Source organism: Streptomyces sp. XH2 (genome assembly GCF_049725035.1).
Classification (GTDB): Bacteria; Actinomycetota; Actinomycetes; order Streptomycetales; family Streptomycetaceae; genus Streptomyces; species Streptomyces roseoverticillatus.
Genome location: NZ_JBMMMZ010000026.1, coordinates 1 through 57671, shown reverse-complemented (window position 1 = coordinate 57671; position 57671 = coordinate 1). Strand labels below are relative to the sequence as shown.

At 73.4% G+C, this 57671-nt stretch carries 40 protein-coding genes, 1 rRNA gene and 1 other RNA gene (1 of these 42 running past the window's edge); 12 read left to right on the top strand and 30 right to left on the bottom strand.

Going from position 1 to position 57671, the window contains the following annotated elements:
* Positions 1 to 156, top strand: the final stretch of a protein-coding gene (locus ACOTKD_RS36820; RefSeq protein WP_424893363.1) for an MFS transporter. 1059 nt of this gene lie to the left of the window's left edge; the window shows 156 of its 1215 coding nt (coding positions 1060–1215); its start codon lies off the left edge, out of view; its stop codon occupies positions 154 to 156.
* Here ACOTKD_RS36820 and ACOTKD_RS36815 read toward each other — a convergent pair.
* The 6 genes from ACOTKD_RS36815 to ftsE all read right to left on the bottom strand — a co-directional run bounded on the left by ACOTKD_RS36815 (position 107) and on the right by ftsE (position 5485).
* On the bottom strand, positions 107 to 1327 hold the full coding sequence (locus ACOTKD_RS36815) for a hypothetical protein (protein WP_424893362.1): 1221 nt from the start codon (positions 1325 to 1327) through the stop codon (positions 107 to 109). The genes ACOTKD_RS36820 and ACOTKD_RS36815 overlap by 50 nt on opposite strands.
* A gap of 216 nt (positions 1328 to 1543) precedes the next feature.
* Positions 1544 to 1913: a transfer-messenger RNA gene (gene ssrA, locus ACOTKD_RS36810) on the bottom strand.
* A gap of 93 nt (positions 1914 to 2006) precedes the next feature.
* Positions 2007 to 2510, bottom strand: a complete 504-nt coding sequence (gene smpB / locus ACOTKD_RS36805; protein WP_424893361.1) for an SsrA-binding protein SmpB — start codon at positions 2508 to 2510, stop codon at positions 2007 to 2009.
* 18 nt (positions 2511 to 2528) lie between these two features.
* Positions 2529 to 3797 carry a S41 family peptidase gene (locus tag ACOTKD_RS36800; protein ID WP_424893370.1) on the bottom strand — a complete coding sequence of 423 codons (1269 nt, stop codon included), beginning with the start codon at positions 3795 to 3797 and terminating at the stop codon, positions 2529 to 2531.
* Positions 3798 to 3864: 67 nt separating this feature from the next.
* Positions 3865 to 4779 (bottom strand): permease-like cell division protein FtsX, encoded by a 915-nt coding sequence (ftsX, locus tag ACOTKD_RS36795; RefSeq protein ID WP_030369274.1) that lies wholly within the window; start codon positions 4777 to 4779, stop codon positions 3865 to 3867.
* Between the two features lie 16 nt (positions 4780 to 4795).
* A complete protein-coding gene (ftsE, locus tag ACOTKD_RS36790) occupies positions 4796 to 5485 on the bottom strand; it encodes a cell division ATP-binding protein FtsE (protein WP_424893360.1) in 690 nt (229 codons plus the stop codon).
* Positions 5486 to 5741: 256 nt separating this feature from the next.
* Between ftsE and ACOTKD_RS36785 the strand changes: the two genes are divergently transcribed.
* Complete coding sequence (locus ACOTKD_RS36785; protein WP_424893359.1) at positions 5742 to 5936, top strand: hypothetical protein; 195 nt, start codon at positions 5742 to 5744, stop codon at positions 5934 to 5936.
* Between the two features lie 155 nt (positions 5937 to 6091).
* Here the strand turns inward: ACOTKD_RS36785 and ACOTKD_RS36780 are convergent, their stop codons facing one another.
* The 4 genes from ACOTKD_RS36780 to ACOTKD_RS36765 all read right to left on the bottom strand — a co-directional run bounded on the left by ACOTKD_RS36780 (position 6092) and on the right by ACOTKD_RS36765 (position 12246).
* Complete coding sequence (locus ACOTKD_RS36780; RefSeq protein WP_424893358.1) at positions 6092 to 7255, bottom strand: hypothetical protein; 1164 nt, start codon at positions 7253 to 7255, stop codon at positions 6092 to 6094.
* Between the two features lie 242 nt (positions 7256 to 7497).
* Positions 7498 to 8604, bottom strand: coding sequence for a peptide chain release factor 2 (gene prfB, locus ACOTKD_RS36775; protein WP_424893357.1), 1107 nt, complete (start codon positions 8602 to 8604; stop codon positions 7498 to 7500).
* 413 nt (positions 8605 to 9017) lie between these two features.
* Complete coding sequence (locus ACOTKD_RS36770) at positions 9018 to 10286, bottom strand: serine/threonine-protein kinase (RefSeq protein WP_424893356.1); 1269 nt, start codon at positions 10284 to 10286, stop codon at positions 9018 to 9020.
* A gap of 112 nt (positions 10287 to 10398) precedes the next feature.
* Positions 10399 to 12246 (bottom strand): serine/threonine-protein kinase, encoded by a 1848-nt coding sequence (locus ACOTKD_RS36765; protein WP_424893355.1) that lies wholly within the window; start codon positions 12244 to 12246, stop codon positions 10399 to 10401.
* 596 nt (positions 12247 to 12842) lie between these two features.
* Here ACOTKD_RS36765 and ACOTKD_RS36760 point away from each other — a divergent pair.
* The 4 genes from ACOTKD_RS36760 (at position 12843) to ACOTKD_RS36745 (ending at position 20673) form a co-directional block, all read left to right on the top strand.
* Positions 12843 to 16724, top strand: a complete 3882-nt coding sequence (locus ACOTKD_RS36760; protein WP_424893354.1) for an FtsK/SpoIIIE domain-containing protein — start codon at positions 12843 to 12845, stop codon at positions 16722 to 16724.
* Between the two features lie 201 nt (positions 16725 to 16925).
* Complete coding sequence (locus tag ACOTKD_RS36755) at positions 16926 to 18302, top strand: ABC transporter substrate-binding protein (RefSeq protein WP_424893353.1); 1377 nt, start codon at positions 16926 to 16928, stop codon at positions 18300 to 18302.
* A gap of 15 nt (positions 18303 to 18317) precedes the next feature.
* Complete coding sequence (locus ACOTKD_RS36750; protein WP_424893352.1) at positions 18318 to 19670, top strand: carbohydrate ABC transporter permease; 1353 nt, start codon at positions 18318 to 18320, stop codon at positions 19668 to 19670.
* A 121-nt stretch (positions 19671 to 19791) separates the two neighbouring features.
* Positions 19792 to 20673 (top strand): carbohydrate ABC transporter permease, encoded by an 882-nt coding sequence (locus ACOTKD_RS36745; RefSeq protein WP_424893351.1) that lies wholly within the window; start codon positions 19792 to 19794, stop codon positions 20671 to 20673.
* 5 nt (positions 20674 to 20678) lie between these two features.
* Here ACOTKD_RS36745 and ACOTKD_RS36740 read toward each other — a convergent pair whose 3' ends face one another.
* Positions 20679 to 22289: a glycosyltransferase family 39 protein gene (locus tag ACOTKD_RS36740; protein WP_424893350.1), complete on the bottom strand. Its 1611-nt coding sequence runs from the start codon at positions 22287 to 22289 to the stop codon at positions 20679 to 20681.
* A gap of 101 nt (positions 22290 to 22390) precedes the next feature.
* Here ACOTKD_RS36740 and ACOTKD_RS36735 point away from each other — a divergent pair, with 101 nt between their 5' ends.
* Positions 22391 to 24007 (top strand): glycosyltransferase family 2 protein, encoded by a 1617-nt coding sequence (locus ACOTKD_RS36735; RefSeq protein WP_424893349.1) that lies wholly within the window; start codon positions 22391 to 22393, stop codon positions 24005 to 24007.
* A gap of 104 nt (positions 24008 to 24111) precedes the next feature.
* On the opposite strand, the gene ACOTKD_RS36730 is transcribed toward ACOTKD_RS36735, so the two are convergent.
* The 6 genes from ACOTKD_RS36730 to ACOTKD_RS36705 form a co-directional block, all read right to left on the bottom strand.
* Entirely contained in the window at positions 24112 to 25257 is a 1146-nt protein-coding gene (locus ACOTKD_RS36730; protein ID WP_424893348.1) for a glycosyltransferase, read from the bottom strand.
* Positions 25254 to 28091 carry a bifunctional glycosyltransferase/CDP-glycerol:glycerophosphate glycerophosphotransferase gene (locus tag ACOTKD_RS36725; RefSeq protein ID WP_424893347.1) on the bottom strand — a complete coding sequence of 946 codons (2838 nt, stop codon included), beginning with the start codon at positions 28089 to 28091 and terminating at the stop codon, positions 25254 to 25256. The genes ACOTKD_RS36730 and ACOTKD_RS36725 overlap by 4 nt, the downstream gene beginning before the upstream one ends.
* A 2-nt stretch (positions 28092 to 28093) precedes the next feature.
* A complete protein-coding gene (locus ACOTKD_RS36720; protein ID WP_424893346.1) occupies positions 28094 to 29365 on the bottom strand; it encodes a glycosyltransferase family 87 protein in 1272 nt (423 codons plus the stop codon).
* Positions 29362 to 30900, bottom strand: coding sequence for a hypothetical protein (locus tag ACOTKD_RS36715; RefSeq protein ID WP_424893345.1), 1539 nt, complete (start codon positions 30898 to 30900; stop codon positions 29362 to 29364). Before ACOTKD_RS36715 ends, ACOTKD_RS36720 begins: the two co-directional genes overlap by 4 nt.
* Positions 30875 to 31684, bottom strand: a complete 810-nt coding sequence (locus ACOTKD_RS36710) for a polyprenol monophosphomannose synthase (RefSeq protein ID WP_424893344.1) — start codon at positions 31682 to 31684, stop codon at positions 30875 to 30877. Before ACOTKD_RS36710 ends, ACOTKD_RS36715 begins: the two co-directional genes overlap by 26 nt.
* An 89-nt stretch (positions 31685 to 31773) precedes the next feature.
* Positions 31774 to 32853, bottom strand: a complete 1080-nt coding sequence (locus ACOTKD_RS36705) for a sugar phosphate nucleotidyltransferase (RefSeq protein WP_424893343.1) — start codon at positions 32851 to 32853, stop codon at positions 31774 to 31776.
* A gap of 156 nt (positions 32854 to 33009) precedes the next feature.
* On the opposite strand from ACOTKD_RS36705, the gene ACOTKD_RS36700 reads away from it, so the two are divergent.
* Positions 33010 to 33534, top strand: a complete 525-nt coding sequence (locus ACOTKD_RS36700) for a GtrA family protein (protein WP_424893342.1) — start codon at positions 33010 to 33012, stop codon at positions 33532 to 33534.
* Here ACOTKD_RS36700 and ACOTKD_RS36695 read toward each other — a convergent pair.
* The 4 genes from ACOTKD_RS36695 to ACOTKD_RS36680 form a co-directional block, all read right to left on the bottom strand.
* Positions 33462 to 34733, bottom strand: a complete 1272-nt coding sequence (locus tag ACOTKD_RS36695; RefSeq protein WP_424893341.1) for a hypothetical protein — start codon at positions 34731 to 34733, stop codon at positions 33462 to 33464. The genes ACOTKD_RS36700 and ACOTKD_RS36695 overlap by 73 nt on opposite strands.
* A 130-nt stretch (positions 34734 to 34863) precedes the next feature.
* The gene (locus tag ACOTKD_RS36690) at positions 34864 to 39855 is read right to left on the bottom strand and encodes an NAD-glutamate dehydrogenase (RefSeq protein ID WP_424893340.1); all 4992 of its coding nucleotides are present in this window, start codon (positions 39853 to 39855) and stop codon (positions 34864 to 34866) included.
* A 347-nt stretch (positions 39856 to 40202) separates the two neighbouring features.
* The gene (locus tag ACOTKD_RS36685; protein WP_424893339.1) at positions 40203 to 40874 is read right to left on the bottom strand and encodes an HAD family hydrolase; all 672 of its coding nucleotides are present in this window, start codon (positions 40872 to 40874) and stop codon (positions 40203 to 40205) included.
* Between the two features lie 53 nt (positions 40875 to 40927).
* Positions 40928 to 41434 carry a DUF6912 family protein gene (locus ACOTKD_RS36680; RefSeq protein WP_424893338.1) on the bottom strand — a complete coding sequence of 169 codons (507 nt, stop codon included), beginning with the start codon at positions 41432 to 41434 and terminating at the stop codon, positions 40928 to 40930.
* 298 nt (positions 41435 to 41732) lie between these two features.
* Here ACOTKD_RS36680 and ACOTKD_RS36675 point away from each other — a divergent pair, with 298 nt between their 5' ends.
* Positions 41733 to 42236: an Rv3235 family protein gene (locus ACOTKD_RS36675; RefSeq protein WP_424893337.1), complete on the top strand. Its 504-nt coding sequence runs from the start codon at positions 41733 to 41735 to the stop codon at positions 42234 to 42236.
* A 73-nt stretch (positions 42237 to 42309) separates the two neighbouring features.
* Here the strand turns inward: ACOTKD_RS36675 and secA are convergent, their stop codons facing one another.
* Positions 42310 to 45126, bottom strand: coding sequence for a preprotein translocase subunit SecA (secA, locus tag ACOTKD_RS36670; RefSeq protein WP_424893336.1), 2817 nt, complete (start codon positions 45124 to 45126; stop codon positions 42310 to 42312).
* A 235-nt stretch (positions 45127 to 45361) separates the two neighbouring features.
* On the opposite strand from secA, the gene ACOTKD_RS36665 reads away from it, so the two are divergent.
* Both ACOTKD_RS36665 and ACOTKD_RS36660 read left to right on the top strand, forming a co-directional pair.
* Positions 45362 to 45952, top strand: coding sequence for a GNAT family N-acetyltransferase (locus tag ACOTKD_RS36665; protein ID WP_424893335.1), 591 nt, complete (start codon positions 45362 to 45364; stop codon positions 45950 to 45952).
* Between the two features lie 45 nt (positions 45953 to 45997).
* Positions 45998 to 47200 (top strand): winged helix-turn-helix domain-containing protein, encoded by a 1203-nt coding sequence (locus ACOTKD_RS36660; RefSeq protein WP_424893334.1) that lies wholly within the window; start codon positions 45998 to 46000, stop codon positions 47198 to 47200.
* A 12-nt stretch (positions 47201 to 47212) separates the two neighbouring features.
* On the opposite strand, the gene ACOTKD_RS36655 is transcribed toward ACOTKD_RS36660, so the two are convergent.
* The 7 genes from ACOTKD_RS36655 to mtnA form a co-directional block, all read right to left on the bottom strand.
* On the bottom strand, positions 47213 to 47956 hold the full coding sequence (locus ACOTKD_RS36655) for a response regulator (RefSeq protein WP_302861112.1): 744 nt from the start codon (positions 47954 to 47956) through the stop codon (positions 47213 to 47215).
* 259 nt (positions 47957 to 48215) lie between these two features.
* Positions 48216 to 48905: a ribosome hibernation-promoting factor, HPF/YfiA family gene (gene hpf, locus ACOTKD_RS36650; RefSeq protein ID WP_424893333.1), complete on the bottom strand. Its 690-nt coding sequence runs from the start codon at positions 48903 to 48905 to the stop codon at positions 48216 to 48218.
* Positions 48906 to 49221: 316 nt separating this feature from the next.
* Positions 49222 to 49974 carry a ComF family protein gene (locus tag ACOTKD_RS36645; protein ID WP_424893332.1) on the bottom strand — a complete coding sequence of 251 codons (753 nt, stop codon included), beginning with the start codon at positions 49972 to 49974 and terminating at the stop codon, positions 49222 to 49224.
* A 161-nt stretch (positions 49975 to 50135) separates the two neighbouring features.
* On the bottom strand, positions 50136 to 51977 hold the full coding sequence (locus ACOTKD_RS36640) for an LpqB family beta-propeller domain-containing protein (RefSeq protein ID WP_424893331.1): 1842 nt from the start codon (positions 51975 to 51977) through the stop codon (positions 50136 to 50138).
* The gene (mtrB, locus tag ACOTKD_RS36635) at positions 51967 to 54021 is read right to left on the bottom strand and encodes an MtrAB system histidine kinase MtrB (RefSeq protein ID WP_424893330.1); all 2055 of its coding nucleotides are present in this window, start codon (positions 54019 to 54021) and stop codon (positions 51967 to 51969) included. Before mtrB ends, ACOTKD_RS36640 begins: the two co-directional genes overlap by 11 nt.
* 1 nt (position 54022) lies before the next feature.
* Entirely contained in the window at positions 54023 to 54700 is a 678-nt protein-coding gene (gene mtrA, locus ACOTKD_RS36630) for a two-component system response regulator MtrA (RefSeq protein ID WP_030369241.1), read from the bottom strand.
* Between the two features lie 142 nt (positions 54701 to 54842).
* Positions 54843 to 55997 (bottom strand): S-methyl-5-thioribose-1-phosphate isomerase, encoded by a 1155-nt coding sequence (mtnA, locus tag ACOTKD_RS36625; protein ID WP_424893329.1) that lies wholly within the window; start codon positions 55995 to 55997, stop codon positions 54843 to 54845.
* Between the two features lie 190 nt (positions 55998 to 56187).
* On the opposite strand from mtnA, the gene ACOTKD_RS36620 reads away from it, so the two are divergent.
* Positions 56188 to 57450 carry a glycerophosphoryl diester phosphodiesterase membrane domain-containing protein gene (locus ACOTKD_RS36620; RefSeq protein WP_424893328.1) on the top strand — a complete coding sequence of 421 codons (1263 nt, stop codon included), beginning with the start codon at positions 56188 to 56190 and terminating at the stop codon, positions 57448 to 57450.
* A 154-nt stretch (positions 57451 to 57604) separates the two neighbouring features.
* Here ACOTKD_RS36620 and rrf read toward each other — a convergent pair.
* A 5S ribosomal RNA gene (gene rrf, locus ACOTKD_RS36615) occupies positions 57605 to 57671 on the bottom strand; the annotation flags it as partial.

The window sequence follows — 57671 nt, the reverse complement described above, 5'->3', positions numbered from 1 at the left end:
CTCCTCGCCGGCATCGCGGCCGGCTCGGCGGCCGGCGGCTACGCCGTGGAGCACGCGGGGGCCGCGGGCTACGCCGTGCCGGCGGCCGCCGCGGCGACCGCGATGCTCACGGCGACGGCGGGCCGCCGGGCCCTCGCCGCGCGGCCCGCCGCCTGAGGAGCGTGCCGAGGCCCGCGGCCACCAGGACCCCACCGGTCGTCCCGCCCGCCACATAGGCCACGGTCATCCCGGAGCTCCCACCGGCCCCGGAGGCCCCGGAGGAGGCACCGGTCGGCGCGGCGGCGGCCGTGACCTCCAGGTGGGCCACCTTCGTGACCCGCCCGTGGTGGCTGGCCACCGTGACCGCGTACGTCCCGGGCGCGAGCCCCTGCCGGATCCGGGCGGGCGCGAAGTACCGCGGATCGTCCCCGTCACCCGCCTTGCTGTCGTCGCGCCGCAGCAGCACCGGCCGTTCGAACGCCGGCGACGTGGCGGTCAGCCGCTCCTCCTCGCCCGGGTCGGGCGCCCGGTCGCGCCACAGGACGTTGATGGTGCCGCCGGCCGGCACCCGGTGCCCGCGGTCCCGGGCGTCCCCCGGCCCGGACGCCGGCGAAGTGCCGAAGAAGGCGGGCCCGCGCGCCCGGCCGACGTAGTCGCGGTCGCCCGGCCGCGCCGCCCGCACCGTCAGCGGCTTCTCGTCGACGACGCGCCCGCCCGGCCCGTACAGCGTGACCTTGTACGTGCCGTCGCGGATGCCCTGCGGCAGCTCGGCCGACCCGGAGAACAGCCGCGGATTGTTCCAGTCCGTGCTCGACGGGTCGTGCGCCAGCCGCACCTCCTTGCGGAAGGCGGGCGAGCGCACGGTGAAGGACTGCCCGGTCTCGCCGGGGTACAGGTCGTCGTACGCCATCCACAGCCGCTCCCCCGGCCGCAGCACCTCGCCGGGCGAGGCCGCCGTGAAGCTGGGCCGCCGCGAGGGCTTCACCTCGACGCGGTCCTTCGCGACGACCCGGCCGGCGGCCCGGACGGTGAGCGGGTACGTGCCGGGCCCGGTGGTCATCGCGATGGCCGGGCGCGCGTGGTGGGCGTGATGGTGCTGCGCGAGCCGGACGGCGTGCGGGAAGACGGGCGAGGAGACGGTGACGTCGCCCCGCTCGCGGACGCCCTGCACCTCTATGTCGACGAGCTCGCCGGGACGGTTGTCGAAGGCGCTGTTGAGCAGCACGTGTACGGGGCCGCCGTCACGTGCGTGGCTGCCGCCGCCGGCGAACGCTGGGGCGGCGCCTGCGGCGAACCACAGGGCTCCCGTGGCCAGCACTGCGGCCACCGCCGTACGCGTCCGGTTCACCGGGCCACCACCCCCTCGCCATGGAGCGTCACCAAGAAAGAGGGGTGGAGGCGCCGAACGGTTGCCGCGGTACACATGACAAAAGCCCCTGATCTGCGTTTCCGCAGATCAGGGGCTTTTGCCTACATGGGATGAGGGGGCCTGGGGGTCATACCCCCAGAAATACGGCGGACGAACCCGGCTCGCGCACTCGGCGAGCAGGGTCCACCCGTTCGTCCGTGGAGATGGCGGGAATCGAACCCGCGTCCAACGGTGCAGAATCAGGGCTTCTCCGAGCGCAGTCCGCTGCGATTTTCTCGGCCCCGGAGATCACGCGGACAAGTCTCCGACGGGCTCAGTCACTGTTTGATTTCCCACCCACCCCCGTGACCGGGGTCAGTGGTTTAGTTCCCTAGCTGATGCCAGGATCCGGGTCGGGAACAGCCCCGGGCTGACACTTCGCAAGTCGCTACTTAGGCAGCGAGGGCGAAGGAATCGCGCTTGGTGTTGGCGATTATTGGTTGCGACATATGGTTTACGAGATCATTGCCGCTTCCTCGGCTCGCTTCCCCTGCTTCGACATCCGCTGTCGAAGCCGATCATCCCCATGTTGATTTTCAAACTGCGCACCGGGTACCACCCCGAGTGCTACGCCCATCGTACGTGACCGACGGGCGCCCGTGCCAGCGTATTACCGCTGCTAGCCCCGCGCAGCGGACGCCCGCTGCCGGCGGCGCGCCGCAGCGATCGCCCGGTTCGACTCGCGGGTGTCCTGCTTCTCGCGCAGGGTCTGCCGCTTGTCGTACTCCTTCTTGCCCTTGGCCAGGGCGATCTCGACCTTGGCCCGGCCCTCCTTGAAGTAGATGGCGAGGGGCACGATGGTGTGTCCCGTCTCCTGCGACTTGGAGTCGAGCTTGTCGATCTCGGCCCGGTGCAGCAGCAGCTTGCGCTTGCGGCGCGCGCTGTGGTTGGTCCACGTGCCCTGGGTGTACTCGGGGATGTGGGCGTTGTGCAGCCACGCCTCGCCGCCGTCGATCTGCACGAAGCCGTCGACCAGCGAGGAGCGCCCCTGCCGCAGCGACTTGACCTCCGTACCGGTGAGGACCATGCCGCACTCGTACGTGGTCAGGATGTGGTAGTCGTGCCGCGCCTTCTTGTTCTGCGCGACGAGCTTGCGCCCCGTCTCTTTCTTGTCCTTAGCCATAGCGCCGCCATTCTCGCACTAGGACCCACCCCCGAGGCCACTCAATACCGTGCGGGCCCGCTCCTCGGCATCGCCGCGGACCAGCAGGTCGGGGGCGATGCCCCGGCCGTCGACGACGCGGCCGGCCGGGGTGCGGTAGTGGCCGACGGTGAGCTCGGCGACGGAGCCGTCCGCGAGGCGGCTCGGCATCTGCACGGAGCCCTTGCCGAAGGTCCGCGAGCCGACGACGACCGCCCGGCCGCGGTCCTGCAGGGCACCGGCCAGGAGCTCGGCGGCGCTCATCGTGCCGCCGTCGACCAGGACCACGAGCGGCAGGGCGGTGGCCCCTCCGGTGCGGGCCTCCAGGGCGCGCTGGCTGCCCTGCACGTCGTAGGTGGCGACGAGCCCGCCGTCGAGGAAGGCGGAGGCGGCCGTGACCGCCTCGTCGACCAGGCCGCCCGAGTTCCCCCGCAGGTCGAGGAGGATGCCCTCGCCCGGCAGGGCCTCCGCGGCGGCCGCGCGCACCTGCTCGCCGGCGCCCCGCGTGAACGAGCCGACCTTGATCCGTAAGGCCGCGGCCCCCGCGGCGCCGTCCCCGGCGAGGCGCTCGGCCGTCACGCTCTCGGTGGCCAGCCGCTCCCGGTACAGGGTGCGCTCCCAGCTGCGGCCGGCACGCTCGACCCCGATCCGTACGGGCGTGCCCGGGCCCGGCCAGGCGGTGGTGTCGCCGCGGAGGCGGGCGACGACCTCGGTGACGGGCCGGCCGTCGACGGGCGTGCCGTCGACGCTGCGCAGCCGGTCGCCGGAGCGGAGGCCGGCCCGGTCGGCGGGGCTGCCGGGGCGGACGCTGTCGATCTCGGTGCGGTCGCCGGCGGCGCGCCGCGCGGAGAGGCCGACGCCGATGTAGGTGCCGTTCAGGGCGCGCTCCAGGCCCTCGTACTCGCGGGCGCTGTAGACGGCGCTCCAGCGGTCGCCGCTGCGGCCGACGACCTCGGCGGCGGCCTCCGCGGCGGACTTGCCGTCCTCGACGGCCCGTGCCGCGGCGGCCTCGACCTCGGTGCGGTCGACGGGGGCGCCGGCGCCGTCGCCGGGGCGCTCGTCCACCGCGACGGCGCGGTCCGCGGGTCTCGCCGCCGTGCGCGAGGCGACGAGGGTCTCGGGCGCTTTCCGGCCGTCCTGGCCGCCCCGGCCGTCCGGGCTCCACGAGCCGGCCGCGGCGCCGGTGGCCAGCACGCCCGCGAAGACCAGCGTCAGCGCGGCGCCGCGGCGGGCGCGGCGCTGCGGATGGAACATCGACGGGCCGGGCATGCGCGTGAGTCTAGGACACCAGGGCGCGCCGTACGGGGAGTTGACCGTACGGCGCCCTTGGCTCATGTCACACCTTGAGGTACTTGCGGAGCGCCGCGAACGCCGCCAACGCGGGCATCAGCAGGCCGATGGCGAGGACCAGCGGCAGCTTGGCGAGGACCGCGTCCCAGCCGATGAACTGGATGAGGTCGATCTGGTCGACCAGCCAGTTGTTCACGAGGAAGTAGTGGCCGCTGACCAGCAGCACGCACGCCAGGCCCGCGCCGAGCAGGCCCGCGAAGGCGGCCTCCATGATGAACGGGATCTGGATGTAGAAGCTGGACGCACCGACCAGCCGCATGATCCCGGTCTCCCGGCGGCGGCTGAACGCGGAGACGCGGACGGTGTTGACGATCAGCATCAGCGCGACGACGAGCATCAGCGCCATCACGCCGAGCGCGGCGTAGTTCATGCCGTTGACCAGGTTGAAGAGGTTGGACAGGACGTCCTTCTGGTCCTGCACCATCTGCACGCCGGGGCGCTGCGAGAACGCGGTCGAGATGACCTCGAACTTGGTGGGGTCCTTGAGCTTGACGCGGAAGCTTTCCTGCATCTGGTCCGGCGTGACGAAGCCCGCGATCGGCGACTTCTTGTCGAACTGCTCCTTGTAGTGCTTGTACGCCTCGTCGGCCGTCTCGAACTGGACCTTCTGGACGACGCTCATCTTCTCCAGATCGGCGCGGATCTCCTTCTTCTGGTCCTCCGTCGCCGCTCCCTTGGCACAGGAGGGGAAGGACTCCGCGTCGGTCTTGTTGCAGAGGTAGATCGAGACGTTGACCTTGTCGTACCAGTAGCCCTTCATCGTGCTGGCCTGCTCGCGCATGAGCAGGGATCCGCCGAAGAGGGCGAGCGAGAGCGCCACGGAGACGATCACCGCGAAGGTCATCGTGAGATTGCGGCGGAGACCGACGCCGATCTCCGAGAGGACGAACTGGGCGCGCATGGCGTCCTTTCAGGCTTCAGTGCTGGTAGCCGTACACGCCGCGCGACTGGTCGCGTACGAGGCGTCCCTTTTCCAATTCGATGACGCGCTTGCGCATCTGGTCCACGATCTGCTGGTCGTGGGTGGCCATGATGACCGTGGTCCCGGTCCGGTTGATCCGGTCGAGCAGCTTCATGATGCCCACCGAGGTCTGCGGGTCGAGGTTGCCCGTCGGCTCGTCCGCGATCAGCAGCATCGGGCGGTTGACGAACGCCCGGGCGATCGCCACGCGCTGCTGCTCACCGCCCGAGAGCTCGCCCGGCCGGCGGTCCTCCTTGCCGCCCAGCCCCACCAGCTCCAGCACCTGCGGGACGGCCTTCCTGATCTCCCCGCGCGGCTTGCCGATCACCTCCAGCGCGAAGGCGACGTTCTCGCTGACGGTCTTGTTGGGCAGCAGCCGGAAGTCCTGGAAGACCGTGCCCAGCTGGCGGCGCATGTGGGGCACCTTCCAGTTGGACAGCCGGGCCAGGTCCTTGCCCAGGACGTGCACCTGGCCGGTGCTGGCGCGCTCCTCGCGGAGCAGCAGTCTCAGGAAGGTGGACTTGCCCGAACCCGAAGAACCGACCAGGAAGACGAACTCGCCTTTCTCGATCTCGAGCGAGACGTCGCGGAGCGCCGGACGGTTCTGCTTCGGGTAGGACTTGGAGACGTTGTCGAATCGGATCACGAGTGCACCACGCGTCGACCTGGATAGGGGGCACGGAACGCCGCGCAGGCGGCTCCCGTTCGGTGTGCGTGACCATACGCGAACGAGCCGTGCACGCGCAGGCAGCGACCGGGGTCGGCGCGTTTATTACCGTCATGTTCGGGGACAAAACGAGGACAATCGGCCCGCACGCGCCGTTCGCCGGGGAAGCTGGCAGAGTGGTAGGGGGAACCGCCCGGCTCCCTTGCGCGTTGGACGTACCGGAGGAGGAGATCGCATGACATGCGACCGACTGGTGTGCGCCAACTGCGCGGGCCCCGTCAGCGAGGGCCGCTGCCCGGTCTGCCGGGCCAGCAGGGAGCGGCTGCAGCAGCAGGACGGCGTCTTCGCCGGCCTGACGCCGGCGACGCTGATCGCACTGCTGGTGGCGCTGGTGGCGGTGGCCGTGCTCGCACACGGATTCGCCGGGTAGGCGCGCCGTCACGCGTGGTCATGCGCGTGCCCGCCGTAACGACGCACGAGGGCCCGGAGCGCTGAGCGCTCCGGGCCCTTTGCGTACGTGCGCCGGTGTGCGTACGTACGCCGTTGCGTACGCGCCCTAACCGGCGTTCACGCCTGCGGCCGGGGTCAGGCCGCCGCGCCCGCGCCGCGGGTCATGAGGCGGGGCAGGAGCCGGAAGCCGACGCCGCCCGCGATCATCGTGGCGGCACCGATCACCAGGAAGCCGGTCTGCGAAGCACCGGTCTCGGCCAGCTGCTCCTTGGGCTTGTCCTGCTGCACGGGCTTGGCGCCCGCGCTGTCCGTGTCGGTGTTGTTGCCGCAGTTGCTGCTGGTGTCGACGGGGCAGACCTTGCCCTGGTCACCGGAGTCGCTGCCGCCGGTGGAGCCGGAGCCGCCGGTGGCACCCGTGCTGCCGGTGGCGCCCGTGCTGCCGGTGGAACCGGTGCCGCTCTGGTCGCCGCTGGTGGAGCCGTGGTCGTCGCCGGTGGAGCCGGTGGAACCCGTCGAGCCGGTGCTGCCGGTGGAACCGGTGGAGCCCGTGGAACCGGTGCTGCCCGTGGAACCGGTCGAGCCGGTCGAACCCGTGCTGCCCGTGGAGCCCGTGCTGCCGGTGGAACCCGTCGAACCGGTCGAGCCGGTGCTGCCCGTGGAGCCGGTGGAGCCGGTGCTGCCGGTCGAACCGGTGGAACCCGTGCTGCCCGTGGAACCAGTCGAACCCGTGGAGCCCGTGCTGCCCGTGCTGCCCGTCTCGCCATTGGCGCCGGTGGAACCGGTGCTGCCGGTCGAGCCCGTGGAGCCGGTCGAGCCGGTGCTGCCCGTCTCGCCGTTGCCACCGGTGGAGCCCGTGCTGCCGGTGCTGCCGGTCGAGCCGGTGGAGCCCGTGCTGCCGGTGGAACCGGTGGTGCCCGAGCTGCCGGTGGTCTCGCCCGAGCCGCCGATGCTGCCGGTGGAACCCGTAGAGCCGGTGGACCCGGTGGAACCGGTGGACCCGGTCTCGCCCGTGGAGCCCGTGGAACCGGTCGAGCCGGTGGAGCCCGTCGAACCCGTGGAGCCGGTGCTGCCGGTCGAGCCGGTGCTGCCCGTGGTGCCGCCCGAGGTGGGCGGCTGCGGGATCTGGTCCGGGTCGTCGGGCGAGGCGACGGCGTGGACGCCCGCCTTCACACCGACACCCGCGACCTGGACGTTGACGCCGGCGGCCGATGCCGCGCCGGCGGCGGTCAGCGAAGCGCCTGCGGCGACCACTGCGCCGGCGGCTATCCGCGCGACGCGCAGTCGCGTCTTCTTCGTCATATGTTTGCTACCCCCAGTAGCTAACTCGTCAATGGAGCAGCTCCGCACGGGGCGGTGGCGCTACTGGAGGCCTGGCACGGCCGTACGGGCCGGCCGTGTTGATGCGGCGGCACTGTCGTACGGGCCGCGCGCCCCCGCCACACGCGCCCCAGTGCTACGCGTGCCGCCGTCAGCCTTGCCAGTTTTTGACGTAGCGTCAAGCCGGATACGGGGGTGTTGTCCTGCTATGGAGGCCCTTGGGGCTACTTCTCCTGCTGCTTGCGCCAGCGGATGCCGGCCTCCAGGAAGCCGTCGATCTCGCCGTCGAGCACGGACTGCGGGTTGCCGACCTCGAACTCCGTACGGAGGTCCTTGACCATCTGGTACGGGTGCAGGACGTACGAACGCATCTGGTTGCCCCAGGAGCCACCGCTGTCGCCCTTGAGCGCGTCCATCTTCGCCTGCTCCTCCTGGCGGCGGCGCTCGAGGAGCTTGGCCTGGAGGACGTTCATGGCGGTCGCCTTGTTCTGGATCTGCGAGCGCTCGTTCTGGCAGGAGACCACGATGCCGGTCGGGATGTGGGTCAGGCGCACCGCGGAGTCGGTGGTGTTGACGCCCTGGCCGCCGGGGCCGGAGGAGCGGTACACGTCGACGCGCAGCTCGGACTCGTCGATCTCGACGTGGTCGGTCGTCTCGACGACCGGCAGCACCTCGACGCCCGCGAAGGAGGTCTGGCGGCGGCCCTGGTTGTCGAAGGGGGAGATGCGCACCAGGCGGTGCGTGCCCTGCTCGACGGAGAGGGTGCCGTAGGCGTACGGGACCTGGACGGCGAAGGTCGTCGACTTGATGCCGGCCTCTTCGGCGTACGAGGTCTCGTAGATCTCGGTCTTGTAGCCGTGGCGCTCGGCCCAGCGCAGGTACATGCGCTGCAGGCGCTCGGCGAAGTCGGAGGCGTCGACGCCGCCGGCCTCGGCGCGGATGTTGACGAGGGCCTCGCGGGAGTCGTACTCGCCGGAGAGGAGGGTACGGACCTCCATCTCGTCCAGCGCCTTGCGGACGGAGGTGAGCTCCGCCTCGGCCTCGGCGAGGGCGTCGGCGTCGTCCTCGGCCTCGGCGAGCTCGAAGAGCACCCCGAGGTCGTCGATGCGACCGCGGAGGGTCTCGGCCTTGCGCAGCTCCGCCTGGAGGTGCGACAGCTGGCTCGTGATCTTCTGCGCCGCCTCCGGGTCGTCCCACAGAGACGGGGCGGCCGCCTGCTCCTCGAGCACGGCGACGTCGGCCCTCATCCTGTCGAGGTCCAGGACGGCCTCGATCGACCCCATGGTCGAGGAGAGGGACTTCAGCTCTTCGGATACATCAACGACTGCCACGCACCCAGCCTAACGGCTGCGCCGCGCTTCCCGACCCCCAAGGCCCCGGAGGGTGCCTCCTCGCTCCTTCGGCGCCGTACGCCCCACCGCCGCCGCGGCGCCGCCGCAACGGATCCAAGGGTGGCGGCCACCATGACCGGCCCGCCGCGGCGGCGGCGATCAGCCCCGGCGGCACCGACCGCCCCATCCCCGCCGCAGCGGCGATCAGCCACCGCGGCACAGACCGGCGGTGCCGAACCGGCACCAGGGCGGAAGGACCGTCCGGCACCGCCGGACACCACCGCGGGGGCCGAGCGCCATCGCGGCGGCTCCAAGACGACGCGGCCACCATGACCGACCCACCCCGCCGCAGCGGCGATCAGCCACCGCGACGCAGACCAGCGGTGTCGAGCCGGCACCAGGACCGGGCGCCGTCAGCGTTGGGGGTCCGGGTGGTGGATGCCCGGTTTGGCGTCGGCGGTGTCGTGGTCCGTCGTGGCGAACCAGCCGCCCACGCCCGCCGCTGCCGCCAGGGCGACCGCGGCCGCGCCGAGGCGGATGCGGCGGCGGCGCTGTTCGGCCGGGGAGCGGTGGCGGGCGGAGCCGGCGCGGCGCTGGCCGGCGGCGCGGGGCGCGCGGGCCGTGCCGTGGGCGCCGCCGGCGAGCTCGGCGGGCGTGGGCACGCGCATGCTGGTGTGGGTGTCCCGGCTGGAGTCGGGGACGGCGCCCGGCACGAGCGGGACGACGCCCCGCCGGCGCGCGGCGGCGGGCACGCCGCCCCCCTCCGCGGGGGCGGCGGGGCCGTCGTCGGCGGCGTCCGTGCCGTCGTCGGGCTCGTCGATGTCGAGGGGCGGTATCCCGGCGAGCCCGGGCAGCAGCTCCCGCAGGCGCGCGGCGAGCTCGGAGGCGCGCAGCCGGGAGGCGGGCCCCTTGGCGAGGCACTGGACGACGAGCTGCCACAGCTCGTCGGGGATGCCGGGCAGCGGCGCGACGGTCTCGGTGACGTGCCGCCGCAGCACGGCGCCGGGGTGCCCGCCGCCGAAGGGCGTGAAGCCGGCCAGCAGCTCGTACAGGACGGTGGCGAGGGCGTAGACGTCGACGGAGGCCCGCGGCGGCAGCCCCTCGATGATCTCGGGGGCGAGGTAGTCGGGCGTGCCGATGACGCTGCGGGGGCCGGTGCCGCGGCCGCCTTCGCGGGCGGGCCGGGGGGCGTCCACGAGGCGGGCGATGCCGAAGTCGGTGAGCAGCGCGGGGTGCGCGCCGCCGGGGCCGAGCGGGCCCTGCATGTCGAGGAGGACGTTCTCGGGCTTGACGTCGCGGTGGACGATCCCGGCCGCGTGCGCGGCGGCGAGCCCGTCGGCGACGTCGGCGACGATGGCGACCGCGGCCTCGGGCGCGAGCCGCCGCTCGCGGTCGAGCCGGGTGCGCAGGTCCGTGCCCCGGATCAGGTCCATGACCAGGGCGAGGTCGGCGCCGTCGACGACGAGGTCGCGGACCCCGACGACGTGCGGGTGGTCGAGACCGAGGAGCGCGGCGCGCTCCTGGACGAACCGGCCGACGAGCTCCTGGTCGGAGGCGAGATCCTCGCGCAGGAGCTTGATGGCGACCGGGCCCTCGGGCCCCTCGCCGAGCCACACCGTGCCGGCGCTGCCACGGCCGAGGACCTGGTGGGCGGTGTACCGGCTGCCGATCTTCCGTGCCAAGACTGTTCCCCGACTCCTCGTCTCCGACAGGCGCGCTGGCGACCAAGCTACTGCCAACGCTCACCCCGGAGGCGTAAAACGCCCCCCGGGTGTCGACAAATCGATTACCTGGTCATTTGCCCGAGGAGGAGTTCGAGGCGAGCCCGGAGATCCAGTCCTTGACGTCCGTGACCCAGTCCCAGGCCGCGTCCCAGAAGCTCTTGCCGTCGGCGACCCAGTCCTTCAGGGGAGTGAACTCCCAGACGAGCCACGCGCCGATGATCAGGATGACGATCATGAAGAGGCAGCCCTTGAGGCAGCCGAGCCCGGGGATCCGCATCGGGTTCGCACTGCGCTGCCGCGGCGGCCGCGGCTCACGGCGCGGAGCCGGCGGCTCCGGGGCGTACGGCTGGGGCGGCGGCTGCGGCGCCGGGGGCTGCTGGTAGCGCGGCTCCTGGCGGCGCTGCTGTCGGCGGGACGGCGGCGCGGGCTGCGGCTGCTGCGGGGCGTACGACTGGGGCGGCGCCGTGTAGTGCTGCGGGGCCGGCGGCCGGTGCCCCTGGGGCGGCTGAGGGGCGTACTGCTGCCCGTAGCCCTGTTGCTGCCCGTAGCCCTGCTGCTGGTACCCCTGCTGACCGCCGTAGCCCTGGGGCGGCTGCTGCGGCTGAGGCTGCCCGGGCCGCCGCTGGGGGCGGCGGCGCAGCGGGTCCTCGCTCGGGTCGAGGTACTGCACCTGGGTCTGGTCGTTGCGGTCGCGGGCGGCCCGCATCTGGGTCTGCCAGGGGTGCGCGCCGTCGCCCTCCGGGGGCAGCGGCGGTACGGGCGGCATGGCGCGGGTCGGGTCGGCGGAGCCGCCGGGGCCGGAGCCCGCCGGCATGACGCGCGTGGCGTCGGCGTCGGGGCCCGCGCCGGGGCCGTGGCCCGCGGCGGAGGTGTTCGGCAGGAGGCTGGTGGCGGCGTTCGGGTCGTAGGAGCCCGGCGAGCCCGCCGTGGACGGCAGCACCTGGGTGGGGTCGGCGTCGCCGTGGCCGGGGCCGGCGCCCTGGCCGGTGCCGGGCACGACGGCCGGCTCCGGGTCGGGCGCGAGCAGCCCGGCGACCCCGAGGGCGGCCTCGGCCTGCGCCGGGGAGGCGTGCACGCCGACGCCCGCGGCGACGACGCGCAGCGCCCGGGCGAGGTTTTCCGCGCTGGGGCGCTCCTCGGGCCGCTTGCGCAGGCAGCGCTCGATGACCGTCCACAGGGGCTCCGGGACGGTGGTGGGGCGGCGCGGCTCGGAGCTGAGGTGCTGGTGGAGCACTTCGAGGGCGGTCGCGCCGGCGAACGGCGGGCGGCCGGTGACCAGCTCGTAGAGCAGGATGCCGGCGCCGTAGATGTCGACGGCGGAGGTCTGCGGGCGGCCCTCGGCGGACTCGGGCGCGACGTAGGCGGGCGTGCCGACGAACTCGTGGGTACGGGTCAGGCCCGGGGAGTCCGCGAGGCGCGCGATGCCGAAGTCGGTGAGCATCGGGTGCATCTGGCCGCCGTCGCTCCGCAGGAGCACGTTGGCGGGCTTGAGGTCCCGGTGGACGATGCCGTCGGCGTGGCTGGCGGCGAGCGCGTCGGCGATCTGGGCGGTGAGGAGGGCGGCGGCGACCGGCGTGAAGGGGCCGTTGTCGCGCAGGTAGTGGTGCAGGTCCGGGCCGTCGACGAGGTCCATGACCAGGGCGAGCAGGTCGCCTTCGACGACGAGGTCGCGGGTGCGCACGATGTTGGGGTGCGTGAGCCGCAGGAGGACGGAGCGCTCGCGCAGGAAGCGCATCACGACGTCCGCGTCGTTGGCCAGCTCCTCCTTGAGCACCTTGATCGCGACGGTCTCGCCGGGCCGGCCGGACACGGCCGCCTCGGCGCCCGCGGCCTCCCGCTGGCGTGCTCGCCAGACGGTGCCGGTCGCGCCGCGTCCGAGCACCTCCTCGAGCAGGTACTTGCTGCCTACCGGCCGCACGTCATGCGCTCCCTGATCGTCATCGTCGTCATGCTTTGCGATGGCCTCTTTCGTGCCCGGCCTTCCGCCCACTGTAGTGCCGTCCTACGGACCTCCGGTTTGCCATCGGTTTGCCGAATCCGCGGGGCTGGAAGGAAGACGCGGGTCGCGGGCCGTTGGTTGCCGCGCGGCGCGCGGAAGGCGCGCGGGGGATGCGCACGCGGCGCGTGCGAAAGCCTGCGGCGGGAGCTCCGCGGCCGGTTCCGGAGCCGGTGCGGGGCCGGTCCGCGGCCGGTCCGCGGCCCGTTTCCGGCGAGTCCCCGGCGAGCCCCGAGGCGAAAGAAAATCTGTACGACGTGTTCGAAAACGGACCCGTCGCGGATCGATATCGAACCGATCATGAGGTGACCTCGGTGCGATTCGATCACCTTCCGCTTTCTTCCCACCCTCCCGCGGTCGTTCAAGATCACGAATTGGCCGTCGCCGGGCGCGTCGTCCCCGGCAGGTGCGAGGATGCTCGCAGCACGATGCGGAGGGGCGGGGCCGGTGCTTCCGGTACGTTCCGCGCGCCGTGGTGACCTGTACGTGCACCGGGGCAGAAGGGACCGTTGACGGCGATGCAGATCAGGCTGACCGTCCTCGGGCCGCTCAGCGGCCACCACTCCACTGCGCCCGCCGTGCCCGCGGCGACCTGCGCCTGCGACGTGCTGGTGACCGCCCCCGCGGGGACCGCCCTGGCCGGGGTGACCAGCGGCCTCGCCGCCGCCGCGGCGGCGGCCGGCTGCGACCTCGGCACCGGGGCCGTCGTCGTCTACGCCGGGGCCGAGCGGCTCGACCCGCAGCGCACCGCGCTGGGCGAGCCCCCGCTGATCGACGGCGCCGTCCTGTCCCTGTCCGCCCCGGCCGACCCCGAGCGGCACGCCGGCGTGCTCATGTCCGGCGTGCCGGAGGCCGCCGCGCGGCTCCACGTCGTCTCCGGTCCGGACGCGGGCGGCGTGCACCTGCTGCACGGCGGCGAGGTGCACGTGGGGCGCTCCGCGACGGCGGACATCCCGCTGGACGACCCCGACGTCTCCCGGCTGCACTGCGCGGTCGTCCTCCACGACGACGGCACGATCACCGTGCGGGACCTGGGCTCCACGAACGGGACCGTGCTCGCGGGCGAGCCGGTCGGCGCGGAGCCGGTGCGGCTTCCTGCCGGGGAGCTGCTGCGGGTGGGCGAGTCGGTGCTGAGCCTGCACGCCGCGGACGACTCCTCCCCGCGCGTCCTGCCGGCCGCGCCCGACGGCGAGGGCCACCTGCGCGTGGGCGGCAGCGCCCCCGGGGCCTCCCCGGCGGGCGCGGTCGACCCGCCGGTGCGCGGCGCGTGGCTGGGCGCACCGGCGGGTGTGGCGGGCGCGACGGGCCTGCCGGCCGGCACGGGCACCGGCGGCGCGAGCGGCGGAGCGGCCCGCTCCGGCCCCGAGGACCCGGTGACGCACGGCGGCCGCGGCTTCGCCCTGCGGGACGCGGGCGCCGGCGGCCTGTCGGTCCGTGTCCCGGCCCAGCCGGGCCCGGGCGGAACGCCGCCCCAGGAGGGGTCCACGCCTCCGCGCGGGACAGCAAGCGGAACGGGACCGGCGGGCCGTACGGGCCGGGCCGCCGGCCTCGGCGGAACCGTGAACCACGGACAGGCCCCGGACACCGGCGCCGCCCCGTACGGGGCGGGCGCGGCGGGCCGTACGGGACAGCCCGGCGGCGGGCGGTCCGGACAGGACCACGGCACCGGTCCGTACGGGCCGGGGAACGGGGCCGGGACGGCGGGGCGGCCCGGCGGCTTCGGCGGGAGCCTGCCCGGGCAGAATCGCGGCCCCGCACAGGACGGGGACGCCGATCCGTACGCACAGAACCACGCACCCGCACAAGGCAGTGGCGTAGACCCGTACGGACCGGGGAACGGATCCGCCCCGGCGGCGCAGCCCGGCGGCTTCGGCGACAGGCGGTCCGGACAGGGCGCGTACCCGGGCGGACCGGGCGTCGCCGGCCCGGACCGTCGGTACAGACACCCCGGCGGCTCCGCGCAGGCCGTTCCGCCCGGTCAGCCGGACGGCTCCGGGCACTCCGCGACGGGCGGCCCGTACGAGGGCGGTCACGTCAGCAGATCCGCCGACGTCCTTCCCCCCGGCGGAGCCGGTGCGGCCGCCGGCGCCGCCCAGCCCCCCGCCGGCGAAGCCGGCAAGCGGACCCGGGGCCGGGGCATAGGCGCGTGGGCCCGGCGGCTCGCCGGGGGACGTGGCGGCCGGGGCGCCGACGGGGACGCGTGGGGCGGCCCGCAGGACGACGCGGGCGCCGAGGAGCAGGCCCGCGCCGAGGCCGCCGCGCTGCGCGAGCGCTGGCCCGACCCCGCGGAGACGCTGCTGACCGCGCTCGGCCCCGGCCCCCGGCTGTGGGAGCGCGGCCCGGGCCACCCCGACCTGCTGACCGTACGGCTGGGGACGGCCGACCGGCATTCGCCCGGGAGCGGCGCGCTGCTGCCGTCGGTGCCGGTGACGGTCGCGCTGCGCGAGGCCGGTTCGCTGGGGCTCGCGGGCCCGCGGGGGCGGCTGTCGGCGCTGGCCCGCTCCGTGCTGGCGCAGCTGGCGGCGCTGCACGCCCCGGCGTCCCTGGAGTTCGTGCTGATCAGTGCGGACCGGGCGCGCCCGGTCGAGGAGCGCCTGGCGGAGTGGTCGTGGCTGGGCTGGCTGCCGCAGCTGCGCCCGGTGCGCGGGCAGGACTGCCGGCTGCTGGTCGCGTACGACCGCGAGCAGGCCGCGGCGCGCACGGCGGAGCTGGTGCGGCGGCTGGACGAGGGCCCGCTGGGCCCGCACTGGGCGGCGGCGGCCCCGGCTGCGGTGGCGGCCGCGGCGGAGCGTCACTCCGGCCCGTACACGGTGGTGATCGTGGACGGCGACCCCGGTTCGGCGGAGTTGCGGGAGACGGTGTCCCGGCTGGCGGTGGGCGGCCCCGCGGCGGGCATCCACCTCGTGTGCCTGGCGGACGCGCCGGCGACCACGCCGGCGTCGCCGGTGGCGTCGACGCTGGCGACGGCCCGTACGGCGGCCCCGGCGTTCCCGTACTGCGGCGCGGTGGCGCTGCTGAGCGGTGATGTGGCCACGGTGGTGCAGGTGATCCACCGTGCCCCGGTGCAGCACGCCGCGGCGCAGCACGACGCCGCGGCCGAGGCCGAAGCGCCGTCCGGCCCGGCCGTGATCGCGGCCGTGGACGCGGTGTCGCGGGCGTGGGCCGAGCGGTTCGCGCGGGCGCTGGCGCCGCTGCGGGTGGCGGACGGCGTGGCGGGCGGAGCGGCCGCGCGCGTGGCGGCGGCGCTGCCGCGCAGTGCGCGCCTGCTGGACGAGCTGGGGCTGGCCCGGGCCACTCCGGCGTCGCTGACGGCGCGCTGGGCGGCGGCCACGGACCGCGGTTCGCGCCCCGGGGGCCGGGCGGTGGCGGTGCTGGGCGCGGGCCCGCACGGGCCGCTGGCCGTGGACCTGGCGGCGGACGGCCCGCACCTGCTGGTGGAGGGCTGCGCGGGCAGCGGCAAGACGGAGCTGCTGCGCTCGCTGGCCGCGTCGCTGGCGGCGGCGGACCGGCCCGACCGGCTCTCGCTGGTGCTGGTGGACGGGGCGGGCGCGGAGCGCGGCGAGGGGCTGCGGCCGTGTACGGACCTGCCGCACGTGTCGACGTATCTGGCGGCCGCTGACCCGGTGCGGATGCGGGAGTTCGCCCAGGCGCTCACGTCGGAGCTGAAGCGGCGCGCGGAGCTGCTGGGCAGGCTGGACTTCACGGCGTGGCACACGCAGCACGCGGCCGCGTCGGCCGCGCAGATGGTCGCGCCGCGGCGGGCGGCGGACGGCTCGGGCGACCTGGAGTCCGTACCGACGGGGACGCTCAAGCTGCGGACGCAGAAGGACGGTCCGTCGCTCACGGCCCGGACGGCGCTGCCGCGCCTGGTGGTCCTGGTGGACGACTTCGACGCGCTGGTGGCCCCGGCGCTGGGCAGCACGGGCCGCCCGTCGGCGGGTTCGGTGGTGCGGGCGCTGGAGGCCGTGGCCCGCGACGGCGAGCGGCTCGGCGTGCACCTGGTGGCGGCGTCCGGCCGCCCGGACCGTACGGCCGACACGGCGGCGGTCGAGCGGGCCGGGCTGCGCGCGACGCTGGAGATCGCCCCGCCGTCGGTGGACGGTACGCCGGGCGACGGCAGCGGCGCGGGCGAGCCGGCTCCGGGCCGCGGCCGGCTGATGCGGCCGGACGACGACGCGACGACGCCGTTCCAGGCGGGCCGGGTGACGGGCCGCATCCCGCGGACGGCGACGCTGCGCCCGACGGTCGTGGCCATCGACTGGCAGCGGATGGGCGACCCGCCGGCCCGGCGGCAGGTGCGCGAGCTGGGCAACGGTCCGACGGACCTGGCGCTGCTCGCGAGCGCCCTGCAGCGCGCCGCGCAGTCGGCGGGGGCGGAGGCCGCGCCACCGCTGCTCTGACCCGGGCCGCGGCCCGGAAACCGTACGTCCCCGCGCAGGTGACGGTGCATCACAGCCCGGTCACGATCGGTGAATCGTGCCCGATGGTGGTATTGCGGCGGCTCCCGGGCGGGCGTAGGACTGTCGCACGGGAGGCGGGCGCCGATGCGGGGGCCGACGTGCGGCGGCCGCCGGCGGGGAGCTCGTACGGGAGGGGCGGCTATGCGGACTTCGCTTCGTTCGGTGCGCGGGGCGCGCAGCGCTCTGGCGCTCCTCGCGGCCGGGGCCCTGGCCCTGTCGGCCGCGGGATGCGGTGACGGCGGCGACGACGGCCCGCCGGGCGGCGGCAAGGGCGGGTCGGACGCGGTCCGGCAGACGGTGCGGCTCCCGAAGCTCGACGGGCAGAAGCTGAAGGTGACGGCGGTCTGGACGGGCGCCGAGCAGAAGGGCTTCGCGAAGGTCCTGGAGGAGTTCTCGCGGCGGACGGGCGCCGAGGTGGCCTACGTGCCCAGCGGGGACGACATGTCCGCGTTCGTCGGCTCGAAGATCGCGGGCGGCGACCCGCCGGACGTGGCGATGCTGCAGCAGCCGGGAGCGCTGCGGGAGTTCGCGCAGAAGGGCTGGCTCAAGCCGCTCGGCAGCGAGGCGGCGGCCGAGCTGGACAAGAACTTCACCAAGGGCTGGCAGGACCTCGGCTCGTACGAGGGCAAGCGCTACGGCGTCTACTTCAAGGTCAGCAACAAGTCCCTGGTCTGGTACAACACCGGGGTCTTCGAGGGGGCCGGGGCGAAGGAGCCGAAGACCTGGCCGGAGTTCCTGAGCACCGCGCAGCTGATCGCCGACTACGGCATCCCGGCGGTCTCGGTGGGCGGGGCGGACGGCTGGACGCTCACCGACTGGTTCGAGAACGTCTACCTCTCCCAGGCGGGCCCCGAGAAGTACGACCAGCTGGCGCAGCACCGGATCCCGTGGACGGACCCGTCCGTGAAGGACGCCCTGACGGCGCTCGGTCGGCTCTTCGGCGGCAGGGGCCTGCTGGCGGACGGCAACGCGGGCGCGCTGCAGACGCAGTTCCCCACCTCGGTGACGCAGACGTTCACCGGAGGGGAGGAGCCGAAGGCCGCCATGGTCTTCGAGGGCGACTTCGCGGCGGCCAACGTCATCGGGGCGGGGGCGCGGATCGGCAAGGAGGCCAAGGTCTTCCCCTTCCCCGCGGTGGGGGCGAAGGCGCCGGTCGTGACCGGCGGCGACGTGGGGGTGGCGCTGAAGGACGGCCCGGCGGCGCAGGCCCTGCTGACGTTCCTCGCCTCGCCCGACGCGGCGCGGGTGTGGGCCGGGCAGGGCGGCTTCCTGTCCGCCAACAAGAACCTGGACCTCTCCGCCTACCCCGACGACGTGCTCCGGTCCATCGCCGGAGCCGTGGTGGCGGCGGGCGACGGTTTCCGCTTCGACATGTCGGACCTGGCGCCCGCCTCCTTCGGCGGCAAGCCGGGCCAGGGCGAGTGGAAGCACCTCCAGGATTTCCTGAAGGACCCCGGTGACGTGGCGGGCACCCAGCAGAAGCTGGAGTCCGACGCGGCCAAGGCGTTCAAGAGCTGACGGGAGGCCCGCACGATGTCGACCGCGACCGCGGGCGGCGCTGCGGCCTCCGGGCCGCCCCGCCGCCCCACCGCGAAGAAGTCCAAGAGCATGCAAGGCACCCGGCTCTGGGTGGCCGCCCTCTTCCTGCTGCCCGCGCTGGCGCTGCTCGGCGCGCTCGTCGTCTACCCCATCGGCTACTCCGTGTGGCGCAGCCTCTTCGACGCGAGCGGCAACGGGTTCGTGGGCGTGGACAACTACCACGAGGTGTTCACGGACGACCGGATCCGTACGGCGCTGAAGAACAACGTCATCTGGGTGGTCGTGGCGCCGTCCGTGGCCACCGCCCTCGGCCTGGTCTTCGCGGTGCTCACCGAACGGGTGCGCTGGGGCACGGCGTTCAAGCTCGTCGTCTTCATGCCGATGGCGATCTCGATGCTGGCCTCGGGCATCATCTTCCGGCTGGTGTACGAGCAGAACCCCGACCGTGGCGTGGCGAACGCGGTGTGGGTGGGCGTCCACGACACGTTCTCGCCGCCCGCGCCCTTCCCCGGCGCGCACCCCAGGGGCGACGAACTGCTGACGGAGGACCACGGCGCCTTCACGACCAGGGCGGTGGTGAAGGCCGGCAGCGCGACCGTCCTGCCGCTGGTGGGCGCGAAGCCCGCGGACATGAAGGGCGCCAAGGACGCCATCCCCGCGCGGGACGTCGCGGGGAAGGTCACCGGCACGGTGTGGCGGGACTTCACGCGGGGCGGCGGAGGCACGCCGGGGAAGATCGACCAGGGCGAGCAGGCCCTGGAGGGCGTGACGGTGGAGGCGGTCAAGGACGGCCGGACCGTCGCCTCGGCCACCTCGGCCGCCGACGGCACCTTCACCCTGCCCGGCGCGGCGGACGGTGCCCGGCTGCGGCTGCCCGCCTCGAACTTCGCCGCGCCCTACAACGGCGTCGACTGGCTGGGCCCCTCGCTCGTCACCCCGGCCATCATCGCCGCGTACATCTGGATGTGGGCGGGCTTCGCGATGGTGCTGATCGCGGCGGGGCTCGCGAGCGTGCCGCGGGAGCTGCTGGAGGCGGCGCGGGTCGACGGCGCGAACGAGTGGCAGGTCTTCCGCAGGGTGACGGTGCCGCTGCTGGCGCCGGTGCTCGCCGTCGTGCTGATCACGCTGATGATCAACGTGCTGAAGATCTTCGACCTCGTCTACATCATCGCGCCGGGGGCGAGCCTGGACAAGGCCAACGTGCTGGCGCTGCAGCTGTACCAGTCGTCGTTCGGCACGGACGTCAACCAGGGCGTGGGCAGCGCGATCGCGGTCTTCCTGCTGGTGCTCGTCCTGCCGGTGATGTACGTCAACCTCCGGCGGATCCGGCGGGAGCGGCGGCGATGACGGGGGCGCTTACGGGAGTGCGCACGGGAGCGCTTACGGGAGCGCTTACGGAAGTGCTTACGAGAGCGCTTACGGGAGTGCTCACGGGAGCGACGCCGATGACCACGAGGGGGCGGCAGCGATGACCACGGTGGACACGGGCGTACGGGCCGAGCAGTCGCTTCCCGCGCGGATCGCCGCGCGGCTGGGCGGCGGGGCGGTGCGGCTCTTCCTCGTCGCCGTCGGGCTATTCTGGCTGACGCCGACGGTGGGGCTGCTGCTGTCCTCGCTGCGGGACAAGCGGGACATCGCGGCGTCGGGCTGGTGGCAGGTCTTCGCCCACCCGGCGCAGCTGACCACCGACAGCTACAGCAAGCTCTTCCACAACGACACGGTGATGGAGTCCCTCGGCACCACGGCCCTCATCACCGTGCCGGCGACGGTCCTGGTGATCCTCGTCGGCGCCCTCGCCGGCTACGCCTTCGCCTGGCTCGACTTCCCGGGCCGCGACTGGTGGTTCATGGCCGTGGTGGGGCTGCTGGTGGTGCCGGTGCAGGTGGCGCTGATCCCGGTGGCGAAGCTCTTCAACTCCCTCGGCATCTTCGAGAGCACGCCCGGCGTGGTGCTCTTCCACACCGCCTTCGGCCTGCCCTTCGCGGTCTTCCTGCTGCGGAACTTCTTCGCGGAGATCCCCCGCGAGCTGCTGGAGGCCGCCCGGCTGGACGGCGCGGGCGAACTGCGGCTGTTCCTGCGGGTGGTGCTGCCGCTGGGCGGGCCCGCCATCGCCTCGCTGGGGATCTTCCAGTTCCTGTGGGTGTGGAACGACATGCTGATCGCGCTGATCTTCGCGGACAGCGGGCACCCGCCGGTCACGGTCGCCCTGCAGCAGCAGGTGCGGCAGTTCGGCGACAACATCGACATCCTCGCCTCGGGCGCGTTCCTGTCGATGGCGGTGCCGCTCGCGGTGTTCTTCGCCTTCCAGCGGCAGTTCGTGAGCGGGGTGATGGCGGGGGCGGCGAAGTGATCCCCCTAGCGCCGTACGTACAGCGACACCGAGCCGCCACGCACGAAGACCGCCGCCGCCCTCTCCTCCCGGCAGAACGCCGTCAGGGCGGTCACCTTGGCGGACTCCGCCCGCTGTGCGCGGAACCACCGCGTGCCGACGTTGTTGGTGTCCCCCACGACCCACACCCGGCTCCCGGACGGCAGCCGGGCCAGCCGGTCGCGCAGCGCGGCAGCAGTGACCTCCTCGCCGAAGAGCGTGCCGGACGCGGCCGGTGACCTCTTGAGGGTGAGGTCGTGCAGGCCGGCGAAGCCGCGGGGATAGGCGAGGGCCACGCGCCGCTCGTACTGCGGCAGGAACAGCACCGCGTCCCCCGGCCTCGCCAGCCGGCCGGCCGCCGAGGCGACCGGGGCCAGCTCGTCGCCCCGGCTGGTGGGCAGGCGCTCGCGCTCGTGCAGCGGCAGTTGCACGGCGAACGCGGCCAGTACGGCCGCGGCACCGAGCGCCGTCACCGTCCGCCGCCACGGCACGAGGCCCAGGATCCGGTCCGCGCCGGCCGCGGCGAGCAGGGGCACGCCGGCCAGGCAGAACAGCAGATAGCGGTCGAGGAACAGCGGCTGGAACCGGGCGGCGGCGTAGAGCAGGACGGGCGGGACGAGCGCCCACGGCAGGGCGACCGCGGTGAGACCGAGGGCACCGCGGCGGGGCGAGGACGGCGCCGCCCCTCGCCGGCCGGGCACCGGGGCGAGGATTGGGGCAAGGACCGGAGCAAGGGCCGGGGTGAGGACGGCGACCGCGGCCAGGACGAGGACCGCGCCCAGGACGGGCTGCTCCGGACCGGCGAACGCCTTCACCAGCGCCTCGGCCTCGGGGAGCCCCGGGGTGCGGATCCAGGAGACCTGCGCGCTCTGCCCGCGGGAGACGACGACCAGCGGTATCAGCAGCAGGCAGGCGGCCCCCGCGGCACACCCCCAGCGCCGCCAGGTCCGCCACGGCACCCGGGAGAGCAGCAGGGTCACGGCGTGCGCCGCGAGGAGCAGGACCGCGAACTCGTGCAGGAGCGCCGTGCCTGCCACCACCGCGCCGTAGCCGGCCCACCGCCCGTACGAGCCGTGCTCGGCGGCGCGGACCAGCAGCCAGGTGGCGAGCGCGGCGCCCGCCGCGACGAGGGCGTACGAACGGCCCTCCTGCGCGTAGTGGCTGACGAACGGGGTGACGGCGAAGAGCAGCCCGGCCCACAGGCCGACGCGGGGCCGGGCGAGCCGGCAGCCCAGGGCGCCGACGAGCGCGGCGGTGGCGGCGGACGCGGCGACGGACGGCAGGCGCAGTGCCACCTCGTCGGGGCGCACGGCGAGGACGGCGTGCATCAGCAGGTAGTACAGGCCGTGGACGGCGTCGATCGTGCCCAGCACGTGCCGCATCTCCGGCAGGGACCGGCGCGCCACCTGGAACGTGGCGCTCTCGTCCCGCCACATCGTCCCCCGGTCCAGCCCCCACAGCCCGAGGACGAGCATGACGGCCGCGGGGACGGCCACGGCGAGGACGGCCCCGCGCGTGGGACGGGCGCGGACCGGAGGGGGCTGCGCCGCGGTCTTTGGCGCGGCGGCCCCGGGCGGCTCCAGCTCTGTCAGCCCCATCGCTCCGTCCCCTCCCCGGCCCTGACGGACCCGGACACCCGGCCACACCCGGACTTCCCAATGCACCGCTTTATACGCATTCATCGGTAAAACTGTCTTTCGTGACAGTGAACGGGAGCGGAACCCTGCCCGCCGCGCAGGTCGGCGTCATCGTCATCGGGTTCAACGACGCCGCCCACATCCGCGACGCCGTCCGCTCCGCGCTCGCCCAGGGGCCCGCCGTCGCCGAGGTCATCGCCGTCGACGACGCCTCCACGGACGGCACCGCCGCGATCCTCGACGAGCTGGCCGACACCGACCCGCGCCTGCGGGTCGTCCACCGCGCGGCCAACAGCGGCGGCTGCGGCACGCCCCGCAACGACGGCGTACGGGCCGCCACCGCGCCGTACGTGATGTTCCTCGACAGCGACGACACGCTGCCCGAGGGCGCCGTCGACGCCCTCCTCGGCGCGGCCCTGCGCCACCGCGCCCCCGTGGCGGCCGGCCTGTGCGTGCGCCGCGAGCTCCCGCAGCGGCGCGACACCGGCTGGCAGCCCGCCCTCTACCGGCGCCCGGCCGTGTACGCCGGCCCCGAGGCCCGTCCGGCGCTCCTGCGCGACACCCTGTGCGTCAACAAGCTCTACGCGCGGGACTTCCTCACCGAACACGGCATCGTCTTCCCCGAAGGGCGCTTCATCTACGAGGACTTCGTCTTCGCCGCCCGGGTGATGGCGGCCGCGCCGCGCGTGGCGACCGTGCCCGACACCGTCTACATCTGGCACGTGCGGCGCGACGCCGCGGCGCCCTCGATCTCCCTCGACCGCGAGCGCATCGCCAACTGGCAGGCGCGCGTGACCGCGCACCGGAGCAGCGTCGAGGTCTTCCTCGACGCGGGCAGCAAACCGCTGGCCCGCGCCGCACGGGTGAAGTTCCTCGACCACGACCTGCGGATGTACGTCCGCGAACTGCCCGCCCGCAGCGCGGGCTACCGGCACGCCTGGTGGCGTGTCACCCGCGGCTACCTCGCCGGCTTCGACGAGACCGAGCTGAGCGCGGCCCGCCCGCCGGCCCGCTGGATCGCCCGCGTCGTGCTGGCCGCGGAGGCCCCGCGCGACCTGGAGCGGCTGGCCCAGCTCGCCGCCCGGCCGGCCCGGCTCCTGCCGCCCTACGCACAGGACGCGGCCGCCACGCCCATCTGGTCGGCGGACCTGCCCCGGGCGGCCCTGGACGGCGTCCTCGGGCCGGGGGCCGTGCCGCCGCACCACCTGCCGGTGACCGTGGACGCCGAACTGCGCCTCACCGCCCGCGCCCGCGCCCGGCTGCGCCTGCGCGTCCACGACCTCTACGGGCGCCTCGCCACGATCGGGCCGGAGGCCGCGGAGGTCGAACTGCGGCACCGGGACGGCGGGCCCGTGCTGCGCAGGGCCGTGCCGCTGACGGACGAGGGCGCGGCGTGGACCGCGCGCGTCGTCCTGCCCCTGTCCGTGCTCGCAGGGCGCGACCGGCGCGACGGCGCCGCTCCGCCGCAGACGTGGGACGTGCGCGTACGAGTGCAATGCGCGGGCGGGGCCTTCCGCACGACCGTGCGGGCCGTGGGGCGCGGCCTGCACCGCGCGGCCCTGCCGAGCCTCCGCCACGGCCTGCTGCTCGCCCGCCCGTACGCCACCGTGAACGGCTCGCTGGCACTGCGGCTGGCGTCGGGCGCGCGGGGGGCGTGGGCGGTGGCCAGACACGGATGACTCCCGGCCCCGCGCCCCAAAAGGGGCGCGGGGAACTGCGCGCTCAGCCACAAACAACCCGCAGCCTCGCTCCATGCTCAGCACTCCCCCCGTAGGCGACACGGTCAGCGATCGATCTCCTCGAACAACGCCTCCCACCGGTCCAGCACCGCCGGCAACCGCAACGGCGCGACATGCTCCCGCGCAGCGCCCCCGTACCGCTCACGGAGCGCACCGTCCTCCATCAGCTCCCCGAGCGCCGCGGCGAAGGCCCCGACCTCGCCGGGAGGCACCAGCGTGCCCGTCCGTCCGTGGCGGACCAGCTCACGCACGCCGCCCGACAGGTCGAAGCTCACACAGGGCACCCCGGCGGCCGACGCCTCGGCGAGAGCCATGGGGCGGCCCTCGCGCTCGCTGGTGAGGGCGACGACGGACAGTTCGGCGTAGGCCGAGGCCATGTCCCGCACGCTGCCGCGGAAGCGGACGCGGCCTGCGATGCCCAGCCGCTCGGCCCGGGCGCGCAGCTCCGGCTCCAGCGGGCCGTCGCCGAAGAGGTGCAGCTCCCACCCGGGCCGGCCGGCCCCCGCTTCGGCGAAGGCGTCGAGCAGCCGGTCGAGGCGTTTGACCGCTTCCAGCCGGCCGACCGCACCGACGCGCCGCGTGTCCAGGGCGGCGGCCCGCTCCGCAGGGGCGAAGGGCAGCGGATTGGGCAGGACGCCCGCGTTGGGCAGGCGCCGCCGCCGGAACTCGGCGGCATCCGGCTCGCTGAGGAACAGCGCCTTCTCCAGGGCCGGGTAGTGACGCAGGATCAGCTGGAGGTTCTCGGAGGTGCGTGCTTGGTGGAAGGACTCGTGATACTGCCCGATGGCCCTCAGGTGGGACCGCTCGACGGGCTCCAGCCAGGCCGCCGCCCAGGGCGAGCCGATGACGATCATGCCGTCGCGGACGGCCCCGAACCGGCGGGCCAGCCGCTGCCGGGCCCGCTCCCGCTCCTGCCGCTCGGCGCGCGCCGACCGCAGCCGCGCGGGGCTCAGCCGCTCGGCGAAGGAGGCGGCCCGCCAGGCGGGCGGGGCGGGGGCGCGGTAGAGGGTGAGGTGCCGGTAGGCGGGGGCGGCGAGGTAGGTGTGGGGCTCGGGGCTGGGGCGGATGCCGATGAGCTCGACGTGGTGACCGCGCTCCGCGAAGCCCTGGGCGAGAGTGTGCAGGACGCGCTGCGAGCCGCCCATGGAGTCGACGTCGATCCCGACGAGGAAGAGGTTGCGCCGCTTCACCGGGCTTCGCCTCCTGCGAGGGCCCCTGCGAAGAACAGGTCCACCACGGCCTCGCTCGACCGCCCCGTCTCGTAGGGGTTGAAGCGCTCCCGGAAGCGGGCGTAGGCCCCGGCCCACTCCTCCTCGACGGCCTTCAGGTCGCGCAGGGCGGCGATCAGCTCGCCGGTCGTGGTGAGCATCGGGCCGGGGGCGATGTCGGGCAGGTCGTAGTACGTGCCGCGGGCGGTGGCGCGGTAGTGCTCGTAGTCGTCGGTGAAGAACAGGATGGGCCGGCCGAGGTTGACGTAGTCGAACATCAGGGACGAGTAGTCCGTGAGGAGGGCGTCGGAGGCGAGCAGCAGGTCGTTGAGGTCGGGGAACTCCCGGCCGTCGCGGACCGCGTGGCCGAGCTCGCGGGGGACGGTGTACCGCTCGTAGTAGTGCGGGCGGACGACGATCGTCCAGTCCTCGCCGAGGGAGCGCACGAGCTCGGCGAGGTCGGCGCGGACGGAGTCGCCGCTGCCGCGCGCCCCGTCGCGGAACGTGGGGGCGTAGAGCAGGACGCGGCGGCCGTCGGGGATCTGCAGGCGCTCGCGGGTGGCGGCGGCGCGCTCGCGGCGGGCGGGGTCGTCCCGGCGGACGAGGTCGTCGTTGCGGGGCAGGCCGGTGCGCAGGAGCTCGCCCTCGTAGGCGTTGGCCCGGACGAAGGTGCGCTCGAACTCCTCGCTGGGGGCGATGAGGGCGTCCCAGCGGGCGATCGTCTCGCGGTGCCGCCGCTGCCGCTCGGCATTGGCCAGCCGCAGTTCGGGCACGTCGAAGCCCATGTGTTTGAAGGCCTGTCCGTGCCAGGTCTGCAGATAGCGGGTGGCGGGCCGCTTGCCGTAGAGCGTGGGGAAGCCGTGGGAGTCGACCCAGTAGCGGGCGCGGGCGAGGGCGTGGACGTACTCCCAGCTGCCGCGGCGCACGAGCGGCAGCCCTTCGGGGTAGGAGGAGCGGTTGCCTGCGTACGACCAGACGGCGCGCAGCGGCAGGCCGCGCCGCTGCAGCTCCTCGTGGATGGCGCGGGGGCTGTCGGCGTAGCCGCGGCCCTCCAGGGCCTCGAAGACCACGAGGCTGTCGTCCACGGGCAGTCTCTGCAGCTCGTGGTAGGTGAGGGCCTTGACGCGGGGGCCGGTGACGCGGCGGGTGAGCCGCTGGAGGCCGCGGCGGACGGGCTCGGCCCGCCCGGCGGCGGCTTCGGCGCGGCCGAGGGCGCCGGCGCGCTCCCAGGACAGCTCCAGCCGGCCGGCGCCGTGCCCTTCGCAGGCCACGCGCACGGCGTGGGCGGCGAGGGGCCCGCGCTGGGGGATCCTCGCTCGCAGCGGGGTGAGGCCGGCGGGGGCCAGGAGCGGGTCGGAGCGGGTGAGGCCGAGGCGTTCGAGGACGACGACGGGGTGGCGGCGCCCGCGGAATCCCTTGGGGCCGAGGGGGATGCGGCGGGGGTCGAGAACGGCCTCGGCGGTGCGGCGGGCGGGGCCGCCGTCCTCGCCGGGCGCGGCCGGCTCGTAGGCGAAGGGCACGGCGAGCGGCTCTCCGGTGGTGGCGATGCGCAGCTCGGCCGTGACCGGGCCCGGTGCGGTGAGCAGGAGGGCGGGGTCGTAGGTGTGCAGCCGGATCCGCAGCAGGGGGCCGTCGGCGGCGATGTCCGCCACTTCGTGGCGCAGGGGGCCGGCGGCGAAGGGCTGGTCGTCCAGGCGCCAGGAGGTGATGTCGAGGCCCGCGGCCTCCTCGGCGTCGCGCGGCAGGGCGGGGCCCCAGTACATGCGGCCGGCGTCGCGGACGACGTGGCGGGGGGCGAGCCGGGGCCGGTCGAGGGTGCGGGCGCACTCGGCGGCCTCCTCGTACCGCCCGGAGCACAGCAGGAACTGGCAGATCTGCTGTTCGCGGGGCATGGCGGCGAGCGCCTCGGGGGCGATCTCGGCCAGATAGGGGGTGACGGCGGCGGCGAACCCGGCGATCCACTCGGGGTCGCGGAAGGGCAGGTCGCCGAGGTAGAGGCGGAAGTCGTGGCGGAGGAACTTCTCGTCCTTCGCGGGCCGCAGGGCGGCGTTGCCGGACTCCTCCAGGAAGGCGTCGATGAGCCGGGCGGCCTTGATGCGGTCGACGGCGTTGCGCAGCTTGTGGCGGCTGGAGGAGATGGAGAGGGTGGCGGGGTCGGCGGCGAGGCGCCAGGTGTAGACGGGCCAGGGCACGACGGCGAAGGTGCGGGCGAGGGTGAGGGCGCGGGCGGTGAAGAGCTGGTCCTCGTAGTGCATGTCCTCGGGGAAGCGGAGGGCGTGGCGGGCGAGGAAGTCCGCGCGGTAGAGCTTGTTGGTGGAGAGGTGGTCGAGGAAGAACTCGGGGGCGGAGCGGATGCCGTGGACGACGCGGACGTCCTCGAACAGCTCCGGGTACCACAGGCCGGTGGTGCCGGACTCCTCGAAGAGCCGGGTGACCTCGCCGGTGACGAGGTCGGCGCCGGTCTCCTCGGCGGTGAGCAGCAGGGACTTGCAGGCGTGGTAGGGAAGTTCGTCGTCGCTGTCGAGGAACATGAGGCGGGGGGCGCGGGCCGCGTCGATGCCGGCGTTGCGCGGGGCGCCGCAGCCGCCGCTGTTGACGGGCAGCCGGATGAGCCGGACCCGGGGGTCGGCGGCGGTCAGCCGCTGGGCGGCGGCGAAGGTGCCGTCCGTCGAGCAGTCGTCGACGATGATCACTTCGAGGTTGCGCAGGGACTGGGCGAGGACCGACCGCACGGCACGCGGCAGGCGTTCGGCGTCGTTGTGGACGATCACGACGACACTGACATCGGGGCCGGGGGCGGGATGTGCGGCGGTCACGGTCACCTCGTCTCGGTGCGGTCCGGCGCATCGCGGGCACGGTCGGGCGGCCCGCCATCCGCGCGGACGGATTCGCGATTACCCAAAGCGTAGATGCGGGCACTGACAGTCACCTCCCGTGAGGGGTCCGAGCGGGTGCGCCAGGCGTGCAGGGCGAGGGCCGCGGTCACCCCGGCGATCAGGACGACGTCGCGGAAGGCATGCCTCCGGGCCGTGTCCAGATACGGCCAGGTCACCCCTGCGGCCTCGGGGAGCAACGGCAGCCACAGCCACACCGAGCGCGCCGCCGCGGTGCGCACCACCAGCGACGCGGCGAGCGAGGGGAGGACGACGAGCATGTAGTGCTGGAACGAGGGGCGCGAGACCAGGAACGCCGCGAGCATCAGGAGTGACGCGCACTCCACCAGCCGCAGGGAAGGATCGCCGCCGGCCCGCCACCGGTACCGCGCGCAGAGCAGCACCGCCACCGCCGCGCCGGCCGCTAGGGCGAGCGCGAGGGGCTCCGGCACCCCGAGGCGCGGCAGCACCGACGGCCAGGCGGCGTCGAACGGGCGGGCGTACGCGTCCTGGCCCCGCATCAGGAACGGCAGCGTCCGGGTGAAGAACAGCCCTGGGCGGGGCATCGCGAGCGCCGACGCCAGGGACACCGCGGCGGGAACGCCCACGGCCCAGGCCAGCGCCCGCCACCGCCCGGCCAGCACGAACAGCAGCAGCAGCGGCACGAGCATCGGCTTCAGCGCCAGCGCCGCACCCACCACTCCCCCGGCCGCGCACCAGCGCCCGTCGCGCGCGAGCAGGAGGGCGGCGGGGAAGGCGACGGCCGACAGGACCGTCCAGTTGCCGAGGTAGACGACGCCGTGGAAGGGCTCGAAGACGCCGAGCGCGGCGGTGACGCCCGCCGCGAGCCTGCTGTCGGGCCGCACCCCGAAGACCCGCAGGGCGAGCACCACCCCGGCGAGGACGGACAGCGCGGCGGCCACGGGCACCGCCGTGGCCAGCACGTCCCGGGTGACCAGCGTCTGCGGGAGCGCCGCGAACACCGCGCCCGGCAGGTAGAGGAAGCGCTTGTCCGCGTACGGCGAGCCCCCGTCGAGGAGTGCCTGCGCCGCCCGCACCACCACGGCGTTGTCGATCCCCGGCGTCCGGGGGCCCCGCACCACGCGCACGACGTCCAGCGCGAGGACCAGCAGCGCGGCGAGCAGCACCGGCCACGGGGCCCGCCCGCGCAGCCAGCGGCCGAAGAGGTCGGCGCCCCCGCCCCGCCCGGCGCTCACGGAGCGACCTCGGAGAGGGTGAACCCGGCCGGGCCGTGGACGGTCCGGCGCACGGCCGGATCGTCCCGGTCCAGGCCCGGGCCGCCGTTCTGCTGCAGCACCCAGCGCACGCGGTACTCCTTGAGGATGCCGAGCCGCTCGGCCCGGGAGGTGTCCCGGGCGAAGAAGCGGCGGGTCTCGGCGCGGCGGCGGGCCGCGTCGGGGAGGAAGACGTCGGGATAGGCGGGGGCGACGGTGTACGGCCCGTACGCGGGGAGCATGCGCAGCGCGTAGTAGTTGTCGGTCATCACCGTCTGCCCGGGGAGCACTTCGTACGCCGCCCACGTGAACCGTGGCCAAAGCGCGACGGTGTGGATGTGGCGCAGGACGGGCGGGACGGCCTGGGGCCGCAGGACGTAGCCGAGCACCCCGGCCTGCGTCCAGGCGCCCACCAGGAGGGCGACGGCGGTCAGCGGGGCGAGGGCGGCCCGCGCCCGGCGCCCGCCGCCCACCGCCTCCAGGGCGAGCGCGAGCTGGGCCGGGACGAGCACGGCGGGCAGGATCCTGCCCCACGCCTGGTGCCCGCTCAGCCCTCCGGCGGCGAAGACGGCGAGCCCCAGCACGAAGAAGATCACCAGCGGGTCGCGGCGGTCGCGCCGCGCGCGCAGCACCAGGGCGGCCGCGCCGAGCGCGGTCAGGCAGAACTTCGTCGCGAGGTGGTCGTAGAGCGGCCGGTGGATGTCGTCCAGGCCGCCGCCCGTGCCGAGCAGGGAGTAGAACGCGTAGTACGGCCAGCACGCGGGCACGGCCGCGGCCAGGACGCCCGCCGCGGCCACCCGCAGCCGCACCGCGCGCGCTGGCCACGGCCGGGCGCCCAGGAGCATCGCTACGCAGCCCAGCGCGGCGACGGCGCCGGTGAACTGATGGACGAGCAGGATCCCGGCGAGCAGCAGCCCGAGCCCCAGGAAGACCGCGGTCCCCCGGCCGGCGGCCAGGGCACGCCGCAGCAGCGCCCACAGGTGGAAGGCCGCTCCGAGGGCGAACGTGCTCGGGTAGGCGAGAGTGAGGGAGAGCGACGTGAGGCCCGGGACGCCGCTCCACGCAAAAAGCCTCACTCCGTACAGCAGGAGCAGGCAGAGCACCGCCAGCGGCACCGCCGCCCTGCTGCGGGTGAAGGTCCGGACGAAGGCGTGGACGCCCGTGCCGAGCAGCACGAGGGCCGCGAACGCGCCCAGGCGCAGCACGGTGAAGGTCCCCCAGCCGGTCGCCGATCCGGTGAGGGCGAGCAGGACCGCCCAGGGCGAGTAGTACGGGCTCGGGGTGGCGGCGTCGACCAGGGGGTTGCCGGGGTGGAGCAGGTCGGCGCGCAGCCGTTCGAGGACGGCCGCGTGCATCCCGAGGTCCCCGGCCCAGGGCAGCCGTACGGTCATGAGCAGCAGGAGGACGGCCGTCAGCAGGACGCAGGCCGGGACGGTCCGGTGGAGACCCGCCGCGCGGCCTTGCGGGGCGGCCCCGGGCGGGGCCGCCGGTTCAGCGGGCGCGGCGACCGGCAGCACGGGACGGCCTCGTGCGCAGCCGCCACGGCATGACCACCGATTCGAGCTGGACGGCCAGGTTCATCTTCGACTCCCCGGCAGTGCGGTCCTCGAAGTGGATCGGCACCTCCATGACGGTGTGACCGGCCTTCAGCGCCCGGTACTTCATCTCCACCTGGAAGCTGTAGCCGGCGCTGTCGACGGTCTCCAGGTCGATGGCGGCGAGGGCGGTGGCGGACCACAGGTTGAAGCCGCCGGTGATGTCCCGGACGCGGGTGCCCAGGACGGTGCTGGCGTAGGCGTTGGCCCAGCGGGAGAGCAGCTTGCGGTGGACCTTCCAGGCGTCCGAGAGGGAGCCGCCGGGCACGTACCGGCTGCCGACGACGACGTCCGCACCGGTGGCGAGGGCGACCCCGAGCAGTTCGGGGACCTTCTCCGCGGGGTGGCTGCCGTCGGCGTCCATCTGCACGACGTAGGCGGCGCCCTCGGAGACGGCCCGGGCCATGCCCGCGGCGTAGGCGCGGCCGAGGCCGTCCTTGGTGGTGCGGTGCAGGACGCCCATGCGGGTGCGGCCGGGCTCGTTGTACTTCTCGGCCAGTTGTTCGGCGATCGCGCCGGTGCCGTCGGGGCTGTTGTCGTCGACGACCAGCAGCCGCAGGCCCTCCAGCGGCAGGGCCATGAGCGCCTCGGCCATGGTGGCGAGGTTCGCCGCCTCGTTGTACGTGGGCATGACGACGGTCGTCGCGGTACGGCCCCACTCCGCGGGCAGCGGGGGCGCCGGGGCGGGGGTACGGGGTGCGCTCATGGGCTGGTCCTCGGGGTTCGTCGGGCGGCGGGGAAAACGCCAGGGACATCAGGCAGGAGAAGCGTCGGGCAGGAGGAACGGGGGAAGCGTCAGGCGGCGGAGAAGCGGATGGCCGCGTCGGGGATGACCGTGCCGCACCAGATGCGGGCGCCGTCGCGCAGTTCGTTGTCGGCGCCGACCTCCGCGTGGTCGCCGATCACCACGCCGTCGAGGGCGGTGCGCGGGCCGACCCGGGCGCCCTGGCCGATCATGCTCGCGCGGATCCGGGCGCCGGCCTCGATGCGGGCGCCGTCCAGGACGACGGAGCCGTCGACCTCGGCGCCCGCCGCGACGTACGCGCCGGCGCCGACGACCGTGCCGCCGGTCAGCCGGGCACCGGGCTCGGCGTGGGCGCCGGGCAGCAGCAGGTGCTCGCCCGGCTCCCCGGGGACGGCGGGCGAGCGGACGACGCCCCGGACGAGGTCGGCCGACGCCCGCACGAAGGAGGCGGGGCGGCCGAGGTCGAGCCAGTACGAGGCGTCGACCACGCCGTGCAGCAGCGCGCCGGAGGCCAGCAGGCCGGGGAAGGTCTCGCGTTCGACGGAGACCGGGCGGCCGGTGGGGATGGTGTCGATGACGTCGCGCCGGAAGACGTAGGCGCCGGCGTTGATCTGGTCGGTGACGATCTCCTCGGGGCGGCCGGGCTTCTCGGTGAAGGCCAGGACGCGCCCGTCGGCGTCGGTGGGGACGAGCCCGAAGGCCCTCGGGTCGGCCACCCTGGTGAGGTGCAGGGTGACGTCGGCCCGCGCCCGTTCGTGGCGGTGCAGCAGGCCTCTGATGTCGAGTCCGGTGAGGATGTCGCCGTTGAAGACGAGGACGGGGCCGGCGGGGCCGGTGGTGAGGGCGTCCGCCGCGCTGCGGATGGCGCCGCCGGTGCCGAGCGGCTCCTTCTCGGTGACGTAGGTCAGGCGCAGGCCGTGGGCGGAGCCGTCGCCGAAGTAGGGCTCGAAGACCTCGGCGAGGTAGGAGGTGGCCAGGACGACGTGGCGGACGCCGGCGGCCCGGGCGCGCGCGAGCTGGTGGGCGATGAAGGGCACTCCGGCGGCCGGGACCATCGGCTTCGGCGTGTTGAGGGTGAGCGGCCGGAGCCGGGTTCCCTTGCCGCCGACGAGCAGTACCGCCTCTGTCATGCCACTGTCCTCGCCGTCATCATTGCACTGTGTCAGTTTTTGCGGCAATTTACACTACAATCAGTTCTCTGCGACAAATGTCTGCTTTGCGTGGCGGCCATACCGGGACGACCGTAATGGGAGAGGCCCTTGCGACCCCTGCGACCCCTTCGATCCTTGCGACCGGCGGCGGCACCGGGGCTCGCGGCCCTCGGCCGGGAGTTCGCCAAGTTCGGCACCGTGGGCGGCCTCGGCATCGTCGTCAACCTCGCGGTCTTCAACCTCTGCCGCACGGTCACCGGACTGCCGGTCGTGCGCTGCAGCGTGGTCGCCACCGTGGTCGCCATCGCCTTCAACTACCTGGGGCTGCGTCACTTCGCCTACCGGGACCGCGACAGGAGCCGGCGCAGCCGCCAGGTCGCCCTCTTCGCCGCGTTCAGCGCCGTCGGGCTGGTCATCGAGAACGGGGTGCTCTACGCGGCCACGTACACCTTCGGCTGGGACACCCCGTTCCAGAACAACCTCTTCAAGTTCCTGGGCATCGCCGCCGCCACACTCTTCCGCTTCTGGTCCTACCGCGCGTGGGTGTTCAGGGCCCTGCTCCCGGCCGACACCGGCGACCCCACGGATCACGGCGAGCCCTCGAACAGCACGAGCAACCCCGCCGCGTACCACCCCGAGACCACCGCACCTCCACCGTAGAGACACACCCGCACCCCAAGCGGAGCACGCGCGAGCGGCCTCGCCGCCAACAGCAGCAGAACCGGCAGGAACGGCAGCATGAAGCGTGGCTTGGACAGCGGCGAACCCGGCGTGCCCACTATCAGCACCCACGCCAGCGCGACCGTCGCCACCAGCGGCCACGGCACCCGCCGGTCCCGGGCCAGCGCCCACACCCCGACCGCGCCCAGCACCAGCACCGCGATCACCGCGGCGGTCCGCAGGTCGGCCGTCCGCCCGGCGTGCCGGTACAGCAGCATGTCCTTCAGCACGTGCGCCGTCCCCGCACCGAAGTCGAACGACTGCCCCCACGCGCGCTCGGCCTCGAACCAGCCGTCGACGCGCCCCACCTTGCTCCCCAGGAACAGCCAGCTCGCGACTATCCCCAGCGGGGCCGTCAGCAGGGCCACCCAGGCGCGCCAGGCGCGCCGGGAGCCCCGCTGCCGCACCAGCTCCCACCCGGCCGCCAGCCCCACCGTACCCACCACCACCGACGCGGACGGCCGCACCGCCCCCGCCAGGGCGCACAGCGCCGCCGCCGTCAGCCAGCGGCGCTCCAGCACGGCCGACAGCGTCCAGATCAGGGCCGCGCTGAAGACGGCCTCCGAGTAGGGCACCCACAGCGCGAACGCGTACGGCGAGCACGCCCACAGCGCCACGCACGCGTACCCGGCGCCCGGCCGCCCGCCGACCGCCCGCACCAGCCGGAACACCCCCGCCGCGGCCACGGACGCCGCCGTCCACGACACCACCACCCCGGCCCAGACCACGGGCAGCCCCGTCACCAGGTGCACCGCCCGGATCAGCGCGGGCACCAGCGGGAAGAACGCCAGCCTGCTGAACTTGGGCTCGCCGTCCGGGCCGTACGGGATCTCCCCCGGATAGCCGTGCTGCGCGATGTGCAGGTAGTGGCCGCTGTCCCAGCGGCGCAGCACCGCCTCCGGCGCCCGCCCGAAGTGCCGGCTGACCAGCAGCATGACCGTGAAGCCGACGGCCGCCACCACCAGGTAGAGGGCCACCGCCCGGGCGGCCTGGTACCGGGCGTACGCCGGTGGGCCCGGCCGGGCGCCGGCCTTGGCGGCGGGCCTTTCGGCGACGGCCGGAGCGGAGGCGGAAAGGGCTGCTGAGGAGGGGGACGCGGGGCCCGAGGGGCCGGACGTCAACCGGGAAACGGCCTTCATCCGTCCCTCATAGCACGGCAAAAGGACGGCCCCGGGGGATTTGTCCCCGGGGCCGTCCCTTGTTCACTCCGGCGTCAGCAGTGCGTCATTTCCTCCGCCTGCTCCCCACCGGCGCAGTGCCCGCGCGCCGTCAGGAGTGCGTCCGCAGCAGCGTGCGCATCGTCCGCATGGCGACCGACAGGTTCGCCAGGTCGAAGGCGTCCGAACCGCGGATCTCGTCGAGCGTGGTGCGCGCCCGGCTGAGGATCGCCGCGTTCTTCTCCTCCCAGGAGGCAAAGCGCTGCTCCGGCGTCGAGGCGCCGTTGCCCACCGAGAGGATGTCCGCGGTGAGCGCGGCGTGCGCCGCGTAGAGGTCCTCGCGGATGGAGGCGCGGGCCATGGACTGCCAGCGGTCGGCCCGCGGCAGCTCGATGATCCGGTCCATCAGCTGGGTGATGTGCAGCCGGTCGGCGAGGTCGTAGTAGACCTCGGCGACGTCCAGCGGCTCCTTGCCGGCGCGGTCGGCGACCGCGACGATGTCCAGCGCCGGGAAGACGGAGGAGAAGCCCGCCACGCGCACGGCCAGCTCGTCCGGGACCCCGGCCGCCACCAGCTCGTCGTGGATGGACTGCCACCACTCCATGTCGGCGCCCCTGAGCAGCTTGGGCAGCTCGCTCCAGACCCTGGCCACGCCGTCGTGGAAGAAGTCGATCGTCCCGGCGAGCTCCAGCGGCTGCGGCCGGTTGTTGAGCAGCCAGCGGGTGCCGCGCTCGACCAGGCGCCGCGAGTGCAGCCTGATCTGCGTCTGCACGTCGGCCGCGACCACGTTGTCCAGGCCCTCGACGGCGTCCCACACGGAGCCCAGCTCGAAGATGGCGCGGGCGGCGGTCTGGGCCCGGACGATCTCCTCCAGCGAGGCGCCGGTCTCCTCCCGCAGGCGGTGCAGGAAGGTGGAGCCACCGCTGTTGACGGTGTCGTTGACCAGGACGGTCGTGATGATCTCCCGGCGCAGGGCGTGCCCGTCGACCTGCTCCAGGTAACCGCTGGTCAGCGGCTGCGGGAAGTAGGCGTGCAGCAGCCGCTCCAGGTACGGGTCGTCGGGCAGCTCGGTGGCGAGCAGCTCCTCGGCCGTGGTGATCTTGATGTAGGCGAGGAGGACGGCCAGCTCGGGCTGGGTCATGCCGCGGCCCGCGGAGAGCCGCTCGCGGATCTGCCGGTCGGTGGGCAGGAACTCCAGGGCCCGGTCCAGGTGACCGTCCCGGCCGAGCCGGCGCATGATCCGCTGGTGGGCGTGGAGCAGGCTGGGGGCCTGCGCCACGGCGTTGGCCAGGGCCACGTTCTGCGCGTAGTTGTTGCGCAGGACGAGCTCGCCGACCTCGTCGGTCATCTCGGCGAGGAGCTTGTTGCGCTGCTTGACGGTCATGTCGCCGTCGGTGACGAGCGCGTTGAGCAGGATCTTGATGTTCACCTCGTGGTCGGAGGTGTCCACGCCGGCGCTGTTGTCGATCGCGTCGGTGTTGATCCGGCCGCCGGTGGAGGCGAACTCGATCCGGCCGAGCTGGGTCAGGCCCAGGTTGCCGCCCTCGCCGACGACCTTGACGCGCAGGTCCTGGCCGTCGACGCGGATGGCGTCGTTGGCCTTGTCGCCGACGTCCGCGTGGGACTCGGTGGAGGCCTTGACGTACGTGCCGATGCCGCCGTTCCACAGCAGGTCGACCTGCGAGCGCAGGATGGCCTTCATCAGCTCGGCCGGGGTCATCTTGGTGACGCCCGCCTCGATGCCGAGGGCCGCCCGCACGTGCGCGTTGACCGGGATCGACTTGGCGCTGCGCGGGTGGATGCCACCGCCCGCGGACAGCAGGTCCTTGTTGTAGTCGGCCCAGGACGAGCGGGGCAGCTCGAACAGGCGGCGGCGCTCGGCGTAGGAGACGGCCGCGTCGGGCGTGGGGTCGAGGAAGATGTGCCGGTGGTCGAAGGCGGCGACCAGGCGGATGTGCTCGGAGAGCAGCATGCCGTTGCCGAAGACGTCACCGGACATGTCGCCGACGCCGACGACCGTGAAGTCCTCGGTCTGGGTGTTGTGGCCCAGCTCGCGGAAGTGGCGCTTGACCGACTCCCAGGCGCCGCGGGCGGTGATGCCCATGCCCTTGTGGTCGTAGCCGGCCGAGCCGCCGGAGGCGAAGGCGTCGCCGAGCCAGAAGCCGTAGGACTGGGCGACCTCGTTGGCGATGTCGGAGAACGTCGCGGTGCCCTTGTCGGCGGCGACGACGAGGTAGGTGTCGTCCTCGTCGTGGCGGACGACGTCCTTCGGGGGCACGACCTCGCCGCCGACCATGTTGTCGGTGATGTCGAGGAGGCCGGAGATGAACGTCTTGTACGAGGCGATGCCCTCGGCCAGCCACGCGTCGCGGTCCACGGACGGGTCGGGCAGGCGCTTGCCGACGAAGCCGCCCTTGGCGCCCACCGGCACGATGACGGTGTTCTTCACCATCTGGGCCTTGACCAGGCCGAGGATCTCCGTGCGGAAGTCCTCGCGGCGGTCGGACCAGCGCAGGCCGCCTCGGGCGACCTTGCCGAAGCGCAGGTGCACGCCCTCGACGCGCGGCGAGTACACCCAGATCTCGAAGGCCGGGCGGGGCGCCGGCAGCTCGGGGATGGCCTGCGGGTCGAGCTTGATGGACAGGTACGGGCGCGGCCGGCCCTCCGCGTCGCGCTGGAAGTGGTTGGTGCGCAGCGTGGCCTTGATGACCGTGAGGAAGGCCCGCAGGATGCGGTCCTCGTCCAGGCTCGCGACCTGGTCCAGGGCGCCGTCCAGCTCCTCCATCAGGCCGTCGATGAGCTCGTTGCCGGCGCGCTGGAGCGCGGGCGACATCCGGGCCTCGAAGAGGTTGACCAGCAGGCGGGTGGTGTGGACGTTGTTGCTGAGGGTGTCCTCCATGTACGCCTGGCTGAACGGCCAGGCGGCCTGCCGCAGGTACTTGGCGTAGGCGCGGAGCACCATGGCCTGCCGCCAGTCGAGACCGGCCCGCAGCACCAGGTTGTTGAAGTTGTCGTTCTCCGCGGCGCCGGTCCACACGGCCGCGAAGGCCTCCTGGAAGCGGGCGCGGGCGTCGTCGCCCTCGATCCGCTCGGGCATGCGCAGCCCGAAGTCGTAGATCCAGGCGGTGGTGCGGTCCGAGCAGCGCAGCTCGTACGGGCGCTCGTCGACGACCTCGACGCCGAGGCGGTGGAGCACCGGCAGGACGGCGGAGAGGGAGACCGGCTCGCCGGTGCGGTAGATCTTGAAGCGGCGCTCGCCGGGGGCCGCGCCGACGGGCTCGTAGAGGCTGAGCGCGAAGTCGCGGTCGCCGCCGGCGGCCGTCAGCTTCTCCAGGTGCCCGAGGTCGGCGACGGCGGCGCGGGGGCTGTGGTCGGCCTTGTAGCCCTCGGGGAAGGCCTGGCCGCCGTAGCGGCGCAGCAGCTCGGCGGCGCGCTCCTCGCCGACCTCGGCGGTCAGCGTCTCGGCGAAGCCGTCCGCCCAGGAGCGGGCGGCCTCGACGAGGCGGGCCTCGATGCGGTCCACGTCGGCTTCGGTGAGGTCGGGCAGGGTGGCGCCCGGCGCGACGCGGACGACGAAGTGCAGCCGGGAGAGGACCGACTCGGTGTTCCAGGCGGTGAAGTCGACGCTGGTGCCGCCGAGCTCCTCCTTGAGGATGTCGATCAGGCGCAGCCGCACGCCGGTGGTGTAGCGGTCGCGCGGGAGGTAGACCAGCGCCGAGTAGTAGCGCCCGTACTCCTCCTGGCGCAGGTACAGCCGCAGCCGGCGGCGCTCCTGCAGGTAGAGCACGCTGGTGGCGATGGAGCGCAGCTGGTCGGCGGAGATCTGGAAGAGCTCGTCGCGCGGGTAGGTCTCCAGGATCTGGAGCAGGTCGCGGCCGTCGTGGCTGTCGGGCGTGAAGCCGGCGTCGGCGAGGACCTGCTGGACCTTGCGGCGGATCACCGGCACGCGGCGCACGGACTCGGTGTACGCGGCCGAGGAGAACAGGCCGAGGAAGCGGCGCTCACCGGTCACGTTGCCGTCGGCGTCGAACTTCTTGACGCCCACGTAGTCGAGGTAGGAGGGCCGGTGGACCGTGGCGCGGCTGTTGGCCTTGGTGAGGACGAGCCGCTTGTGCTCGCGGGCCTTGGCGCGGGCGTCGGCGGGCAGCCGGTTGAACGACGGGGACGCCGGACGCGGCAGGTGCGAGTGCGGACCGTGGTGGTCCTCCTCGTGGTGCGAGGGGTCGGAGCGCAGGATGCCGAGGCCGGTGCCGGGGACGGCGCTGAGCACGTCCTCCTCGCCGCCGTCGGTGGCGAGCTTCGTCAGCTCGTACTCGCGGTAGCCGAGGAAGGTGAAGTGGTCGGCGGCCAGCCAGCGCAGCAGCTCGCGGGCCTCGGTGGTCTCCGAGCCGGGGACGTCCGCCGGGGCGGGCTCCTCGGGCAGCGCGTCGGCGATGCGCAGGGCGGCGTCGCGCATCTTGGACCAGTCCTCGACGGCCTCGCGGACGTCGGAGAGGACGCGCACCAGGTCGGCGGCGATCTGCTTGAGGTCGTCGCGGTCGGTCTCGCGGTCGATCTCGACGTGGATCCAGGACTCGGTGACGGCGTCGTGCGGCAGGACGGCGTCCTTGCCGGCGCCGTGGGCGTCGCAGCTGGAGCCGAGGACCTCGAGCAGGCGGCCCGTGACGTCACGCCGCACGACCATCTGCGGGTGGATCACGACGTGGATGCCGCGGCCCTGGCGGGAGAGCTCGTTGGTGACCGAGTCGACCAGGAAGGGCATGTCGTCGGTGACGACCTCGACGACGGAGTGGCTGCACGTCCAGCCGTTCTCCTCGACCGTCGGGGTGTGCGCCCGGACGTTGGCCGTGCCCTGCGGGCGGATCTCGGCGAGGCGGTAGTGGGAGACGGCCGCGCCGAAGACGTCGACCGGGTCGCGACCGGCCAGGTCCTCCGGCGCGGTGTGCAGGTAGTAGCGCTGGAGGTACGCGGTCAGGGTCTCCGGGTCGAGCCCCGCCCCGCTCTTCGGCCCCGGCGGTTGCTGCCCCCCGGCCGGGCTGTTCTCAGCGACGCGGGCCGCCCTCTCCAGCAGCTCTGCCTTGGCTTCGTCCAGCTTGGTCTGCATGTCCTCTGGCTCCTGTCGCGCGCCGTTGCGTGACATAGGTGGTGAAGGCATCACGTCGCGACGCGGGGTCTCCGGTCGTCTTCGACGGTATGCCGGAATGAGGGGTGACAGGGGCGTTCGTGGCCAACTTCATGGAAGGAGTGGTCATCTTCGTGGGACGCGCCCCGCCCGAGCGAACAGCGGCTCCCCGGGTGCCGTGGCACTCCGGGCGCAGGACAGGGGCGCCATCGCCCCTGCTGGATATCGCGCTGATCACCTGGTAAGGCTATCGCCCTTCCCGGGGGAGCCGTCATGAGCCGTTTGTGTACAAAACCCGGGCCCGAACTTTGACACTCTGCACAGCGCGGTCAGCCGGCGAGGCGTTCCGCCTCGGCAACGGCCTCCGCCAGCGTGTCCACGACGGGCACGCCGGCCCCGGCGAGACCCGCCCGGTCGTGCGAACCGCCGGTGTACAGCACGGCGTGCGCCCCCACGTGGGCGGCCGCCACCGCGTCGTCGAGGGCGTCGCCGATGACGACCGTGCGCACGGCGGGTATGCCCTCCAGGCCGGCGAGGTGGCGCGCCATGTGCTCGGCCTTGCTGCCGCCCGAGGGGCCGGTGCGGCCGTCGACCCGGACGAACCTGCGCTCGATGCCGAAGGTGCGCACGAGCGGCAGCAGGTCCTCGTGCCCGTACATCGACATGATCGACTGGGTGCCGCCGCCGTCCTGCCAGCGCTCCAGCAGCGACTCGGCGCCCTCCGCGAGGCCGCAGCGCAGGTGGTGGTCGTGGTAGTGCCGCTGGAAGACCCCGTCCATGTGCTCCCACTCGGCGTCGGTGGGCAGCCGGCCCATCAGCCGCTCGTAGAAGCGCGGGATGGGCACGCAGTACAGCGCGCGGTACCGCTCCAGGGTGATCGGCTCCAGGCCTATCTCCGCGAAGGCGGCGTTCGTCGCCGCCATGACCGCGTCGACGTCGTGGAACAGCGTGCCGTTCCAGTCCCAGACGATGTGCGCCCCGCGCGCCCCGTGCTTCCCCATGCGGAAAACTGTACGGGTCTCCAGTGACAAAGCCGCCGGCCTGCGGCTTTGCGCTACTGGATCAGGTTGGGGATCTCCTGCACGCCGAACCACATGAGGTCGTGGTCCTCGGCGCCGTCGACCGTGAACCGCGCGTTGTCGTCACCGCGGTCCGCGGCGCCCAGCGCGGCGGCGGCCGCCGCGACGTCCTCCTCGGCGTCGCCGGCGTCGACGTGCACGGCGGCGGCCTTCGACAGCGGCACGGCCTCGGAGAGCCGCACCTCGCCGTACGCGGCCTGGTCGAGCCCGCGCTCGGGGTCGGTGACCACGGCGCCCTCGGGCACGTCGACCGCGACGACCACGCGGCGGCGCGGCGCCTCCGGGTCGGCGGCGAGCATGCGCAGCGAGCCCTCGGCGGCGCGGCCCAGGGCCGCGTACTCCAGCTCCTCGACGTCGTCGGAGCGGTACCACTCGCGCAGGGCGGGGGTGACGGCATAGGCGTCCAGCGGGGCCGGGCCCAGTGCTCCCGCCTTGTGCACCTCGGCGAGACCGGGGAGGGTCAAGGGGACGTAGACGCGCATGACCGCCGCTTTCCTTCGATCCTGGGGATTTTCGACTGCGGGATCAGCATACGGGCGAGGGTCCCCCATCGAAGTGCAGGTGAGGCGCGTGCGGGCGGCTCTCCGGCGCCCCGCGTCACGACGCGTGCCGCCCGGCGGCCCCGTCCTCCCCGCGGGTCCCCCGAATAGGTGAAATGCCGACGTGTCCTGCGGCCCGGTCCGCCGTCCTTGATGACCTCCTGCCTCCTGGATAGAAGATCACCAACGGAAGCTACTGCCCGGTAATCCACCGGGCCCGGCGGCACAGGGGGCGATCAGCATGAACAGGACCACCGGCAGCAGGACCGTCGGCAGCAGGACGGCAGGCACCCGGCCCACCGGCGGCAGGACGGCCGCCCGCACGACCAGGCCGGGGGCGGGAACCGCGCCCCCGCGGCGCACCGACGCCCGGCGGCCCCACCCGGCCCCCGCCGCCGCGCGCCGCCGCGAGCGCGAGCGCCTCCCCCGCTACTGGTTCGCCGAACGGCTCCTGCTCACCCTCAGCGGCCAGCGCCCCGTCCACTGGATGCTCGGCCACACCCTGGGCGCCGCGTACGACCAGCTGGCCGCCCTGGCCCCCTACGCGCCCCTGCAGCCCGCCCCGCCGGGCCGCAGCCCCGCCGTCCGGCACTGCGACGAGTTCCGGCCCTCCCCCGGCGTCATCGAGGCCTTCGCCAGGATCGCGGCGGGCGACCGGCTGCTCGCCCTCGCCTTCCGCCTGGAGCACTGCACCGACCAGCGGTGGCGCTGCTCGGCCGTAGAACTCGGCGGCACCCGCCGCTGACATGCGGCGAGGCGGGGCAGGACCCCCGGATCACCCGGAAGGTCCCGCCCCGCCTCGCCACCCGTGCGCGGGTTTACTTCTTACGGCGCCGCCCACCGCTGTTCTTCTGCGCCTTGCGGCGCTCGGCGCGGGTCATGCCGTCCGCGGCGGAGCGGAACTCGCCCGTGTCGTCGCTCGCGTAGTCCGTCTCGATGGTGCCGCCCGCACCGTCCACCGTCGGCGCGGAGAAGTGCAGCCGGTCAGGCCGCTGCGGCTGCGCGAGGCCCTTCGCGCGGATCTCGGGACGGGCGGCGGGGATGGTGTCCTGCACCTTGTCCAGGGACGGCGCGGCCTCCTCGACCGGCACCTCCTCCAGCTGCTGGTCGACCTGGACCTCCAGGTTGAACAGGTAGCCGACGGACTCCTCCTTGATGCCCTCCATCATGGCCTGGAACATGTCGAAGCCCTCGCGCTGGTACTCCACCAGCGGGTCCTTCTGGGCCATCGCCCGCAGGCCGATGCCCTCCTGGAGGTAGTCCATCTCGTAGAGGTGCTCGCGCCACTTGCGGTCGAGCACCGACAGGACCACGCGCCGCTCCAGCTCGCGCATGATGTCGGAGCCCAGCTGCTCCTCACGCGCCGCGTACTGCTCGTGGATGTCGTCCTTGATGGACTCGGCGATGAACTCGGCCGTGATGCCCGCGCGGTCGCCCGCCGCCTCCTCCAGCTCGTCGATGGTGACCTTCACGGGGTAGAGCTGCTTGAAGGCGCTCCACAGCCGCTCCAGGTCCCACTCCTCGGCAAAGCCCTCGACGGTCTCCTGGCGGATGTAGTCGTCGATGGTGTCGTCCATGAAGTGCTGGATCTGCTCCTGCAGGTCCTCGCCCTCCAGGACGCGGCGGCGCTCGCCGTAGATGACCTCGCGCTGGCGGTTGAGCACCTCGTCGTACTTCAGGACGTTCTTGCGCGTCTCGAAGTTCTGCTGCTCGACCTGCGACTGCGCCGAGGCGATGGCCCGGGTGACCATCTTGTTCTCGATCGGCACGTCGTCAGGAACGTTGGCCATGGCCATCACGCGCTCGACCATCTGGGCCTTGAACAGACGCATCAGGTCGTCACCCAGCGACAGGTAGAAGCGGGACTCGCCCGGGTCGCCCTGACGGCCGGAACGGCCGCGGAGCTGGTTGTCGATGCGGCGCGACTCGTGGCGCTCCGTGCCGAGCACGTACAGGCCGCCGAGGTCCTTGACCTCCTCGAACTCGGCCTTGACCGCGGCCTCGGCCCGCTCCAGGGCGCCCGGCAGCGCGGCCGCCCACTCCTCGACGTGCTCCACCGGGTCGAGGCCCATCTGGCGCAGCTCCGCCTCGGCGAGGTCGTCCGGATTGCCGCCCAGCTTGATGTCCGTACCGCGGCCGGCCATGTTCGTGGCGACGGTGACGGCGCCCCTGCGGCCGGCCTGCGCGACGATCGAGGCCTCGCGCTCGTGGTGCTTGGCGTTGAGGACCTCGTGCTGGATGCCGCGCTTGGCGAGCTGCTGCGAGAGGTACTCGGACTTCTCCACGGAAGTGGTGCCGACCAGGATCGGCTGCCCCTTCTCGTGCTTCTCGGCGATGTCCTTGACCACGGCGTCGAACTTGGCGACCTCGGTGCGGTAGATGAGGTCGGACTGGTCCTTGCGGACCATCGGCCGGTTGGTCGGGATCGGCACCACGCCGAGCTTGTAGATCTGGTGGAACTCGGCGGCCTCGGTCATGGCCGTACCGGTCATGCCGGACAGCTTGTTGTAGAGGCGGAAGAAGTTCTGGAGGGTGATCGTGGCGAGCGTCTGGTTCTCGTCCTTGATGTCCACCCCCTCCTTCGCCTCGATGGCCTGGTGCATGCCCTCGTTGTAGCGACGGCCGGCGAGGATACGGCCGGTGTGCTCGTCGACGATCATGACTTCGCCGTCCATGACGACGTAGTCCTTGTCCCTCTTGAACAGTTCCTTCGCCTTGATGGCGTTGTTCAGATAACCGACGAGGGGGGTGTTGACCGACTCGTAGAGGTTGTCGATGCCCAGCCAGTCCTCGACCTTGCTCACGCCGGCCTCGTGGATGGCGACCGTGCGCTTCTTCTCGTCGACCTCGTAGTCGCCGGTCTCCTCGACGCCCTTCTGCGGGTTGGCCGGCTCGCCCTTGCTCAGGCGGGTGACCAGCTTGGCGAAGTCCCCGTACCACTTGGTGGCCTGGTCGGCCGGGCCCGAGATGATCAGCGGCGTACGGGCCTCGTCGACGAGGATCGAGTCGACCTCGTCGACCACGGCGAAGTTGTGCCCGCGCTGGACCAGCTCGTCCTTCGACCACGCCATGTTGTCGCGCAGGTAGTCGAAGCCGAACTCGTTGTTCGTGCCGTACGTGATGTCGCAGTTGTACTGCTCGCGGCGCTGCGCCGGCGTCATGTTCGCCAGGATGCAGCCGACGCTCAGGCCCAGGAACTTGTGCACCCGGCCCATCAGCTCGGAGTCGCGCTCGGCCAGGTAGTCGTTGACGGTGATCAGGTGGACGCCCTCGCCCGAGAGGGCGTTCAGATACGCCGGGAGGGTGCCGACGAGGGTCTTGCCCTCACCGGTCTTCATCTCGGCCACGTACCCCAGGTGCAGGGCGGCACCGCCCATGAGCTGGACGTCGTAGTGCCGCTGACCGAGGACGCGCTTGGCGCCCTCGCGGACGGTCGCGAACGCCTCGGGAAGCAGGTCGTCCAGGCTCTCACCGTCGGCATAGCGCTGCTTGTACTCGTCGGTCAGGGCGCGCAGCTCGGCGTCGGAGAGGTTGAGGAAGTCCTCTTCGATGGAATTGACCTGGTCCGCGATGCGGTGCAGCTTGCGCAGGATCTTGCCTTCTCCTGCACGCATGATCTTGCCGAAGACGGACACGTAGGCTAGCTCCTTGCCGGTCGGGCCTGGCACCGGTTCTCCCCCGCCGTGGGCAGGGGGCGGGTACGCGGGCACGACGGGACAGTCCCCGCCGCAACGGCCATCGTAAGCGAGGACCCCGCCGCGCCGGGAGGTCCGTCATCACCCGGGCCGGGTGTCACCCGCGGTGTCACCCGGCCATGGAACGAGCGAACCGCCCTGGAGGTGCCCCGCCCCGGGTTCCTACACTCCGCCCATGGAGCCCACGAGCCTCACCACCGAGCGCCTGCTGCTGCGCCCCTTCACCACCTCGGACGCGGCCGCGCTGCACGCCGCCTGCCAGGACCCGGACATCCCGCGGTACACGAGCGTGCCCTCCCCGTACACCCCCGAGGACGCCCGGGCCTTCATCGACGGGACCTGCCCGGCCGGCTGGCGCGACGACTCCGTCTACACGTGGGGCGTGTTCACCCGTGAGGAGGGCCGGCTGACCGGTTCCATGAGCCTGGTGCGGCTCCCGCAGCCCTCCCGCGACCACCAGGCCGAGATCGGCTACTGGACCGCCAAGGAGCAGCGCGGCCGCGGGTACACCGCCGAAGCCGCCCGCGAGGTGGCCCGGTGGGCCTTCGAGCGCCTCGGCGTCGAGCGCCTGGAGTGGTACGCGGAGGCCGGCAACGAGGGCTCCCGCGCCGTGGCCCTCAAGGCCGGGTTCACGATGGAGGGCAGCCAGCGATCGAAGATCGCCCACGCGGGCACGCGCCGCGACGCGTGGGTCGGCTCCCTGCTCCCCTCCGACCTCGGACTGCCCTCCGCCGCCCCCTACCTGCCCTTTCCCGGGCGCGGCTGACCGGCTCCGGGGGCGTTGTCAGTGCCCCCGCCTAAGGTGATCGGCATGACAACTGCCGCCGCCGCCAAGGCCCGTAAGCCCGGAGCCCGCACGCCCGAGCACCACCTGTCGGCCGATGACGCCCGCCGCCTGGCCCTGCGCGCCCAGGGCCTGCTCGGCGCCCCGGACCGGCGGGCGGGCACGCGCGGCGTGCTGCGCCGGCTGGGGGCCGTCCAGCTGGACACGATCTCGGTGCTCGCCCGCTCGCACGAGCTGGTGCCGTACGCACGGCTGGGCGCCCTCGGGCGGGACGCGGTCGAGGCGGCCTACTGGTCGGGGGACCACGCCTTCGAGTACTGGTCGCACGCCGCGTGCATCCTGCCCGTCGAGGAGTGGCCGCTGTTCGCCTTCCGGCGCCGGGCCTTCCAGGCCCGCGGCCACCGCTGGCACATCATGGAGGACGCCGAGCGCTCGTGCGCCGCCGTCCGCGACCGGCTGAAGGCCGAGGGCCCGCTGACGGCCACGGAGCTGGGCGGCGCCAAGAACGGCGGGGAGTGGTACGACTGGTCCGAGACGAAGATCGCGGTGGAGTGGCTGCTGGACACCGGCGAAGTGGTCTGCACCCGCCGGCGCGGCTGGAAGCGCGTGTACGACCTGGCCGAGCGCGCCGTCCCGGACGCCCTCTTCCACGACGACCTGGACGACGCCGCGTGTGTCCGGCGCCTGGTGGCGCAGGCCGGTGCCGCGATGGGCGTGGCGACGAGGGCGGACCTCGCCGACTACCACCGCCTCAAGGGCGAGCAGGTGGACGCCGTCATCGAGGAGACCGGCCTGGTGCCGGTCGAGGTGGCGGGCTGGTCGAAGCCGGCGTGGGCCGACCCGGCGGCCCTGGAGGCACCGCCGCGCGGCCGGCACCGCACGACGCTGCTGTCGCCGTTCGACTCGCTGGTGTGGGACCGCCCCCGCACCGAGCGGATCTTCGGCTTCACCCACCGCCTGGAGGCGTACGTGCCGAAGACCAAGCGCATACACGGCTATTTCGCGATGCCGCTGCTGGCGGGCGGCCGGCTGCTGGGCCGCGTGGACCCGGCGCGCGACGGCAGCACGCTGGTGGCCCGGCAGGTCTCCCTCGACGGGCCCAAGGCCGTGGAGCCCATGGCCCGGGCCCTGCGGGAGGCTGCGGAATGGGTGGGCTGCCACGCCGTACGCATCGAGCGCTGCGACGACGCGAAGCTGGCGGCGGAGCTGGTGAAGGCCCTGGCCGCCTGAGCCGGCCGGGGCCTACCTGATCTCCAGGATCTTCTCCCGCATCGCGTACACCACCGCCTCCATCCTGGAGTGCAGCTGCAGCTTCTCCAGGATGTTCCGCACGTGGTTCTTGACGGTGTTCTCGGAGATGAACAACTCCTTGGCGATGTCGCGGTTGTTCATCCCCGTGGCCACCAGCTTGAGGACCTCCAGCTCACGGTCGGTCAGCCGGGGCGCCGGCACCAGCCGCCGCTCGTCCGTGCGCTGGATCATCGACTTGAACTCGGTGAGGAGCTTGGAGGCCATCGAGGGGCTGATCTGCGACTGCCCGTCCGCCACCGCCCGGATCGCCGTCGCGACCTCGTCGGTGGAGATCTCCTTGAGGAGATAGCCGGTGGCCCCGGCCTTGATGGCGTCGTAGAGATCGGCCTCCTCATCGCTGATCGTCAGCATGATGATCTTCGCGCTGGGGGCCACCTCCTTGATGGAGGTGCAGGCCTCGATGCCGCCGCGCTTGGGCATGCGGACGTCCATCAGCACGATGTCGGGCAGCAGGTCCGCGGCCTTGTCCACGGCCTCCGCGCCGTCCCCGGCCTCGCCGACGACCTGGATGTCCTCCTCCTGGGCCAGGACGATCTCCAGGCCCCGGCGGAAGAGCGCGTGGTCGTCCACGACCAGGACCCGGATGGGCTCCTCGCGCGCCGTGCCCCTGTCCGTGCAGGAGCCTTCGTCGTCGTCCTCGCCGGGCTCGAGTACGGGCCCGAACCTGTCCGCCATTGTTCCTCCCCCTGAAGACCCCTGAAGGCCCAGAGCCCCTCGCGGTCGCACTGTGCTGCGTGCTGTGCCGCCCAACCGGTTCCCCGGTGCCGGTGGTTGGCTGCCGGGGTCATGATTTCATGCCGGGACGCCGGGCAGCGCGTTCCCCGGGTTCCTGCCGTCGCACGCCGGTGCCCCGGGAGCGCGGGGGGCGCGCTCCGAGGGCACCTGGCTTCGGGTGGACTACGGCGTCGGACGCGGGAGGCCGGGGCCTCCCGGGTCAGCCGCCCAGCTCCCCGCCCGCACCACCGGGCTCTCCTTCGAAGAGCGGGTCGGCATTGAGGTGGATGACGCCGTAGTCGTAGGCGTGCCGCCGGTAGACGACACTCGGTAGCTTGGTGTCGGAGTCGACGAACAGGTAGAAGTCGTGCCCGACCAACTCCATTTCGTAGAGCGCCTGGTCGAGGCTCATGGGCGCTGCGGAGTGGGTCTTCTCGCGGACCACCACGGGGCCTTCTCCCCGGATCTCCAGGGATCCCATGCGGGTGACCGGCACTCCGTCCGCCGCCTGTTCGGCGGCGAGTTCACCGCTGTCGGTGAGCTCGGCTGCGCCGATGACGGTCGATGCGACATCGCTCGCGGGGATTCGGCCGTTGCCCCGCCGGGTGTGGCGCTTGTCGTTCTCCTTGCGCAGTCGTGCTTCGAGCTTGCTGGTGGCCAGGTCCAGTGCGACGTACGGATCGGTTGCTGCGGCCTCCGCGCGGATCACCGGGCCACGGGAACGCACCGTGATCTCCACCCGGTCGGAGCGGTCGGCCTGCCTGGGGTTGGGCTCCTTGGACACCTCGACGTCGAGGCTGATCACCTTGCCGTCGAGCTTCTGGATCTTGTCCAGCTTCAGCTTCTCGGCCACGTGCTTGCGAAAGCGCTCGGGCACCTCGGTCTTGCGGCCTTTGACGACGATGTCCACGCAGAACTCCGTTCCCGGATCGCTCCGCCGAAGGTGCGGAGCGCATCCCTCTTGCATCAGACTCCGGGGATACCCGGAGCCCCCGACTTGGCGGTTTTCACCTCCTCCTCCCCCATCGGCAAGGTCTGCACCCCATCGACTTCAAGCTTCCGTGAAAGCGCGCAAAGCGCGCCATTCGGAAATGCGAGGCATAGCCCCTGCCATTCCTCACAACCGAACATATCTCGCTCGGACGCCTGTCGGTAGCCCCTACCGGGACGTACCTCCATTCAGGTGTTTGCCTGCCGTTACCATCAGCAACGAATGACATTGCCCTTCAGTTCCGGTTCTTTTCAGCCGAGAGCGGCGGAACTGCGGAGGCGGCCACGACGGCGGCGCCCAGCACGCGCCCGCCCGCGAGCGAGACGGCACGAGCCGCCTCGGCCAGCGAGGCCCCGGTGGTCATCAGGTCGTCTACCAGCACCACCGGCCCTTCGCGCACCAACAGCCTCTCTGTTCCCATACGTACCCCTAGTGCGCCGGCGACATTCGCCCTGCGCTGCCGGGCGCCGAGCCCGGCCTGATCGGCGACGACCCTGCACTGCCGCAGCACGGCCGCCACGGCGACCGGAAACCCGCCCGAGCGGAGGGCCCGCGCGGCACCGAGAGCGAGCCGCCGTCCGGCGTCGTGGCCCCGGGCGGCGACGGCACGGCGGGCGGAGGGGACGGGGACGAGCAGCAAGGGCCTTTCACCGGCCTCCAGGGCCCCTCCCCCGCCCCGCCGGCCACCGTCCGGGCCATGGGCCGCGGAGCGCACCGCACCCGCCAGGGCAGCCCCCAGCGGCCCCGCCAGCCCCAGCGCCCCGCGCTCCTTGTGCGCGAGCAGCGCCGAGCGCACCGGGCCCTCGTACCGCGCGGCGGCGTGGACCGGCGGCAGCCCGGCCGGCTCCGGATCAGGCCTGACGCGCCACGCACCGCCCCCGCCCAGCGCCGCCCGGCACACCTCGCACAGCACGGACCGCGGCCGCCCGCACCCCGCGCACTCGCCCGGCAGTACCAGCCCGGCGATCTCCTGCCACCACCCGTGCACAGATCCACTGTCCCGCCGGGCGCGGCGCCCCGCCACCCCTGTGGAAAACTCCCGGCGCGGCCTCGCGGAACACCCCCGGCACACCCCGGAGGCCCCCGCCCGCGCCGCCCCGGCGCGAACCGCCCGCTGCTCCGGACGGACCGGCCACCCGGACAGAACGGCTACCCCGGATAGACCGGCGCCGAGCCTTCCTTGGTCACCAGCTTCCAGTTGCTGTCCGGCAGCAGCCGGACGATCCCGCCGTCCCGCTCCGCCACCAGTGCCGGCGCCTTGGCCGCGCTCTCCGACGCCGCGACGCCGCGCACTCCCGTGATCCCGGGCAGAGCGGAGGCGTTCGACAGCGAACCGTCCGTGTCGATGTACTGCAGCTGCTGCAGCCCGCCCTGCTCGTTCCCCGCGACCAGCAGCCGGCTCCCGCCCGCCCACGACACCGCGTCGACCTGCTCCAACCGCGGTGCCACCGAGCGCAGTTCCTGCACGGACAGGCTCAGCCGCCCGGCGCTCACGCGCCGCTCGACCCGGCCCAGCTTCAGGCTCGTACGGTCGCCCTTGGTCACCAGCAGCGCGACCCGCACCCCGTCGGCCGCGACCCGCAGCCCGGTGATGCGCCCGTCGAGCCGGGGCACCTGGACCTCCTCGGGGCTGCCCGAGCCGCCCGGCAGCCGCAGCAGCCGCGGCCGGTCCGGGTCCTGGTCGGCGACCCACAGATCGCCGAGCCCGTCCCAACTCGGAGCCGTCAGACCCGACTTCACCCCGCCGCGCGCGGTCACCCGCGGCTCGCCCAGCGAGGCGCCCGCCTCCATGCCGGTGACGTACAGCGCCTGGCCGTTGTTCGCCACGCCCGCGGCGCGCTGCTCCTTCCGGTCCACGGCGACCGAGCGCAACTGCAGGGCGTTGTCGGCCCCGAACGGCCCCGGCACCCGGCGCGGTTCCTCGTCGCCGTCGGCCAGGCTCACCATCCGGTGCTGCGCGTCCACGAAGTACTGCTGGTCGGCGCCGCGGCCGGCCGCCTGGTCGGGGGCGTACTTGCGCGCGTCCTCCCGCGCCAGCGAGCACAGCTGCGAGCCGTTCTCCCGCTGCAGCACGACCTGGGAGACCTTCGCCGACTGGTCCTGAACGGTGTAGAGGAGCTGCGCGGCCATGCGCTGGCACTGCTCCTGGTTGGTGCCCGCGGCCTTCCCGTTGAGACGGATCTTCAGGGCGTTGGAGTCGTCCACGGAGAGCCGACGGTCCACGACCTTGGTGCCGGTCGGGAAGGCCGTCGCGGCCACCGGGTCCAGCCAGTTGGTCGGCCCGTCCAGCACGGCGTTGACCGTGGAGGTGACGGGGTCTATGCGCTTGCGGAGGTAGACGGGGTCGGCGACGAGGATCTCCTGGCCCTTGCGCCCGCCCGGCGTGCCCAGCTCCGCGAAGTAGTACTTGTTGACGGAGCGGTAGATGCGCTGGAAGTCGGCGACGCCGAGCACCAGCCCGGACGGCAGCGCGTCGATGCGCCACTCGCCGCCCTCGCGCGCGACGTGGATCCGCTCCTTGTACGTGGCCTCTTCCGGCTTGTACGCGTGCTTGGGATCGATCCTGGCGACCTGCTTGCCGATCAGGGTGACGACGTAGTCCTGATCCCGGTCGTCGGCGCGCTCCACGTGCACCTGCGGGGGCTCCGCGAGCACCACCGTGTCCCCGCCGGCCGGGTCCCACTCCCGCTGCTTGCCCTTGGCCAGGTACATCCGGGCCGTGCCGTAGTCCGGGTCGTCGCTGGTGGTGGCCTCCAGGAAGCCCGTCACCAGCTCCTGCGGACGCTCGCCCTTGTGCGGCGCCACACCGTAGACCCGCACCTGCGAATCCGCGTCGGCGCGCTGCGACGAGTCGACCGGCCGCACCTCGCCGCTGTCCGGCATCGAGGCGCACCCGGCCAGCAGCGCGCCGCTGACGGCGAGCGCGCCGAACCCGGCGGTCCGCCGGAGCGGGCCGGGCGTCCGCCGACGCCGATTGCGTTCAGCGCCCACGCGCCCGTCCTCCGCGTTCTCCCGCACGTTCCTCCGCGGCACCGGCCGCGGGCTTGCCCCCGTCCCGCGCACTGCCCTGGCCGGCCGCGCGGGCCACCACACGGGCACCGCTGCCCGGCAGCGCCGCCGGGTCCACGGCGGGCACGTTCCGCGCCTGCGGCTGTACGGGCTTCAGGCCGCTGCCCTGCGGCGGCACGCCCCCGGACCGGCCGTTGACGGCCAGCGGCACTCCGGCGTCGTTCAGGCCGCGGTTGCGCCGCGAGTCCTCCGGCTCCAGCGGGATGGGCGAGCCGCGCAGCGTGTCGCCCGCCGTGGCGGGCAGGGTCAGCCGGAACTGCGAGCCGCCGCCCGGCTCGCCCCACGCCTGCAGCCAGCCGCCGTGCAGGCGCGCGTCCTCGACGGCGATCGACAGGCCCAGGCCCGTACCGCCGGTGGTGCGGGCGCGCGCGGGATCGGCGCGCCAGAAGCGGTTGAACACCCGCGTCGCCTCGCCGGGCTTGAGCCCCACGCCGTAGTCCCGTACCGCGACCGCGACCGCACCGCCGGCCGCGGCCAGCCGCACGACCACGTCCCGGCCCTCGCCGTGCTCCACGGCGTTGACCACGAGATTGCGCAGCACGCGCTCCACGCGCCGCGCGTCGGCCTCCGCGGTCACGGGCTGCTCCACGCCCTGGACCAGCAGCCGGCTGCCCTTGCGGTCCGCGAGCGGCAGGGCACCCTCGATCACCCGGTTCACGACGTCGCGCAGGTCGACCGGCTCGGCCTCCAGGGCCGCGGCGCCCGCGTCGAAACGGCTGATCTCCAGCAGGTCGGCCAGCAGCGACTCGAAGCGGTCGACCTGCCCGTACAGCAGCTCCGCCGAACGCGCGGTGACCGGGTCGAAGTCCTCACGGGCCTCGTGGATGACCTCGGCGGCCATGCGGACGGTCGTCAGCGGCGTCCGCAGCTCGTGCGAGACGTCCGAGACGAACCGGCGCTGCATCCGCGACAGCTGCTCCAGCTGCTGGATCTTGACCTGGAGGTTCTGCGCCATCTTGTTGAAGGCTTCACCGAGACGGGCGATGTCGTCCTCGCCGGTGACCTTCATGCGTTCCTGCAGCACGCCCGCCGCGAGCCGCTCGGAGATGCTGGCGGCCATCCGCACGGGCGTGACGATCTGCCGCACCACGAGCCAGGCGATGGCCCCGAGCAGCACCACCACGAACACCCCGGCGGTCGCGAGCGTGCCCCTGACCAGGCCCAGCGACTTCTCCTCCTGGGTGTACGGGAAGAGGTAGTACAGCTGATAGGCCTTGCCGTTGGGGTCGTACATGCGCTTGCCGACGACCAGCGCGGGCTCGCCCTCGTCGGAGGAGTTGTGCTTGACCGACGCGGACTTCCACAGCGCCCCGGTCTTGGTGTCCAGCTGTTTCCGCAGGTCGGCGGGGATGCTGGCCTCGGGGTCGATGTCACCGGAGGCACGCGGGCCGCGCGCGCCGGCGGACGACACGTCGCCGTAGCCCGAATCGCCGTACGCGAGGTCGCCGCCCCCGGAGCTGAGCGCCACCACGTGGTAGACGCCCTGCCCGCCGCTGGACAGCTGCTGCACCTGCGCCGTCAGCCAGGCGCCGGGGTCGGTGCCGCTGCGGCTGCCCGACTGCGCGTCCTGGCCGCGGGTGTCACCCGCGGCGTCGGCGGCGTCCCGCGCGGCCTTGAAACCGCCCTCGGCCTGGCTCAGCGACGCGTGCCGCTTGGCCTCCAGCAGGCCGTTGCGGACCTGCCCGACGACGACCACACCGAGGAGCAGCACGACGCCCATCGACATCAGCAGCGTCGTGGCGACCACGCGCAGCTGGATGTTGCGCCGCCACAGCCGCATCGCGGGCAGCAGCGGCCGCCGCACCCAGCGCACGTACAGCCTCAGCACAGGGTGGACCGGCCCCGCCGCCGCGCCGTCGGACAGCATCTGCCCGGCCCGCCACAGCCGCCGGAAGAGGGATATTCCGCCCGCCGTCTCGACGGGCCGCCCCGCGCCCCGCTCCGGAGCGGCACCGTTGCCGGACATGTCAGCTCGGCCCGGCCTTGTAGCCCACACCACGGACGGTCACCACGATCTCCGGCCGCTCAGGGTCCTTCTCGACCTTGGAGCGCAGCCGCTGGACGTGCACGTTGACGAGGCGGGTGTCGGCCGCGTGGCGGTAACCCCACACCTGCTCCAGGAGCACCTCGCGGGTGAAGACCTGCCACGGCTTGCGGGCGAGCGCGACCAGCAGGTCGAACTCGAGCGGCGTCAGCGCGATCGAGTGGCCGTCGCGCTTGACCGAGTGCCCGGCCACGTCGATGACCAGGTCGCCTATCCCCAGCTGCTCCGGTGCGGGCTCCTCCGACCGGCGCAGGCGGGCGCGGATCCGCGCCACCAGCTCCTTCGGCTTGAACGGCTTGACGATGTAGTCGTCCGCCCCCGACTCCAGGCCGACGACCACGTCGACCGTGTCGCTCTTCGCGGTCAGCATCACGATCGGCACACCGGACTCGGCGCGGATGAGCCGGCACACCTCGATGCCGTCCCTGCCGGGCAGCATCAGGTCGAGCAGCACGAGATCGGGCTTCACCTCACGAAAAGCAGCAAGTGCCTTGTCGCCGTCCGCAACGAACGACGGCTCGAAACCCTCACCACGCAGCACAATGCCGAGCATCTCGGCCAGTGCGGTGTCGTCGTCGACGACAAGGACGCGTCCCTTCATATCGACATCATCCCATTTTCGCATCCGGTCCATAGAGCCGGGTGACGGAGCTCACCTGGCGCGACTGACACACTCCGGTGTGTCCCGTTGACCTGGGACCCCGATCGCGTTCGCCGCCAGGGGTGGACAGTACACGTGCGGATCAGCCCGGCTCACTCCCGGATCCCCGCTGCGGCCCGGCGCAGAGCTCCGCCAGGCCGGACCGGGTCACCGGCGACACCACGCCGTTCTCCGTGACGATCGCGGTCACCAGCTCCGGCGGTGTGACATCGAACGCAGGGTTGTACGCTTGCGCCCCCAGCGGGGCCACCGGCACGCCCGTGCCCGGCTCCGCGCCTGCCCCCGGAGGCACGACCGTAAACTCCGTCACCTCGTGCCCCGCGCGCTGCTCCACCTCGATCGCCGAGCCCGCGGGCGTCGAGAGGTCCACGGTGCTCACCGGGGCCACGACGACGAACGGCACGTGGTGGTAGCGGGCCAGCACCGCCAGCGGATAGCTGCCCACCTTGTTCGCAACGGACCCGTCGGCGGCTATCCGGTCCGCACCGATCAGCACCGCGTCCACCTCGCCCGAGGCGAACAGCGACCCCGCCGCGTTGTCGGTGAGCAGCGTGTACGCCATACCGGCACGGGCCGCCTCGTACGCGGTGAGCCGCGCGCCCTGCAGCAGCGGACGCGTCTCGTCCACCCATAGGCGCCTCAGCCGCCCCACGCGGTGCGCCGCCCCCGCCACGGCGAAGGCCGTGCCCTCGCCGCCGGAGACCAGCGCCCCGGTGTTGCAGTGCGTGAGCACCCGGAAGCCGCCGCCGGGCACGAGCTCCGCCAGCAGGGCCAGCCCGTGCTCCGCCATCCGCGCGCTTGCCTCGGCGTCCTCACGGTGCAGGGCGCGGGCCTCGGCAAGGGTGGCCGCGGCGGCCTGCCCGGGGCCCGGCCGGTCGCCGAGGGCCTTCTCGTACGCCGTCCGGGCGCGCTGCACCCCGTAGGCGAGGTTCACGGCCGTGGGACGCGCGTGCGCGAGCAGCTCGGCGGACTCCGCGACGTCGAAGCCGCGCACGGCCGCCAGCGCCACCCCGTACGCTCCGGCGATCCCCAGCAGCGGAGCTCCGCGCACGGCGAGCGTACGGATCGCGTCGACCAGCGCCGGTACGTCCGTGCACACGAGCTCGACCTCCTCCGCGGGAAGCCTGCGCTGGTCCAGGAGCACGAGCACGGGCCCCTCCGGCCGCTCCTCCCATCTCAGGGAGGGAACGGAGCCGGGCTCGACGGACGCCATGGATGCCGCGAACTGATCAGCCATCTGTCCAGTCTGGCCCGGACGCCCCGGGCAGGGAAAGGTCGCCTGCGGATTCCTCCCCCGTACGAGCTGACGGGCCCCACCGGGCGCCTCTGCGCCCCGCTGGGCGTTGAAGACCCCGTGACACGATTGCTGGCATCCGCTCGCCGCCGCACCGGCGGACGGGCGGGCACCGAGAAGGAGCGAGACGCACATGACTGACTCTCCGGGCCGGACCTCGCCCGGATCCTCCCCGTCCGAAGAGACCGACAAGGCCGCTGAAGCCGCCGAGGCCGCCGAGGCCGCTCAGGAGGGGCGCCCCGCGCAGTGGGCACGGGAACAACCCCCGCCGGGTGACTGGTCGACTTCCGCCCAGGGCCCGCCGCGGCAGCGCCGGGGCACGGGCGAGAGAGCCCGCGCGCAGACGGGCCCGGGACCGGGCCACGGGGACGCGAGCGGCGTACCGGGCCGGCCGGGGCCACAAGCGGGCTGGCAGCAGGCGGGCCGCCCGCAGTGGGGACGGCCGCAGGCGCCCCAGCCCGGTGTGATCCCGCTGCGTCCGTTGCAGGCCGGCGAGATCGTGGAGGGCGCGGTCCGTGCGATGCGCATCCACTGGCGTGCTGTCCTCGGTATTTCGCTGACGGTCGCGGTCGGCACCCAGGCCGTGGCAACGGTGGTCGACCGGCTGTGGGACGCGGGGACACCCGAGCTCGATCCGTTCGGCGGAGCAACGCCGGAGACCCCTCAGGAGCTGGTCGGGGCCATAGGCAACGGCCTGGGCGGGATCGGCGTGGCGTGGCTGCTCAGCCTGGTCGGTTCCATTACGGCGGCGGCCCTCCTGACGGTGATCGTCAGCCGCGCGGTCCTGGGCCGCCCGGTCACCGCCCGGGAGGCGTGGCGGAGCGCGAGGCCTCAGCTGGGCCGGATGGCCGGCCTGATGGTCCTGGTGCCGATGCTGCTGATCGGGGTGTTCGCCGTCGGTATCGTCTGGGGGCTCCTAGCGGCGGCAGCCGGGGCGGAGCAGGCAGGGATGTCGCTGACGGCCCTGGGCGGGCTGGTGGCGATGGTCGTGGCCACCTGGCTGTGGATCCGCTACAGCCTCGCCGCACCGGCACTGATGCTGGAGAAGCAGGGTGTCGCGGCGGCGATGCAGCGGTCGGCGAAGCTGGTGCGTGGGTCGTGGTGGCGCGTCTTCGGCATCCAGCTCATCTCGATCCTGATCACGGCGCTGGTGAGTTTGATGGCGCAGACCGTTGTTCTCGTCTTCGACGTCTTCGTCCACGGAGCCGGAGGACAGTCGGTGGCCGATGCGACCGATTGGGCGTCGCTGATCGAGATCGGTATTGCGGCGGTGGTCAGCTCGGCTCTTACGTTGCCGGTGTCGGCCGGCATGACGGCCCTGCTCTACATGGACCAGCGCATCCGGCGTGAGTCCCTTGACGTCGAGCTCGCGCGGTCGGCGAGCGAGGGCAAGTAAGAGCGTTTGTTCTGCTGGTTGTTCAGCCGCTCGGCTGCTTCCCGGGGAAGGGAAGCAGCCGAGCGCACCGGGGAAATCACGGGAATCATTGTTTCGGGAACGCAAAAAAGCCTCAGGCCCGGGATGAATATCCCAGGCCTGAGGCTGAATAATTGTTCGGCGGCGTCCTACTCTCCCACACGGTCCCCCATGCAGTACCATCGGCGCTGAAAGGCTTAGCT

Excerpts from the sequence above, each read along its gene's own strand:
- smpB (WP_424893361.1), bottom strand. The coding sequence starts at position 2,510 with ATGGCTAAGGACAAGAAAGAGACGGGGCGCAAGCTCGTCGCGCAGAAC.
- ACOTKD_RS36800 (WP_424893370.1), bottom strand. The coding sequence starts at position 3,797 with ATGCCCGGCCCGTCGATGTTCCATCCGCAGCGCCGCGCCCGCCGCGGC.
- ftsX (WP_030369274.1), bottom strand. The coding sequence starts at position 4,779 with ATGCGCGCCCAGTTCGTCCTCTCGGAGATCGGCGTCGGTCTCCGCCGC.
- ACOTKD_RS36785 (WP_424893359.1), top strand. The coding sequence starts at position 5,742 with ATGACATGCGACCGACTGGTGTGCGCCAACTGCGCGGGCCCCGTCAGC.
- ACOTKD_RS36780 (WP_424893358.1), bottom strand. The coding sequence starts at position 7,255 with ATGACGAAGAAGACGCGACTGCGCGTCGCGCGGATAGCCGCCGGCGCA.
- ACOTKD_RS36760 (WP_424893354.1), top strand. The coding sequence starts at position 12,843 with ATGCAGATCAGGCTGACCGTCCTCGGGCCGCTCAGCGGCCACCACTCC.
- ACOTKD_RS36755 (WP_424893353.1), top strand. The coding sequence starts at position 16,926 with ATGCGGACTTCGCTTCGTTCGGTGCGCGGGGCGCGCAGCGCTCTGGCG.
- ACOTKD_RS36750 (WP_424893352.1), top strand. The coding sequence starts at position 18,318 with ATGTCGACCGCGACCGCGGGCGGCGCTGCGGCCTCCGGGCCGCCCCGC.
- ACOTKD_RS36745 (WP_424893351.1), top strand. The coding sequence starts at position 19,792 with ATGACCACGGTGGACACGGGCGTACGGGCCGAGCAGTCGCTTCCCGCG.
- ACOTKD_RS36740 (WP_424893350.1), bottom strand. The coding sequence starts at position 22,289 with ATGGGGCTGACAGAGCTGGAGCCGCCCGGGGCCGCCGCGCCAAAGACC.
- ACOTKD_RS36710 (WP_424893344.1), bottom strand. The coding sequence starts at position 31,684 with ATGAGCGCACCCCGTACCCCCGCCCCGGCGCCCCCGCTGCCCGCGGAG.
- ACOTKD_RS36705 (WP_424893343.1), bottom strand. The coding sequence starts at position 32,853 with ATGACAGAGGCGGTACTGCTCGTCGGCGGCAAGGGAACCCGGCTCCGG.
- ACOTKD_RS36695 (WP_424893341.1), bottom strand. The coding sequence starts at position 34,733 with ATGAAGGCCGTTTCCCGGTTGACGTCCGGCCCCTCGGGCCCCGCGTCC.
- ACOTKD_RS36690 (WP_424893340.1), bottom strand. The coding sequence starts at position 39,855 with ATGCAGACCAAGCTGGACGAAGCCAAGGCAGAGCTGCTGGAGAGGGCG.
- ACOTKD_RS36685 (WP_424893339.1), bottom strand. The coding sequence starts at position 40,874 with ATGGGGAAGCACGGGGCGCGCGGGGCGCACATCGTCTGGGACTGGAAC.
- ACOTKD_RS36680 (WP_424893338.1), bottom strand. The coding sequence starts at position 41,434 with ATGCGCGTCTACGTCCCCTTGACCCTCCCCGGTCTCGCCGAGGTGCAC.
- ACOTKD_RS36675 (WP_424893337.1), top strand. The coding sequence starts at position 41,733 with ATGAACAGGACCACCGGCAGCAGGACCGTCGGCAGCAGGACGGCAGGC.
- ACOTKD_RS36665 (WP_424893335.1), top strand. The coding sequence starts at position 45,362 with ATGGAGCCCACGAGCCTCACCACCGAGCGCCTGCTGCTGCGCCCCTTC.
- ACOTKD_RS36660 (WP_424893334.1), top strand. The coding sequence starts at position 45,998 with ATGACAACTGCCGCCGCCGCCAAGGCCCGTAAGCCCGGAGCCCGCACG.
- ACOTKD_RS36655 (WP_302861112.1), bottom strand. The coding sequence starts at position 47,956 with ATGGCGGACAGGTTCGGGCCCGTACTCGAGCCCGGCGAGGACGACGAC.
- mtrB (WP_424893330.1), bottom strand. The coding sequence starts at position 54,021 with ATGTCCGGCAACGGTGCCGCTCCGGAGCGGGGCGCGGGGCGGCCCGTC.
- mtrA (WP_030369241.1), bottom strand. The coding sequence starts at position 54,700 with ATGAAGGGACGCGTCCTTGTCGTCGACGACGACACCGCACTGGCCGAG.
- mtnA (WP_424893329.1), bottom strand. The coding sequence starts at position 55,997 with ATGGCTGATCAGTTCGCGGCATCCATGGCGTCCGTCGAGCCCGGCTCC.
- ACOTKD_RS36620 (WP_424893328.1), top strand. The coding sequence starts at position 56,188 with ATGACTGACTCTCCGGGCCGGACCTCGCCCGGATCCTCCCCGTCCGAA.